Annotated in this window: 47 protein-coding genes and 1 tRNA gene (1 of these 48 only partly in view); 22 read left to right on the top strand and 26 right to left on the bottom strand. The window is 63.6% G+C overall.

Translation table 11 applies throughout. From position 1 onward, the window contains the following. The first annotated feature begins 304 nt into the window (after window positions 1–304). The 7 genes from ABGM93_RS13950 (at window position 305) to ABGM93_RS13920 (ending at window position 10601) form a co-directional block, all read left to right on the top strand. A complete protein-coding gene (locus ABGM93_RS13950) occupies window positions 305–1513 on the top strand; it encodes a penicillin-binding protein activator (protein ID WP_319774784.1) in 1209 nt (402 codons plus the stop codon). Window positions 1514–1598: 85 nt separating this feature from the next. Next, window positions 1599–2870, top strand: a complete 1272-nt coding sequence (gene coaBC, locus ABGM93_RS13945) for a bifunctional phosphopantothenoylcysteine decarboxylase/phosphopantothenate--cysteine ligase CoaBC (protein WP_321500391.1) — start codon at window positions 1599–1601, stop codon at window positions 2868–2870. Beyond that, window positions 2867–3322 carry a dUTP diphosphatase gene (gene dut / locus ABGM93_RS13940; protein WP_319774786.1) on the top strand — a complete coding sequence of 152 codons (456 nt, stop codon included), beginning with the start codon at window positions 2867–2869 and terminating at the stop codon, window positions 3320–3322. The genes coaBC and dut overlap by 4 nt, the downstream gene beginning before the upstream one ends. A gap of 167 nt (window positions 3323–3489) precedes the next feature. Further along, a complete protein-coding gene (gene gshB / locus ABGM93_RS13935; RefSeq protein ID WP_319774787.1) occupies window positions 3490–4434 on the top strand; it encodes a glutathione synthase in 945 nt (314 codons plus the stop codon). Window positions 4435–5063: 629 nt separating this feature from the next. Beyond that, entirely contained in the window at window positions 5064–6593 is a 1530-nt protein-coding gene (locus tag ABGM93_RS13930) for a YifB family Mg chelatase-like AAA ATPase (protein ID WP_321500387.1), read from the top strand. Window positions 6594–6848: 255 nt separating this feature from the next. Further along, window positions 6849–9221: a response regulator gene (locus ABGM93_RS13925; RefSeq protein ID WP_321500383.1), complete on the top strand. Its 2373-nt coding sequence runs from the start codon at window positions 6849–6851 to the stop codon at window positions 9219–9221. Between the two features lie 447 nt (window positions 9222–9668). After that, window positions 9669–10601, top strand: coding sequence for a GNAT family N-acetyltransferase (locus ABGM93_RS13920; RefSeq protein WP_319774790.1), 933 nt, complete (start codon window positions 9669–9671; stop codon window positions 10599–10601). A 58-nt stretch (window positions 10602–10659) separates the two neighbouring features. On the opposite strand, the gene ABGM93_RS13915 is transcribed toward ABGM93_RS13920, so the two are convergent. Next, window positions 10660–10953: a DUF1330 domain-containing protein gene (locus ABGM93_RS13915; protein ID WP_319774791.1), complete on the bottom strand. Its 294-nt coding sequence runs from the start codon at window positions 10951–10953 to the stop codon at window positions 10660–10662. Window positions 10954–11205: 252 nt separating this feature from the next. On the opposite strand from ABGM93_RS13915, the gene ABGM93_RS13910 reads away from it, so the two are divergent. Continuing rightward, complete coding sequence (locus tag ABGM93_RS13910; protein WP_321500377.1) at window positions 11206–13605, top strand: PBP1A family penicillin-binding protein; 2400 nt, start codon at window positions 11206–11208, stop codon at window positions 13603–13605. 340 nt (window positions 13606–13945) lie between these two features. On the opposite strand, the gene ABGM93_RS13905 is transcribed toward ABGM93_RS13910, so the two are convergent. Next, window positions 13946–15631: a cache domain-containing protein gene (locus ABGM93_RS13905; protein ID WP_321500373.1), complete on the bottom strand. Its 1686-nt coding sequence runs from the start codon at window positions 15629–15631 to the stop codon at window positions 13946–13948. A 1052-nt stretch (window positions 15632–16683) separates the two neighbouring features. On the opposite strand from ABGM93_RS13905, the gene ABGM93_RS13900 reads away from it, so the two are divergent. From ABGM93_RS13900 to ABGM93_RS13890, 3 genes are all read left to right on the top strand, one after another. Further along, entirely contained in the window at window positions 16684–18243 is a 1560-nt protein-coding gene (locus ABGM93_RS13900; protein ID WP_321500370.1) for a cache domain-containing protein, read from the top strand. 537 nt (window positions 18244–18780) lie between these two features. Next, window positions 18781–20469, top strand: coding sequence for a cache domain-containing protein (locus ABGM93_RS13895; RefSeq protein ID WP_321500367.1), 1689 nt, complete (start codon window positions 18781–18783; stop codon window positions 20467–20469). Between the two features lie 287 nt (window positions 20470–20756). Further along, window positions 20757–22313 carry a methyl-accepting chemotaxis protein gene (locus tag ABGM93_RS13890; RefSeq protein WP_321500363.1) on the top strand — a complete coding sequence of 519 codons (1557 nt, stop codon included), beginning with the start codon at window positions 20757–20759 and terminating at the stop codon, window positions 22311–22313. Window positions 22314–22445: 132 nt separating this feature from the next. Here ABGM93_RS13890 and coaA read toward each other — a convergent pair whose 3' ends face one another. From coaA to hisB, 7 genes are all read right to left on the bottom strand, one after another. Continuing rightward, window positions 22446–23399, bottom strand: coding sequence for a type I pantothenate kinase (gene coaA, locus ABGM93_RS13885; protein ID WP_319774796.1), 954 nt, complete (start codon window positions 23397–23399; stop codon window positions 22446–22448). A 164-nt stretch (window positions 23400–23563) separates the two neighbouring features. Continuing rightward, window positions 23564–23887: a phosphoribosyl-ATP diphosphatase gene (locus ABGM93_RS13880; RefSeq protein ID WP_319774797.1), complete on the bottom strand. Its 324-nt coding sequence runs from the start codon at window positions 23885–23887 to the stop codon at window positions 23564–23566. A 92-nt stretch (window positions 23888–23979) separates the two neighbouring features. Further along, a complete protein-coding gene (hisF, locus tag ABGM93_RS13875) occupies window positions 23980–24774 on the bottom strand; it encodes an imidazole glycerol phosphate synthase subunit HisF (RefSeq protein ID WP_321500361.1) in 795 nt (264 codons plus the stop codon). A 2-nt stretch (window positions 24775–24776) separates the two neighbouring features. Beyond that, window positions 24777–25514: a 1-(5-phosphoribosyl)-5-[(5-phosphoribosylamino)methylideneamino]imidazole-4-carboxamide isomerase gene (gene hisA, locus ABGM93_RS13870; RefSeq protein WP_321500359.1), complete on the bottom strand. Its 738-nt coding sequence runs from the start codon at window positions 25512–25514 to the stop codon at window positions 24777–24779. A 43-nt stretch (window positions 25515–25557) separates the two neighbouring features. Next, the gene (gene hisH, locus ABGM93_RS13865; RefSeq protein ID WP_321500357.1) at window positions 25558–26217 is read right to left on the bottom strand and encodes an imidazole glycerol phosphate synthase subunit HisH; all 660 of its coding nucleotides are present in this window, start codon (window positions 26215–26217) and stop codon (window positions 25558–25560) included. After that, window positions 26214–26753 (bottom strand): DUF2628 domain-containing protein, encoded by a 540-nt coding sequence (locus ABGM93_RS13860; RefSeq protein ID WP_321500355.1) that lies wholly within the window; start codon window positions 26751–26753, stop codon window positions 26214–26216. Before ABGM93_RS13860 ends, hisH begins: the two co-directional genes overlap by 4 nt. Window positions 26754–26757: 4 nt before the next feature. Continuing rightward, on the bottom strand, window positions 26758–27351 hold the full coding sequence (gene hisB, locus ABGM93_RS13855) for an imidazoleglycerol-phosphate dehydratase HisB (protein WP_319774801.1): 594 nt from the start codon (window positions 27349–27351) through the stop codon (window positions 26758–26760). A gap of 227 nt (window positions 27352–27578) precedes the next feature. Between hisB and pyrF the strand changes: the two genes are divergently transcribed. Beyond that, on the top strand, window positions 27579–28286 hold the full coding sequence (pyrF, locus tag ABGM93_RS13850; RefSeq protein WP_321500352.1) for an orotidine-5'-phosphate decarboxylase: 708 nt from the start codon (window positions 27579–27581) through the stop codon (window positions 28284–28286). Between the two features lie 46 nt (window positions 28287–28332). Here the strand turns inward: pyrF and ABGM93_RS13845 are convergent, their stop codons facing one another. Genes ABGM93_RS13845 through ABGM93_RS13830 form a run of 4 tightly spaced genes read right to left on the bottom strand, consistent with a single transcriptional unit; the run spans window position 28333 to window position 31343 of the window. Then, on the bottom strand, window positions 28333–28704 hold the full coding sequence (locus ABGM93_RS13845; RefSeq protein ID WP_319774803.1) for a helix-turn-helix domain-containing protein: 372 nt from the start codon (window positions 28702–28704) through the stop codon (window positions 28333–28335). Continuing rightward, entirely contained in the window at window positions 28701–29270 is a 570-nt protein-coding gene (locus ABGM93_RS13840) for a Smr/MutS family protein (protein ID WP_321500350.1), read from the bottom strand. Before ABGM93_RS13840 ends, ABGM93_RS13845 begins: the two co-directional genes overlap by 4 nt. Further along, window positions 29267–30613 (bottom strand): MltA domain-containing protein, encoded by a 1347-nt coding sequence (locus ABGM93_RS13835; RefSeq protein WP_321500348.1) that lies wholly within the window; start codon window positions 30611–30613, stop codon window positions 29267–29269. Before ABGM93_RS13835 ends, ABGM93_RS13840 begins: the two co-directional genes overlap by 4 nt. 1 nt (window position 30614) lies before the next feature. Then, entirely contained in the window at window positions 30615–31343 is a 729-nt protein-coding gene (locus ABGM93_RS13830) for a Tim44/TimA family putative adaptor protein (protein WP_321500346.1), read from the bottom strand. Window positions 31344–31660: 317 nt separating this feature from the next. Between ABGM93_RS13830 and ABGM93_RS13825 the strand changes: the two genes are divergently transcribed. From ABGM93_RS13825 to polA, 3 genes are all read left to right on the top strand, one after another. Then, window positions 31661–32161 (top strand): FxsA family protein, encoded by a 501-nt coding sequence (locus ABGM93_RS13825; RefSeq protein ID WP_321500344.1) that lies wholly within the window; start codon window positions 31661–31663, stop codon window positions 32159–32161. Window positions 32162–32331: 170 nt separating this feature from the next. Further along, entirely contained in the window at window positions 32332–33384 is a 1053-nt protein-coding gene (locus ABGM93_RS13820; protein WP_321500342.1) for an acyltransferase family protein, read from the top strand. A gap of 86 nt (window positions 33385–33470) precedes the next feature. Continuing rightward, complete coding sequence (gene polA, locus ABGM93_RS13815) at window positions 33471–36413, top strand: DNA polymerase I (protein WP_321500340.1); 2943 nt, start codon at window positions 33471–33473, stop codon at window positions 36411–36413. A 104-nt stretch (window positions 36414–36517) separates the two neighbouring features. Here the strand turns inward: polA and ABGM93_RS13810 are convergent, their stop codons facing one another. From ABGM93_RS13810 to ABGM93_RS13785, 6 genes are all read right to left on the bottom strand, one after another. Further along, a complete protein-coding gene (locus ABGM93_RS13810; protein WP_321500337.1) occupies window positions 36518–37945 on the bottom strand; it encodes a hypothetical protein in 1428 nt (475 codons plus the stop codon). Window positions 37946–37952: 7 nt separating this feature from the next. Further along, window positions 37953–38921 (bottom strand): DUF6384 family protein, encoded by a 969-nt coding sequence (locus ABGM93_RS13805; RefSeq protein ID WP_321500335.1) that lies wholly within the window; start codon window positions 38919–38921, stop codon window positions 37953–37955. 12 nt (window positions 38922–38933) lie between these two features. Continuing rightward, on the bottom strand, window positions 38934–40124 hold the full coding sequence (locus tag ABGM93_RS13800) for a cell surface protein (protein WP_321500333.1): 1191 nt from the start codon (window positions 40122–40124) through the stop codon (window positions 38934–38936). 374 nt (window positions 40125–40498) lie between these two features. Further along, the gene (locus ABGM93_RS13795) at window positions 40499–41251 is read right to left on the bottom strand and encodes a SprT family zinc-dependent metalloprotease (protein WP_321500331.1); all 753 of its coding nucleotides are present in this window, start codon (window positions 41249–41251) and stop codon (window positions 40499–40501) included. Between the two features lie 635 nt (window positions 41252–41886). After that, window positions 41887–43455, bottom strand: a complete 1569-nt coding sequence (gene phaZ, locus ABGM93_RS13790) for a polyhydroxyalkanoate depolymerase (protein WP_321500329.1) — start codon at window positions 43453–43455, stop codon at window positions 41887–41889. 208 nt (window positions 43456–43663) lie between these two features. Beyond that, window positions 43664–44227 carry a flavodoxin domain-containing protein gene (locus tag ABGM93_RS13785; protein WP_321500326.1) on the bottom strand — a complete coding sequence of 188 codons (564 nt, stop codon included), beginning with the start codon at window positions 44225–44227 and terminating at the stop codon, window positions 43664–43666. A 425-nt stretch (window positions 44228–44652) separates the two neighbouring features. Here ABGM93_RS13785 and ABGM93_RS13780 point away from each other — a divergent pair, with 425 nt between their 5' ends. The 3 genes from ABGM93_RS13780 (at window position 44653) to ABGM93_RS13770 (ending at window position 47015) form a co-directional block, all read left to right on the top strand. Beyond that, window positions 44653–45114, top strand: coding sequence for a host attachment protein (locus tag ABGM93_RS13780; RefSeq protein ID WP_321500324.1), 462 nt, complete (start codon window positions 44653–44655; stop codon window positions 45112–45114). 176 nt (window positions 45115–45290) lie between these two features. After that, window positions 45291–46289, top strand: a complete 999-nt coding sequence (locus ABGM93_RS13775) for a GGDEF domain-containing protein (RefSeq protein ID WP_321500323.1) — start codon at window positions 45291–45293, stop codon at window positions 46287–46289. 201 nt (window positions 46290–46490) lie between these two features. Next, window positions 46491–47015 (top strand): hypothetical protein, encoded by a 525-nt coding sequence (locus ABGM93_RS13770; protein ID WP_321500321.1) that lies wholly within the window; start codon window positions 46491–46493, stop codon window positions 47013–47015. A 425-nt stretch (window positions 47016–47440) separates the two neighbouring features. Here the strand turns inward: ABGM93_RS13770 and ABGM93_RS13765 are convergent. Together ABGM93_RS13765 and ABGM93_RS13760 are read right to left on the bottom strand one after the other, a co-directional pair. Beyond that, a tRNA-Arg gene (locus ABGM93_RS13765) sits at window positions 47441–47517 on the bottom strand. Window positions 47518–47768: 251 nt separating this feature from the next. After that, window positions 47769–49028, bottom strand: coding sequence for a PAS domain-containing protein (locus ABGM93_RS13760; protein ID WP_321500318.1), 1260 nt, complete (start codon window positions 49026–49028; stop codon window positions 47769–47771). Between the two features lie 351 nt (window positions 49029–49379). On the opposite strand from ABGM93_RS13760, the gene ABGM93_RS13755 reads away from it, so the two are divergent. Further along, complete coding sequence (locus tag ABGM93_RS13755) at window positions 49380–49883, top strand: MmcB family DNA repair protein (protein WP_321500315.1); 504 nt, start codon at window positions 49380–49382, stop codon at window positions 49881–49883. A 130-nt stretch (window positions 49884–50013) separates the two neighbouring features. On the opposite strand, the gene ABGM93_RS13750 is transcribed toward ABGM93_RS13755, so the two are convergent. After that, window positions 50014–50580 carry an ActR/PrrA/RegA family redox response regulator transcription factor gene (locus ABGM93_RS13750; protein ID WP_321500311.1) on the bottom strand — a complete coding sequence of 189 codons (567 nt, stop codon included), beginning with the start codon at window positions 50578–50580 and terminating at the stop codon, window positions 50014–50016. 138 nt (window positions 50581–50718) lie between these two features. Continuing rightward, window positions 50719–52068: an ActS/PrrB/RegB family redox-sensitive histidine kinase gene (locus tag ABGM93_RS13745; RefSeq protein ID WP_321500308.1), complete on the bottom strand. Its 1350-nt coding sequence runs from the start codon at window positions 52066–52068 to the stop codon at window positions 50719–50721. Window positions 52069–52333: 265 nt separating this feature from the next. On the opposite strand from ABGM93_RS13745, the gene secB reads away from it, so the two are divergent. Then, a complete protein-coding gene (gene secB / locus ABGM93_RS13740; RefSeq protein ID WP_321500304.1) occupies window positions 52334–52813 on the top strand; it encodes a protein-export chaperone SecB in 480 nt (159 codons plus the stop codon). 113 nt (window positions 52814–52926) lie between these two features. On the opposite strand, the gene ABGM93_RS13735 is transcribed toward secB, so the two are convergent. After that, complete coding sequence (locus ABGM93_RS13735; protein WP_321500301.1) at window positions 52927–54492, bottom strand: alkaline phosphatase D family protein; 1566 nt, start codon at window positions 54490–54492, stop codon at window positions 52927–52929. A gap of 260 nt (window positions 54493–54752) precedes the next feature. Here ABGM93_RS13735 and folP point away from each other — a divergent pair, with 260 nt between their 5' ends. Both folP and folK read left to right on the top strand, forming a co-directional pair. Beyond that, complete coding sequence (folP, locus tag ABGM93_RS13730) at window positions 54753–55616, top strand: dihydropteroate synthase (RefSeq protein WP_321500296.1); 864 nt, start codon at window positions 54753–54755, stop codon at window positions 55614–55616. An 11-nt stretch (window positions 55617–55627) separates the two neighbouring features. Continuing rightward, the gene (gene folK, locus ABGM93_RS13725) at window positions 55628–56134 is read left to right on the top strand and encodes a 2-amino-4-hydroxy-6-hydroxymethyldihydropteridine diphosphokinase (protein ID WP_321500295.1); all 507 of its coding nucleotides are present in this window, start codon (window positions 55628–55630) and stop codon (window positions 56132–56134) included. 8 nt (window positions 56135–56142) lie between these two features. Here the strand turns inward: folK and ABGM93_RS13720 are convergent, their stop codons facing one another. Next, window positions 56143–56649, bottom strand: coding sequence for a TspO/MBR family protein (locus ABGM93_RS13720; RefSeq protein WP_321500294.1), 507 nt, complete (start codon window positions 56647–56649; stop codon window positions 56143–56145). A 104-nt stretch (window positions 56650–56753) separates the two neighbouring features. Next, window positions 56754–57036, bottom strand: the end of a protein-coding gene (locus ABGM93_RS13715; protein ID WP_321500292.1) for a hypothetical protein. It continues 464 nt past the right edge of the window; the window shows 283 of its 747 coding nt (coding positions 465–747); its start codon lies off the right edge, out of view; the stop codon is at window positions 56754–56756.

Raw genomic sequence — 57036 nt, 5'->3', positions numbered from 1 at the left:
TCACGGCGGGTTTTGCGAGTTTGCGGCGATTCACGGCCTTGCCTGTTGCGAACAAATGCGCCATGACCCGCCCGTGAGGCATGTGCACCGGTTGCGGTGCTGCAATCCTTTTAGCGGGGCAATGGTCAGGCCTGCAAATGGCAACGCATGTAATGATGCGGGCAGCGGGCGACCGGTACATTCGAGGATCGATCTCCCGCGCCGATGAGACGATTTACGCGAACCTTTTGACAGGCTTTCGCCAAATCGCCAGAATTCGGCATTCTTTCGTAAAGACTTGGGACGTTCGGGGAAGGATAAGAACGTGCGCAGCGTATTCGGGCAGATCAGAAGGCCCAGGTTCTTTGTGGCGGCGGCAATGGCGATGGCGCTATCCGCCTGCACGGGCTCGACCCCCGGTTTCTACCCCCAGTCCGGACCGGGCATGAACAATGGCGTGCCGACCGGCGAGGTCGTGGGCACCGGCGCGGTGCGCGTGGCGCTGCTGCTGCCGCGCTCCGCAGGCTCCAATGCCGGCCAGATTGCAACCGTCTTCCGCAATGCGTCGGAACTCGCGCTGAAGGATTTCCCCGGCGCTGACGTTCAGGTGCTGGTCAAGGATACCGGAGGTACTTCCGAAGGCGCGCGCGCCGCGGCCCAGGCCGCCATTTCCGAAGGGGCCGAACTGATCCTCGGTCCCGTCTTCGCGCCCGCCGTCTCGGGTGCGAGTGCCGCGGCACGGACCGCGGGTGTGCCAATCATCGCCTTCTCGTCCGACGCCTCCACCGCGTCGCCGGGCGTTTACCTGCTCTCCTTCCTGCCGCGCGAAGACGTGACCCGCATCATCTCCTATGCAAGCTCCAAGGGCCGGTCCTCCTATGCGGCCCTCATTCCCGACAACAGCTACGGCGCGGTAGCCGAAGCCGCCTTCCGTCAGGCCGTCGGCCGCACGGGCGGGCGCATTGTCGGCATCGAGCGCTACAAGGTGGATCCCGCGCGCGGCGTCGACACGGCGGACCTGAAGGCCCGCGCCACGGCGCTGGCGGCCTCCGCCAGCCGGGCCGATGCCATCTTCATTCCCGATGGCGGCGGTGTTCCCGCCTATGCCATCGGTGTTCTGACGGCGCAGGGTATCAGCCCAAAACGGGTCAAGTTCCTCGGCTCCGGCCAGTGGGACGATCCCAAGGTCCTGTCGGACAACATGCTGGCGGGAGGCTGGTATCCTGCCCCCGACAAGAAGGGCTTCGAGGCTTTCGCGCCGCGCTATGCCGCTGCCTTTGGCTCCCAGCCGCCGCGCAACGCCACGCTCGCCTATGACGCGACGGTGCTGGCCGCCGGTCTGGTGCGCAGCGCCGGGCAGCGCCGCTTCTCCACCGGCGTCCTGACCAACCGCGACGGCTTCCTCGGCATTGACGGCGTCTTCCGCTTCAACCGCAATGGCACCAACGAGCGCGGGCTCACCGTCTATGAGGCGACCGGGTCCGGCTCGCGGGTTCTGTCACCCGCCCCCAAGACCTTTCAGGCCATCAACTGATTTGGGCAACTGATTGAGGCGCCCCTCCCGCCAGCGCGGCGGGAGGGGCCTTTCCCGGCGCTGGCTGCGCCGCAAGGGCTGACCCATGTTGCAAGACAAGCAGATCCTTCTGATCGTTTCCGGCGGCATCGCCGCCTACAAGTCGCTCGATCTTGTGCGCCGTCTGCGCGAGCGCGGCGCGAAGGTGCGCGCGGTGATGACGCCCGCCGCGCAGAAATTCGTCACCCCGCTGACCTTTGGCGCGATCACCGGCGAGCAGGTTTTCACCGAGCTTTTCGACCGCGAGGCCGAGCATGATATCGGCCATATCCGCCTGTCGCGGAATGCCGATCTCGTTGTCGTGGCCCCCGCCACCGCCGATCTGATGGCGAAGATGGCGCATGGGCTCGCCGACGATCTGGCCTCTGCGACGCTGTTGGCCTGTACCGGCCCGATCCTCCTCGCCCCGGCGATGAACCCGGCCATGTGGTCCAACCCGGCAACCCGGCGCAACGTCGCCCAGCTGGCGCGGGACGGGATTTCCTTCATTGGCCCCGAGGTGGGGGAGATGGCGGAAAGCGGCGAGGCCGGACGGGGCCGCATGTCGGAGCCGCTGGATATTGTCGCCGCCATCGAGGCGCATTTCTCCAAGGCGCATCTGCCCGCGAAAATGCTCGCCATCGCCGAGAAGGGGCCGCTCTCGGGCCGCCGGGTGGTCATCACATCCGGCCCGACCCACGAGCCCATCGATCCCGTGCGCTATATCGCCAATCGCTCGTCCGGCAAGCAGGGCCACGCCATTGCGGCAGCTGCGGCGGCTGCGGGCGCGGAGGTGGTGCTGGTCTCTGGGCCTGTCACCCAGGCAGATCCCGCCGGGGTCAGGGTTGTCCGGGTGGAGACAGCGCGCGAAATGCAGGCCGCGGTCGAAGACGCGCTCCCCGCCGATATCGCCATTCTGGCCGCCGCCGTTGCCGACTGGCGCGTCGAGGGGGCGTCGGACCAGAAGATCAAGAAGGACGGCTCCGGCCGCCCGCCCGCGCTGCAATTTGCCGAAAACCCGGACATTCTCGCCGGGATCGGAAACCGCAAGGAAGGCCGCCCGGCTCTGGTCATCGGCTTTGCGGCGGAAACGGCGGACCTGATTGCCAATGCCAGCGCCAAGCTGGCCCGCAAGGGCGCCGACTGGATCATCGCCAACGATGTCAGCGTACCGGAAAGCGGCGAAGGCATCATGGGTGGCGATGCGAACGAGATCCGAATACTGACGCGCGAGGGTGTCGAGCCCTGGCCGCGTCTCGACAAGCAACAGGTGGCCGAACGGCTGGTGGCGCGCATCGCCGCCCACTTCCGTGGCACGGCCAAGACGGAGGATGAATGAGCGTTCCGGTGAAGATGCGTCTTCTGGCGCATGGTGTCGGCCTGCCCCTGCCCGCCTATCAGAGCGACGAGGCCGCCGGTGTGGATCTGATGGCCGCGGTGGAAGAGCTTGAGCCGATGCGGCTTGAGCCGGGCGCGCGCGCCCTTGTTCCCACCGGCATCGCCATCGCGCTTCCGCCGGGCTTCGAGGCGCAGATCCGGCCCCGCTCCGGCCTCGCGGCCAAGAACGGGGTCACGGTTCTCAACACCCCCGGCACGATCGACGCGGACTATCGGGGCGAGATCAAGGTCATCCTGATCAACCTGGGGGCCGAGCCCTTTGAGATCAGCCGCGGCGCGCGCATCGCGCAGATGGTCGTGGCGCCGGTCGCCCGCGCCGAAATCATCCCCGTCGACGATCTTGGTGAAACCGTGCGCGGGGGCCGTGGTTTCGGCTCCACCGGCACGCATTGAAGTCGCGAAAGTTCGGCGGGCGTGGACAAATGGCCTCGCCCGCCTCATATGTCTGCCAACACCCGCCCGTTCGGCCCCGTTGGCCGTCCCGTTTCTGTATCCCTGTTTGAGCCGCCCGCAAGCGTCACCGCATCCGGGCGACCCGAGATTTCATCGGAGCCTAGCTCATGTCGCTTCGCGTCGCCGTCCAGATGGACCACATTGCCTCGATCAACATTGCAGGCGACAGCGCCTTTGCCCTGATGCTGGAGGCGCAGAAGCGTGGCCACCAGCTCTATCACTACACCCCCGATCGCCTCGCCATGACGGGCAACACCGTCACCGCCCGGCTGGAGCCGGTGGAGGTGCGTGACGAGGCCGGTAATCATTTCACGCTCGGTGAAGGTGTGCGCACCGACATGAGCGAAATGGACGTCATCCTGATGCGTCAGGACCCGCCCTTCGATCTCGCCTATATCGCGGCCACCCACATGCTGGACAAGATCCACCCCAAGACGCTGGTGGTGAACGATCCGACCCATGTGCGCAATGCGCCGGAAAAGCTCTTCGTCACCGAATTCACCGATCTCATGCCGCCCACGCTGATCACCCGCGATCGCGCCGAGATCGACGCCTTCCGCGCCGAGCATGGCGAGATCGTCATGAAGCCGCTTTTCGGCCATGGCGGGGCGGCGGTCTTCCGCATCACGGCGGATGATCTCAATTACGGCTCGCTCTACGACTTCTTCGCCGTCACCTTCCGCGAGCCCTGGGTGATCCAGAAGTTCCTGCCCAACATCAAGCATGGCGACAAGCGCATCCTGCTGGTGGATGGCGAGTTCGCGGGCGCGGTCAATCGTGTGCCGGCGGAGGGCGATCTGCGCTCCAACATGGTGCGCGGCGGTGCGCCGAAGGAATCCGATCTGACGGATCGCGAGCGCGAGATCTGCGCCCGCCTCGGGCCTGCCCTGCGCGAACGCGGCCTGCTTCTGGTGGGCATCGACGTGATTGACGGCTGGCTGACGGAGATCAACGTCACCGCGCCCACCGGCATCCGCGCCGTCGCCCGCCTTGGCGGACCCGATATCGCCGCCCGCGTCTGGGACGTGATCGAGGCCCGTCGCAAGGCCTGATCAGGCGCAAATGGCAGCCCATTCAAAACCTCTTTTCGCGTGAAGCGGCTGTTCCGGTTCCCGCGCGACCACGCACATGGTCACATTTGCGTGGAAAGCGCATTTTCGGCGGGAAATCGCCGCGTGTGCAGCCTATATGTGCCCCCCCTGAACCCGGCGATGAAAAGGAAAAAAACATGTTTCGCCTGACGTTCCCCTTTCTGCTCGTTCCCCTGATCACCGGTGGAACCGCAACCGCAATCGTGATTGCGTGCGTATAAGGGTGGTTTGCAAGGGATTGGCCTGAGCTTGAAGGCCCGCCCATACAACGGTTGTAAAAACAACACCGTTCTCCGTGAAGAAGGTCGGCCTCCGCCGGCCTTCTTTGCTTTCAGCCTCCGCATGCGGCAAGGCGCGCGGGGCGTTTCGATTTGTTCCCATTCCGTTCTTGATATGACTGTCAAAATGACGTAGGGTCACCTCTGTTTCAGTCGATCGGATTTCATCTGCCAGGCGCTCATGTCCGTCGTGTGCTCATGTCAGGGGCGCAATGTGGGGGCGTATTTAAGGGCCGCGCATTTCGGGCCGCGCGTTGAAGGGGCGGGCGGCCCGCATTTCGCGATAAGGGCACACGTCTTGGGGGGCAAGCCATGGTCAGCCGCGTCACAACCGTGGCCTTTCAGGGCATTGAGGCGGTTGCCGTCGATGTGCAGGTTCAGGTCGGGCCGGGCTCGGTGGTCTTCAACATTGTCGGTCTTGCCGACAAGGCGGTTGCGGAAAGCCGGGAACGGGTCCGCAGCGCCCTGATCGCCTCCGGCATGTCGCTGCCGGCGAAACGCATCACCGTCAATCTCGCCCCCGCCGATCTGCCCAAGGAAGGCTCCCACTATGATCTGCCCATCGCGCTTGGTTTGATGGCGGCGATGGGGGCCGTTCCGGCGGACAGGCTTGCCGAGTATGTCGTCTTGGGCGAGTTGGCGCTGGATGGCACGATTGCGCCGGTCGCGGGGGTCTTGCCCGCCGCCATGGGGGCCAATGGCATGGGGCGCGGCCTGATCTGCCCGGCCGCATGCGGGCCGGAGGCCGCCTGGGCGAGTTCCGATATGGACATTCTGGCCCCGCAAAGCCTCATTCAGCTCGCAAATCACTTCAAGGGCACGCAAGTGCTTTCCCGCCCGCGCGCCGGTCTCAAGCCGCCCGCCGACGACCTTCCCGACATGGCGGAGGTGCGCGGCCAGGAAAGCGCACGCCGGGCGCTCGAAGTCGCGGCGGCCGGGGGGCACAATCTGCTGATGGTCGGGCCGCCGGGTGCGGGCAAGTCGATGCTTGCCGCGCGCCTGCCCTCCATCCTTCCACCGCTGACGCCGAAAGAGCTGCTGGAAGTGTCGATGATCGCCTCGCTGGCGGGCGAACTGGCCGAAGGGCGCCTGTCGGACAGGCGCCCTTTCCGGGCCCCCCATCACTCCGCATCGATGGCAGCATTGGTGGGCGGCGGCGCCAAGGCCCGCCCCGGCGAGGTGTCGCTTGCCCATAACGGGGTTCTGTTTCTGGACGAATTGCCGGAATTCAACCCGCAGGTGCTCGACAGCTTGCGCCAGCCGCTTGAAAACGGGGAGACGGTGATCGCGCGCGCCAATCACCGGGTCACCTATCCTTCCCGCATCCAGCTTGTCGCCGCCATGAACCCGTGTCGCTGCGGCCATGCGAGGGAGCCCGGCCACACATGCGCGCGCGGCCAGCGTTGCGCCGCCGACTATCAGGCGCGCATCTCCGGCCCCTTTCTCGACCGCGTGGATCTCTCCATCGAGGTGCCCGCCGTCACCGCCCGCGATCTGATCCGCCCCGGAAACGGGGAGCCCTCCTCTGCCATCGCCGAACGGGTCGCCGCCGCGCGCAGGCGGCAGGAGCAGCGCTATGCCGCCCTCAATGTCAGCGCCAGATGCAACGCGCAGGCGGGCGCGCGCCTCATCGAGACCGTGGCGCAGCCAGACGAGGCCGGCCTCGCCTTGCTGGGCGAGGCGGCCGATGCGCTGAACCTGTCGGCGCGCGGTTATCACCGTGTCCTGAAGCTGGCACGCACGCTTGCCGATCTCGGCGGGCATGAAAATGTCGGGCGCATCCATATTGCCGAGGCGCTCGCCTATCGCCAATTGGGCCAAAAACGCGCAAGCGCCGCCTGAAGGCCCGCCCTCCAAGCCGTCATCCTCACCAGTCCGCGCTGACCTTGCCCGGCCCCATCCCGTGCGTCCCGTTTTCCCATTGCCGGGAATGGCAAGGGTTTCGCAACGCCTTTACGGCAGACTGCGGATGCGTGTGCCCGGTTTGCGGAGCGCGCGCAGGGGCGCCCTTGTGGCGACCCGACCGGTCTGACGCGCGATGGCGCGCGCGAAAAGGGGGCCAGCGAGGCCATGCGGCAAGGGGCGGACAATCGGCGTATGACGCCGGAGAGCGGAGACGGCGGCGCGCCGGACCGCTCCTCCGTGTCTGCGACCGGCCCCGATGAATTGCCCGTTGCGCTGAGCGAACCCGATGGGCCGGATCAGACAGCCGCATGGGAAGACGACTGGAATGCGGAGAGCTTCGAGGAGCCTGAAAGCCGCGTCCGGCCCTGGCTTCTGGGGGCAGCCTCCGCGCTCGTTCTGGCGGCCATCGCCGTCGGGATCTTCCTCATCGACAAGTCGGGCCCGGCCCCGCTTGCCGCGCTTGCGCTGGTTTTTCTGGCGGGCGCAGGCGCCGTCGCGATTATCCGCGGTGCCGATATCGGCGGCTATCACGCAGCCGATGTGGCCGCCCAGCAGGACCAGATCGAGACCTTGCGTCGGCAGCTGGAGCAGATGGACGATCTCGTCTGGGAACTGCGTGAATCCGACGATCGCCACCGCTCCGTCATCAATGCGCTTGGCGATGTGATTTTCCGGCGCGACGGCGAAGGCCGGATCATTTACGCCAATGACGCCTTCACCCGCAGTTTCGGGGCACAGGCCGCCTCGGCCGCGGGGAGACCCTTCCGGTTGCCGCGGGCGCAGGCCGCAATGATGGCCGATGAAACCCTCTCCGGCTCTGGCGATCTGGCGCTTGAGACGCCCGCCGGACCACGGTGGTTCGCACGTCTCGATGTGCCGGTGCGCGGCGAAGGCGGGACGCCGGTGGTCCAGACGATCCTGCGCGACATCACCGATCGACATCTCGCGGAAGAGGCGCTTGTCGTCGCCCGCGATCAGGCGCAGACCGCCAATCAGGCGAAATCCCGCTTTCTGGCAACCGTCAGCCATGAAATTCGTACGCCCCTCAACGGCATTCTGGGCATGGGAACGCTTTTGCGCGAAACGAGCCTGACGGCTGAACAGGCAAGCTATGTGGAGGCCATCGCCACATCCGGCGACGCGCTGCTGTCACTGATCGACGAAGTGCTCGATTTTTCGCGCATCGAGGCGGGCAGGCTCGAACTTCAGCCCACGCCCACCCGTCTGGAGCTGCTTGCCGAGCGCGTGGTGGAGCTTCTCGCGCCGCGCGCGCAGGCCAAGGGGCTCGATATCGCCTGTTATGTTGCTCCGGATGTGCCGGAAGAGGTCCTGCTCGATGCCGCCCGCCTGCGCCAGGTGCTCATCAATCTGGCCGGAAACGGCATCAAGTTCACCGAACGCGGCGGCGTTCTGATCGAGATCCTGAAATCTGCCGCCGCAGGCGGAGCGGCCAATGGCCCGCTTCGCCTGACCGCCCGCGTCCACGACACCGGCATCGGCCTGACGAGCGAGGAGGCCGCGCGGCTTTTCAAGGAATTCGAGCAGGCCGACCCCGGTCCGGCCCGCCGCTATGGCGGCACCGGTCTCGGCCTCGCCATCTCGCAGCGCATTGTCGGCGCCATGAATGGCCGCATCTTCATCGAGAGCGAGCCGGGTCGCGGGGCAACCTTCTCCTTCGATTTCGATGCCGCCTCGGCGGGCGACCGCCAAGTCTCCCCCTCGCTGGCCCCCTTTGCCGGGCGGCGCGTGGGGCTTCTTTATGCCGATGGCATGGCCGCAACCCTGATGCAGCGCCGCCTGCGCGATCTCGGGTTTGCCGTGAGCATGCTGGATGAACGCGCGCTGGAGGCCGCGGCGCTGGAATCCTGCGAATTGCTGCTGGCCGACAATGCCTCCTTGTCGGCAGCCCCTGCCTGGCTGTCGGCCTTGCGAAGCCAGGGGCGCCTGGCCCCGGCGGTTGTGCTGGTCACGCCGTCGGAGCGCAATCAGCTGCCCGAGCTGAGGCGCGCCGGCTTCGATGCCTATCTGGTCAAACCGGTGCGCAGCGTCTCGCTCGTCAAGGTGACAGAGGCGCTTCTGGCGGGTGAACCGGTCGGCCAGGGCGACGAGAGCTGGCAAGCCGCGGCCGCCCCTGAAGCCGACGGACAGGAGCACAAGGCCCGGCGCGCGGGAAAGCTGCGGGTTCTGGTCGCAGAGGACAATGACATCAATCTCATGCTGACCCGCGCCCTCTTGAAAAAGCAGGGTGCGGAGGTGATCGTCGCCAAGGATGGCAGGACGGCGCTCGATCTTGTGAAGCGCAGCCGCAATGGCGAGGACCCGGCCTTGTCCGCCATCTTCATGGATTTGCACATGCCGGGCATAGACGGGGTGGAGGCAATCCGGCGCATCCGCGAATCAGAACGCGCGCACGGCCTGGAAACCGTGCCGATCTTTGCGCTCACAGCGGATATCACGCCTGAATCGCGCGCCAGGGCGGAGATCGCCGGGGCGGATGATTTCCTGACAAAGCCGCTCGATCCCGATGCGCTTTCCGGCCTGTTGTCACGCGCAGGACTTCGCTGACGCCGCCAGATCCGGCAGCCCGTCGACGCGGCCGCGCGGATGCCAAAAGTCCCTGAAATCGATGGATCTTCAAAGTTGTGGCGCGTGACTTCACGCGTGATACGTGGTGCTTGCGGGTGAACGCATGCGTGACGAAGCGGTCCGCTCGGTCTATATTGCCGGCTAATCAACAAGGATGGCAGTGGTTATATCGCAGGCTCTCTCCTGCGCGGGCCTGATCTTTCCATGTCATAGAATTGTTGGAAACCTGTGGTTTATGACCGTTCAGGCAAGGCCGGTGCCCGCAAGGGCGAACACTCCGGCTTCGGCGCGACGGGAAAATGAGCCGACCAGAAGGTCGGCCCTGATTGGGAGAAACGCCGAGCCGTTTGCGGGCCAGCCGCAGGCAAGGTGGGCAGAGGCCAGGAATCCATGAGACAGCAAGGCAAGTTATCGCCCACGCGACTGGTGCGTAAATTCATCCCGCTCCACCGTGACACATCCCGTTTTGCGAACTGGAAGCCCGGCCAGGGGAGTGCATCGGATCTGCAGGATGCCGAGACGCGTCACGCGCCCGGTGTACCGATCACGCTGGGCCGCATCGGATCGCTGGAAGTCCGCCTTGCCCGCAAGGCCTCCGAGATCCGCAAGGCGCAGGAACTGCGCTACCAGGTCTTTTACGAGGAGATGTCGGCGATTGCCGATGGCCAGACGCTGGCCTCGGGCCGTGACGCCGATGCCTTCGACGATATCTGCGATCACCTGCTGGTGCTTGATCACGACGTGCCCGCCCGCACCAAGCCCTTCGGTCGGCGCAAGCCGAGCATCGTGGCGACCTACCGTCTGCTGCGCCAGGGCGTGGCGGAACGCGCGGGCGGCTTCTACACCGCTGGTGAATATGACATCCAGTCTCTTCTGGATGCCAAGCCCGACCTGAATTTCCTGGAGCTTGGCCGCTCCTGTGTGCTCAAGCCCTACCGCAACAAGCGCACGGTGGAGCTCTTGTGGCACGGCATCTGGGCCTATGTGCTGATGCACGGCATCGATGCGATGATCGGCTGCGCATCTTTCGAGGGCACGGATCCGAACCGTCTGGCTCTGCCGCTGTCCTATCTGCACCATTTCGCCCGGACGCCGGATGAATGGCGGGTGCGTGCGCTCGATGAGCGGTTCGTCGACATGAACCGCATGCCGGCCGAGGCGATCGACCTGCGCGCGGCGCTGCGCGAAATGCCGCCGCTCATCAAGGGCTATCTGCGGCTGGGGGCCCAGATCGGCGACGGCGCGGTGGTTGATCACCAGTTCGGCACGACCGACGTGCTGATCGTCGCGCCCGTCGCATCTCTCAATGCGCGTTACGTGAATTATTACGGCAGCGGCGCGGAGCGCTTCGCAGCCTGATTTCGCCGCCAGGGCGGATGAACGGGCGGCCTCAGCCGCCCGCGTCCCTCAGGCTTCTTCAGCCGTCATAGCCTTCGATGATCAGCAGTTCGCCGGTGGAGAATTTCTGCCGAATGGCCTTGGCCGCCTGGTATTCCGGCGAGTTGTAACAGGCCATGGCTTCGTCATAGCTGGAAAACTCGATCACCACATTGCGCCCGCGCGCGGTGCCTTCGAGCGCGTTGTAGGTGCCGCCGCGAACCAGAAAGCGCGCGCCGTGGCGTTCAAAGGCCGGCTTCGCCGTCGCCACATAGTCCTTGTAGGCTTCCGGATCGTCCACATCGACCCGCGCAATCCAGTATCCCTTCGCCATCAATCGGTCTCCATTGTGCTCAAAAAACGAGCCCGCAGTCTTGGCCAGTCGGGTGCGCGGTTCAAGGCTGAAATCCAATCTGCGCAGTCCATTTTTTCATCGTCAGAAATGACCTGGCGGCCACACCGTAAGAGGCCGTCAATCTTAACTGGCCCTTAAAACGCGCTGTCCTAGGCTGATGCCACCTGTGCGACACGCGTTTCACGCCGTCGCCATCATCAGTTCTTCATCGACAGGAGGCCGGGGCGGTCGATGGCCACCAGGCGCGGCAAAGGCGGCGATCGGATCGAACCGACCATGGGCGGGGGACTTGAAACGCCCGACCTGTGGCTCGATCCGCGTGACCGACCGGCAGGCCCTGCTCGTCCCAAACGGCCAAAGGCCAAGGCCCCTGGCCAAAAGCCCGTTCAGCGCGCCAACCACAAACTGGCGGGGACGGGAAGCAAGACGTCCGGAAAATCGAGTGCCAGTTCAGGTTCAGGCTCAGGCTCAGGCTCGCGGGCTGGTTCTGGATCGGCCGCGCGGACAACGTCGTCGGGAAAGCGCAAGGCTCCCACCCACGCCGATGCCGCCCTGGTGCAGGACCTCGGTTTCGAGCTTCGGCCCCGCCCCAAGGCGCGCAAACGCCCCGCCAAGGGGGCAGCCGCTCCCGCACGGAAGGGGCGCGCGAAGAAATCGGCAAAGGCGCGCGGCCGGAACCGGGCGCGCAAGGGATGGATCCTGCGGCTCGTCAAGCGCCTGTTCTACTGGGGAATGGTCGCGGGCATCTGGGGGACGGTGACGGTTGTCGCCATCCTTGCCTATTTCGCCGCCCAGCTGCCGCAAAGCTATGACTGGACCGTGCCTGCGCGTCCGCCCAACGTGAAGATCGTCTCCGCCGAAGGCCAGCTTCTCGCCAATCGCGGGGAAAGCGGCGGGGAAGCGGTGCGGTTGGAACAGCTGCCGAAATATCTGCCGCAAGCGGTCATCGCCATCGAGGATCGGCGGTTTCGCAGTCATTTCGGGATCGATGTCATCGGCCTCTCGCGCGCATTGGTCACCAACGTGTTGCGCGGTGGTGTCGTCCAGGGCGGCTCCACGCTGACCCAGCAGCTCGCCAAGAACCTGTTTCTCACGCATGAGCGCACCATCAACCGCAAGATGCAGGAAGTTGTGCTCGCGCTCTGGCTTGAGGCGCGTCACTCCAAGGACGAGATCCTCGAAATGTATCTCAACCGCGTCTATTTCGGCGCGGGCGCCTATGGGGTGGACGGCGCGGCGCGGCGCTATTTCGGCAAGTCGGCCCGGCAGGTGACCTTGGCGGAGGCCGCCACGCTGGCCGCCCTTTTGAAGGCGCCGAGCCGCTATGCGCCCAATCGCAACCCCGATCTCGCCGAACAGCGGGCCCAGCTTGTCCTCGAAGCCATGGCCAATTCCGGTTTCATTTCCGAGCGCGACGCCAAGAACGCGATCGCCAACCCGGCTCTTGCGGTTGCGGGCAATCGGGCTTCCGGCACGAATTACGTCGCCGACTGGGTCATGGAACTGTTGCCGGGCTATATCGGGCGGATCGACAAGGATGTCATCGTCGCCACCACAATCGACAGCCGCCTGCAGCGCGAGGGCGAAAAGATCCTGTCAAAGGCCCTGAACGAGCAGGGCAAGAAGCTCGGCGTTTCCCAGGGCGCGCTGGTCTCGCTGGACACGTCCGGCGCCGTGAAGGCTCTGGTAGGCGGTCGCAACTACCGCAAGAGCCAGTTCAACCGTGCTGTTTCCGCCATGCGCCAGCCCGGGTCCGCCTTCAAGCCCTTCATCTATCTGGCCGCGCTGGAAATGGGGCTGACACCGGACACCGTGCGGGTGGACGAGCCGATATCCATCAAGGGCTGGAGCCCGAAAAACTACACCAAGAAATACCATGGCCCGGTGACGCTGCGCCGCGCGCTGGCCTCCTCGATCAACACCGTCGCCGCCAGGCTCGGCCAGGAGGTCACCCCCAAGAGGGTCGCCGCCACCGCGCGCCGGCTCGGCATCTCCTCACCCCTGAAGGTCAATCCCTCCATTACGCTTGGGACATCCGAGGTGACGCCGCTTGAGATCACGGCCGCCTATGTCCCCTTCTCCAATGGCGGATGGGGGGTTGTGCCTCATGTCATCCGTGAGGTGAGGACAGAGGACGGCAAGGTGCTCTTCCATCGCAGGATCGATGGCCCGGGGCAGGTGATCGCCCCCGACAAGCTGCGCCAGATGGATTCCATGATGGCCGAGACCCTGTATAGCGGCACAGGCAGGCGCGCCCGCTTGGGCGATCGCCCCGCTGGCGGCAAGACCGGCACCAGCCAGGAAATGCGGGACGCCTGGTTCATTGGCTTCACCGCCAATTACACAACCACCGTGTGGCTTGGAAACGACGACGGCTCGCCCACGCGCTCGGTCACGGGTGGCGCCCTGCCGGCCGAGATCTGGCACGACTATATGGAAGTCGCGCACGAGCATATGCCGATGGTGGAACTGCCCGGCATTCCCGTCGGCGGTCCTGTGACCGCTCCGGAGCCGCCGCGACCGGCCCCGCCGCACCCTGTCGAAGGCGGGCGAAGGATCGAAAACGGCAACCGGATCTTGCCCCCGCCGGGCGGTGGCGGGTTCCTGCGCAGGCTCTTCGGCGGGGATTGAAACCACCCGCCCCCATCTGTGCCCGATCGTAAGCCTGTGCCCGATCCTGACCCCATGCCAGAACCTGTTCCAGAGCCCGATCATGAGCCTGTCCGTTCTTCCTGCGCAGGGCTGTTGCCCCCCGCTGTGCGCAGGTGCGTGTGGAGAGCTTCTCCGATGACCGCTTCGCGCCGCCACAAACGCGAAGAGCCGCCGTTTCCGGGCAAGGAAACGGCGGCTCTTTGGTTCTCATGTCCCGTTCCGGGGGTTTCAAGTCCGGTTCTGGCAACGGTCCGTTGGTCGGAGCGTTGGTGTCTGCCCCCGGGGCGATGATCGGTGCCCCGGGGAACAGGGAGGATAGTCAGGCAACGTTGGTCTTGATACCCGACAGGAAGCTGGAGACCCGCTCGCGCAGGACGCGGGCTTCGTTTTCCAGCGCCTGGGAGGCGTCATAGACCGTGGAAGCAGCTTCATTGGTGACCTCGGCGGCGCTGGAAACGCCTTCGATATTCACCGAAACCTCACGGGTGCCGTTGGAGGCCTCCTGCACGTTGCGGGCGATCTCGGTCGTTGCCGCACCCTGCTGCTCGACGGCGGCGGCGATGCCGGAGGTGATCTCGTTGATCCGGTTCACGGTCTGGGTGATCTCGCTGATCGCTCCAACCGCCTGCTGGGTTTCGTTCTGGATGGAGGAAATCTGGGAGGAGATTTCCTCTGTTGCCTTGGACGTCTGATTGGCGAGTTCCTTGACCTCCGCGGCAACCACCGCAAAGCCGCGCCCAGCCTCACCGGCACGTGCCGCCTCGATGGTGGCGTTGAGGGCGAGCAGGTTGGTCTGTTCCGCGATCGCCTGGATGAGGCCGATGACCTCGCCGATGCGGCTCGCGGCATCCGACAGGCCGACGATGCGTTCGTTCGTGGCATTGGCCTGCGACGAGGCCTGGGTCGCGATTTCGTTGGAAGAGGCGACCTGCCGGCTGATTTCGGCAACGGAGGTGGCGAGTTCTTCTGCGGCCGAGGCCACGGTTTCCACGTTCGAGGAGGCTTCTGCCGCCGCGCCGGCAACCGCCCGGCTCTGGCTCGTGGTCTGCTCGGCCCCCGCGTTCAGGTTCGCCGAAGCACTCTGCAGGTTGGATACGGAAGACGCGATGGTCTCAAGCAGGGAGCCCATCTGCCCTTCGAATTCCTGGGACAGCGCCTGGATCTCGATGGCCCGCTTCTTTTCCTCTTCGTTGTGTTTTTGCTGCGTTGCCTCAAGTTCACGCCGCTTTTGCTCGTTTCCAACGAAGATGGACATGGCGCCCGCCATTGCGCCGATCTCGTCGCCGCGTCCGGCTCCCTCGACTTCGATCTCGATATTGCCTTGCGCGAGCTCAAGCATGTCGCCGGTGAGGGCCTTGAGCGGCCTGGTGACGTTGCGGATCACGAGCACCGCGGCAATGCCGGCAAGGCCGCCGCCGATCAGGGCGAGCGTCAGGAGTTTTATCGCCTGCGAGATGAAGGCGTCCTGAACATCGTCCACATAGGCGCCTGCGCCAAGGACCCAGCCCCAGGGCTGGAAATAGGCTGTCCACGCGACCTTCTCCAAGGGCTCGGTTCCGCCGACGCGGGTCCAGTAGTAGCTGGTCTTGCCACCACCCTCTTTCGCGCGGGCGATAAGGTCGGGAATGTAGAAGGTGCCCTTCTTGTCCTGAGCATCCAGAGCGGCAACGCCTTCGCGGGTGGGGTCGGGCGAAATGAGGCGAACGCCCTCTTCACTGTAAGCAAAGGCGTAATTGTTCTGATCGAAGCGGATGGCGCGAATGGTGTCGCGCGCCTGCTTTGTGGCCTCTTCATGGGTGAGGACGCCAGAATCTTCCAAGTCCTTGTAGTGTTTCGCGATCGTAGTTGAGGCTTCCACGATATTGCGCATCTTTGCAATCCGCTCTTTCATCAGCACGGATTGCATTTCGTAAAGGCTGTAGATCGCGATGATGATCGCAAGGACCGCGACGGTGATAATCGGGATCCAGATCTTCAAGCCGATATTCAACTTGCTCAGATTCATGACATTTTGCCCTTAGAGGGATTGCGATTGGCAATTCCTGATGTATAGAAATTAATCCACTGTAAAAATTATACTAAACATCAAAACTATCTGGGGGGAACGCAAGGAATCCCGGCCCCGCTTGCGACGATCTGGCGCGACGACTTGGATGTCGCCGAGAGCCAAGTACTCATGGTGGAATTGATGGCCGTTCCACTCGGTAACCGGGCATTATCCCTCAGGCATGCCACAGGCATCTTGCTTTGCGCCCTGGCGCGACGAGGGCATCCACGCGCCCCTGAGCGCTCCAGAGCGCCCGGTTTGCGCCCGGCAACCGGTAATTTTCGCAATCCGCTCAGCAAACAGAAAGCAGTACCGCAAGGCCGGAAGGGGCCCGCATTGTGGTCGGTGAGATGGGAGATCGGGCAAGGAACCGGCTGACCCAGAGGCGTGTTCCGCTCCGTCTTTTTGTGCCTTGGGAGCACCAGAAAGTCCGGTCAAATTATTTTTTAAAATATTTTTTTGATGTCGAAGGTGGCGTTTGGCGACCATGAACGCCCACTCCGTCTGAGATACCCCAACGGCATAGGGATGTATTCCAATTCATGAATCCGAGGTGAGGGAGACCTTGTCACTTATGTATACAAGAAATCGACATAAGAATAAGTACTTAGTCATCATTGGCCGTTAGGGGCTGCTGTCTGCTATTTCTGTCTATAGATTTAAATATACGATTAATGCGGAAGGAATTATATTTAACACGCAGGTATAAATATAACTTGTCCGCAATAATCTGGACAGCGAATACACCAATCTATTTGAAGATAATATCTTTGTCTGAAGTAGCTGGCATGTATAAAGGTGTATTATACACTTTACATCCTGTTAATAGCCCATGGTGAGGATGGTCGATATTTACACTCGGCATGCAGGCAACGACCATGATCCTCAATAAACTCAAGATCGGCGTTAAGGTTTGGCTTCCAGTTCTTATGCTCACGGTGCTATGCGTCGGTCTGTCATCCGTTTTCTTGTACACACTCGACGGGTCGCTTTACGAAGAGCGCCGGAACATGACGAAGGTCGTGGTCCATACGGCTGAATCGATCGTTCAGGGCTACTATGAAAAGGAACAGTCCGGGGAGCTGACCCACGAGGAGGCCACCCAGGCTGCGCTTGAAGCTCTCAACATGCTCCGTTTCGACGGAAACAATTACGTTTTCGGTTTCACGGCCGAGGGGCGTTACATTCTGCTGCCGCTGAAGCCGGAGGAAGTGGGCAAGGTCGTCATTGACCGGCAGGACAAGCTCGGCAACTACTATATTCGTGACATCATCAATGCCGCGAAGGCCGGAGGTGGCCCGGCCACCTATTACTGGAACCGGCCCGGTGCCACCGTGACCTCCCCCAAGACCTCATGGAGCGAAGTTTTCGAGCCCTGGGGATGGGTGTTGGGCACCGGTGTCTTCGTCGATGACATCAGCGCCACATTCTGGAACAACGCTTTCCTTGTCATCGGCGTCGGGCTGGTCGGTGGTCTCTTCGCCTATTCGGTTGCTTTCGCTGCAATCCGCAACGTGACCGTTCCGATTGCGCAGATGACCGGTCACATGCAGAGCCTGGCCGAGGGCAACACCGAGATGCAGATCGAAGGTGACGACCGATCTGACGAAATCGGCGCGATGGCGAAGACTATGAAGGTCTTCGTGGACACCGAGCGCAAGCGTCGCACGCTTGAACGGGAACAGGCCGAACGCTTCGAGGAGGATCGCAAGCGCGCGCAGGAAATCCAGACAATCTCGCGCCACTTCGAAGGCCAGATGGGAAGTCTGATGGAAACCGTGGGTCAGTCGGTTGCCAACCTGCAGAATGCGTCCTCGAACCTCAAGGCGGGCGCCGAGCAGACGACCTGCCAGAGCATGGCTGTGTCGGGCGCCGCTGCCGAAGCCTCCGCCAATGTGGAGACGGTGGCCTCGGCGGCCGAGGAGCTGGCCGCATCGGTTGCCGAAATCAGCCGTCAGGTCTCTTCCTCCAGCGAAATCGCGTCCCAGGCCGCCGATCAGGCAGACAGCACGAATGTGCGCATCAAGGGTCTGTCCGATGCCGCAACCCGCATTGGCGAGGTGGTCAGCCTCATTCAGGCGATTGCCGAGCAGACCAACCTGCTCGCCCTCAACGCCACCATCGAGGCGGCGCGCGCGGGCGAAGCCGGCAAGGGCTTTGCGGTCGTGGCCGCGGAAGTGAAGGAGCTGGCCAACCAGACCTCCAAGGCGACCGAGGAAATCTCCTCCCAGATTTCCTCCATCCAGGGCGAAACGCAGCAGGCTGTGACGGCGATTGTGGAGATCACCGAAACGGTGAACCGGATCAACGACATCACGTCCGGGATCGCGGCTGCCGTCGAACAGCAGGGGGCGGCCACGACCGAGATCGCCCGCAACGTTCAGGAAGCCTCGCGCGGCACGCAGGACGTCTCGGAGAACATCGTGGGCGTGTCGAGCGCGGCCCAGATCACCGACGACGCGGCCTCCGTGGTTGCGGAGGCTTCGGCGGGTCTGGAACGCGAGGCCAACCTCGTGCGTGAAGAGGTGGGCGTGTTCCTCAAAACCATCAACAGGTCCGACGCCGCCTAAGGGGTGCACGTGCGTTGGGGCGAAGAACCCGCCGGAGCAATCCGGCGGGTTTTTTGTTGAGCCGAACCACGGCCGAGAGGCGCGTGATTGTGACCCTCTCGCCGGAGGGCTTCGGTCCTGAGTCTTGCCACGGAGCCCCGCAAGGCCTGTTCCCCGGCGTGGGGTCCATAAATCAGGCGGGATTGGCTGCAAAGCGCGGAAGAAATGCAAGCCCCAACCGACAGGGGCGGCATGTCTTTCGCGGACCCTTTCGGCCTCTTTCCCATTGATCTGGTCACGAAGACCGGGGGCCTGCGCCAAGTTCGGTCTTTATGACCTGACTGTGCGTTTAGAACGTATCCAGTCCCGAAAGAACCGCAACGGCAGAAGAGCTTGAAAGTCAGTAGATGTTTTATAAAGACAGGATATTTAAGTAATAATAGTATTCAGCTGACGCAGCGTAAATATGTATGGAAAGTTGGTTCCGATTTTTCACGCATATTTAACTCGGAAGGTTTCTGATTCATTCAGGTTCTTCTATCAAGCAGGCAAACCAGAATGTCCCTGAATAAATTCGGTATCGGCATCAAGATCTGGGTTCCGGTGGTCACACTTGCTGCGCTCATCGTCGTCCTCGCAACCTTCTCTCTTTCTTCGCTGAACAGTGCTCTTTACGGAGAGCGTGTCGACAAGACGCGCACCGCCGTGAATATGGCGATCTCGCTTGCTGCCCACTTCAACAAACTGGAAGAGGCGGGAGAACTCACCCGGGAGCAGGCCCAGGCGGCGGCGCACGATGCCATCCGCGACATGCGATACGACGGGGACAACTACGTCTTTGTCTATGGGACAGACGGCGTCCGCATCGTCTCCTCTAAGGCGTCTCTGGAAGGCAAGGACGCGAGCAACACGCAGGATGCCAAGGGCAAGTATCAGGTCCGCGAGATGCTGGCAGCCGCCCGCGCCGGCGGCGGGACCGTCCCCTATTACGTCACGCGCAAGGGCGGAGATGTGCCGCTGCCGAAGCTGAGCTGGGCACAGTCCTTTAAGCCCTGGGGCTGGGTGTTCGGCACGGGCGTTTACATCGATGATATCGCAGCGACGTTCTGGTCCAACGCCCTCCAGATCATTGCCATCTGTGCCGTCGGCGGGCTCCTGGCCTTCGGCATCGCCTTCGCGGCGATCCGCAACCTGTCCAGACCGATCAAGAGCCTGACCGAGCGCATGCTGGAACTCGCCGACGGCAATACCGAGATCGAGGTCGAGGGAGCCGGTCGCGGCGACGAAATCGGGGCCATGGCCGGCGCGATGAACGTCTTCCTGGACAATGAGCGCAAGCGCCGCGAGCTTGAACAGGAACACGCCACGCGCTTTGAGCAGGATCGCAAGCGCGCGCAGGAAATCCAGACCGTCTCGCAGACCTTTGAGGGTCAGATGGGCGCGCTGCTTGAGACCATCGCGTCTTCCGTCTCCAACCTGCAGAACGCCTCGACGAACCTGAATGCGGGTGCCGAGCAGACCACCAGCCAGAGCAAGGCCGTATCGGGCGCCGCTGCCGAAGCCTCCGCCAATGTGGAGACGGTGGCCTCGGCAGCCGAGGAACTGGCCGCATCGGTTGCCGAAATCAGCCGTCAGGTGTCCTCCTCCAGCGAAATCGCGTCCCAGGCCGCCGATCAGGCAGACAGCACGAATGTGCGGATCAAGGGTCTGTCCGATGCCGCAACACGTATTGGCGAGGTGGTCAGCCTCATTCAGGCGATTGCGGAGCAGACCAACCTTCTTGCCCTCAACGCCACCATCGAGGCGGCGCGCGCGGGCGAAGCCGGCAAGGGCTTTGCGGTCGTGGCCGCGGAAGTGAAGGAGCTGGCCAACCAGACCTCCAAGGCGACCGAGGAAATCTCCTCCCAGATTTCCTCCATCCAGGGCGAAACGCAGCAGGCTGTGACGGCGATTGTGGAGATCACCGAAACGGTGAACCGGATCAACGACATCACATCCGGGATCGCGGCTGCCGTCGAACAGCAGGGTGCGGCCACGACCGAGATCGCCCGCAACGTTCAGGAAGCCTCGCGCGGAACGCAGGACGTCTCGGAGAACATCGTGGGCGTGTCGAGCGCGGCCCAGATCACCAACGAGGCGGCAACCATGGTTGCGCAGGCTTCGATGGATCTGGAACGCGAAGCAAACGTCTTGCGTGAAGAGGTGGGCGTGTTCCTCAAAACCATCAACAGGTCCGATGCTGCCTGAGGCACGCGCAAGTGTTGAAGAGAACCACCCGCCGGAGCGATCCGGCGGGTTTTTTCTTGGGCGAAAGCAAGGCGGTAAAGCGCTTTAGATTGCCAAAAATACAGAGAAAGGAACAGAATTTACTATTTCTAATTTTTCAAAGCGGCAATATTTATGACGTCGCGGAACAGTAAGAGAAACGTATATTTACAAAATTTACTTCTATTCGATTGGGACGTTAACAGCTTGTTAATTGCGAGGGAGGAGGTTCCGGGCTTAACTTCCCCCTAACTTGAGTCCTCCCCAAAATGTCTCTCGATAAGTTTGCTATCGGCAAGAAGGTCTGGTTTCCAGTCCTGACGCTTGCCATTATTGGCTGTTTCTTGTCAGCCATGTCCCTTGGCGCACTGCACGACGAGTTGGTGCAGGAGCGTTCTACGCGCGCGGAAAACGCGCTGAACGTGTCCAGCACCGTTGCGCGGTTCTTCCAAGGGCGTGTCCAGGCCGGAGCCATGAGCAAATCCGACGCGTCGGCATATGCGCGCGCGTTGCTGGATGAAATTGGCGACGGTGCGGGGGCCAGTGTCCGGCTTTTCGAAGGGGCGGCCGCGCATGCCACCGCGCAGGATGACACCCATCTGAGCCGGAGCTTCAAGCCTTGGGACTGGGCCTTCTCGGCCGCAGTTCCCCTCGCCGACATATCGGCGAAGTTCTGGGAAAGCGCACGCCTGTTGATTGTTCTGGGTCTGATCGCTGCCGCCATCGCTTTCGCCATGGCCTTTGCGGTCATGCGGTCGGTCACAAGGCCGCTTCACTCGCTGACCGTCGCGATGGGCGAGCTGGCGGGCGGCAATACCGAGCTCGACATCCGCTCGTTGCAGGGGCTCGATCCTGCGCGCGGCGATGAAATTGGCGCGATGAGCAAGGCCTTGGCCGTCCTTGCGCGAAACGAACGCCAGCGCCATGCCGCGGAAGAGGCGCGCCTTCAAGACCTGGAACGCGAAACCCAGCGCGGCCATGAGTTCGAAGCGGCTGCGCAGACCTTCCAGGACCAGATGGCCGCGCTCCTGAAAACCATCGCCACCTCGGTGGATAGCCTTCAGAGCGCCTCCACGAGCCTCAACGCCGGGGCGGAACAGACCACGACGCAGAGCTGTGCGGTCGCAAGCGCGGCGGTGGAAGCCTCCACCAACGTGGAAACCGTGGCTTCGGCAGCGGAAGAACTCGCCGCCTCGGTGTCGGAAATCTCCCGTCAGGTCGCAAATTCCAGTGAAATCGCTGCAAAGGCGGCCGATCAGGCGGACAGCACCAACGTTCGCATCAAGGGCCTTTCGGAAGCGGCCACGCGCATCGGCGAAGTGGTCAGTCTCATCCGGGCCATTGCGGAACAGACCAACCTTCTGGCGTTGAACGCGACGATCGAGGCCGCGCGCGCGGGTGAGGCGGGCCGTGGGTTCGCGGTCGTGGCCGAAGAGGTGAAGGAACTCGCCACCCAGACATCCAACGCGACGGAGGATATCGCGGCACAGATCGCCTCCATTCAGGGCGAGACCGAGCAGGCCGTTTCCGCCATCGCAACCATCACTGGCACCGTGAACCAGATCAACGACATCACTTCCGGGATTGCCGCGGCGGTGGAAGAACAGGGGGCCGCCACCTCTGAAATCGCGCGCAACATCCAGGAAGCCGCCTCCGGCACACAGGCCGTTTCGGCCAATATCGAGGGGGTTTCCTCCGTGGCCCAGATCACCAACGAGGCGGTTACAATGGTTGGCAAGGCGGCTGGCGAGCTGAAGCGCGAGGCCGACGTCCTGAACAAGAACGTGTCGACATTCCTGGGCAAGGTCTCCCGCAAAGCGGGTTGAACGGCCCCACAGCTGTCCCTGAAATCGCGAAAGACCCGCCGGAACGAAACCGGCGGGTCTTTTTTATCTTTGCGCTGCCCGCTGCCCGCTGCCCGCTGGCGCGCGCCCTGCGCTTGCCCGCCGCGCGGCGTCTCAGATCTTGCGCAGCGCCACCCGCTCGATGGTGTGATTGGCTGCCTTGGTCAACACCAGGTCGGCGCGCGGACGGGTGGGCAGGATGTTCTCGACCAGGTTTTCCAGGTTGATATTGGTCCAAAGATCGTGCGCGATCTCCAGGGCGTCCCTGTCGCTGATCTTGGAATATTTGTGGAAGTAGGAGCCTTCGTCGCGGAAAGCGGTTTCGCGCAGCCGCATGAACCGTTCCACGTACCAGTTGTGCAGAACCGGGATATCCGCGTCGATATAGACGGAGAAGTCGAAGAAGTCGGACACGTAAGGCACGGCCTTGCCGTCGCGCGGCAGCTTTGATGTCTGCAGCACGTTCAACCCTTCCACGATCAGGATGTCCGGCCGGTCGATATAGACCGACTGGCCCGGCATCACATCGTAATAGAAATGGGAATAGACGGGGGCGCGCACATTGCGGCGTCCGGCCTTGATCTCGGACAGGAACCGCAGCAGCTCCGGCAGGTCGTAGCTTTCCGGAAAGCCCTTGCGGCGCATCAGGCCGTCGCGCTCAAGGGTGGCGTTGGGATAGAGAAAGCCATCCGTGGTGATCAGATCCACCTTGGGGCTGGCCGGCCAGCGCGCCAGAAGCGCCTGCAACAGGCGCGCGGTGGTGGATTTGCCGACCGCAACGGAGCCCGCCACACCGATGAGATAGGGCACCATCGTGTCGCGGCTGCCGAGAAAGCGGTTGGAGGCCAGATGCACATGTTGCATCGCCTCCACGTAAAAGGAGAGCAGGCGCGACAGCGGCAGGTAGATGCTCTCCACCTGCGCCAGCGACACCGGGTCGTTGAGGCTCTGTAGACGAACCACCTCCTCCTCGCTCAGCGTCATGGGCGTATCGGCGCGAAGGCCCGCCCACTCGGCTTCGGAAAAGGTCCTGTAAGGCGAAAGCTCCGCCGGAAAAATCTCGTCCATACAATCACCGCGCCAATCCGGCGCGCTCCAACCCGATCCTGCAGTTCAGGCCCAACCGCAGCGCATGCGCTGTCCTTCCGGAAGAACCGTGAGATCGGCCAGAGGGTCGATCCGCGGCCGGCGACAAGATGCCGGCAATCCTCGTCGCGTCATGCAAGTCCCGTTTACTCGGCCTTGCGCGACGCCTTCTCCTCCAGACCCGTCTGTCCCGTACGTCCTGCGAGTTTCTCCATGACCTCGTCAAGAGGCACGTTGCTCGCTTCCAGAAGGACGCAAAGGTGATACAGCAGGTCAGCCGCCTCGCTGGCGACCCCGTCCCTGTCGCCTTCAACCGCCGCGATCGCCGTTTCCACGGCTTCCTCGCCCAGCTTCTGGGCGCATTTCGAAACGCCCTTTGCCATCAGCTTGGCGGTGTAGGAGCCCGGATCCCCCGAATGCGCGCGCGTCGCCACGATGCGGGCGAGATCGTTCAGCGTAAAAGTCGACATGGCTGGCCCTGGTCAATTCGCCGTCATGCGTTGCGGGCCGGGTGCCTGACCCATGGTCATAAACCCCTACCCGAGCGCTTGCGAGGCGTCCTTTAGGATAATTCTCTGTCGGCGTCGAGGCGCATCGGAATTCCCGCGTCCGCCATGTAGCGTTTTGCTTCGCCGATCGTATAGGTCCCGAAGTGGAAGATCGAGGCCGCCAGCACCGCCGTGGCGTGTCCGTCGCGGATGCCTTCCACCATGTGATCGAGCGTGCCGACGCCGCCGGACGCGATCACCGGCACGGGAACGGAATCCGCGATGGTGCGGGTCAGCTCTATGTCGAAGCCGATCTTGGTACCGTCGCGATCCATGGAGGTGAGCAGCAGCTCGCCTGCGCCCAGCTCCACCACTTCCTGGGCATATTCCACCGCATCGATGCCCGTGGGCTTGCGTCCGCCATGGGTGAAGATCTCCCAGCGCGGGGCTTCTGCCCCCGGCTCGGTGACCCGCTTGGCGTCGATGGCCACGACAATGCACTGGTTGCCGAATTTCTCCGCCGCCCGGCGCACGAATTGCCGGTCATTGACCGCGGCCGTCATGATGGAGGCCTTGTCCGCGCCTGCCTTCAGGAGCGCGCGGATATCTTCCACCGTGCGCACGCCGCCGCCCACCGTCACCGGCATGAAGCACTGTTCGGCGGTGCGCTGCACCACGTCGAGAAGAATGCCCCGGTCCTCGTGGCTGGCGGTGATGTCGAGGAAGCACAGCTCATCGGCACCGGCGGCATCATAGGCCTTTGCAGCCTCCACCGGATCGCCGGCATCGATCAGATCGACGAAGTTGACGCCCTTGACGACACGTCCGTCCTTCACGTCGAGACACGGGATAACGCGGGCTTTGAGCATGGTCAGTTTCCTCGCGCGGCCTTGATCAGCGCCTGGGCTTCCGCCGGATCGAGGCGGCCGTCATAAAGCGCCCGGCCGGAAATCGCCCCTTCAAGGCGGGCGCAGTCGGGATCCAGAAGCCGCTTCACATCCTCGATGGAGGCGAGACCGCCCGAGGCGATGACGGGAATGGAAACGGCTTCGGCCAGTTCCAGCGTGGAGGGGATGTTGAGCCCCTTCAAGACGCCGTCACGGTCGATATCGGTGTAGATGATGGCGGAAACGCCCGCATCCTCGAACTGTTTCGCCAGATCGACGGCGGTAAGCTCCGACGTTTCCGCCCAGCCTTCCACCGCCACCTTGCCGCCCTTGGCGTCGATGCCCACCGCAATGCGGCCCGGATGGGCCTTGCAGGCCGCCTTGACGAGGTCCGGATCCCGCACGGCCACCGTGCCAAGGATCACCCGGCGGATGCCTTTTGCCAGCCAGGCGTCGATCTGCTCCATGGTGCGGATGCCGCCGCCAAGCTGCACGGGATTGGTGGTGGAGGCGAGAATGGAATCCACCGCCTCACCATTGCGGCTTTCACCGGCAAAGGCGCCGTCAAGATCGACCACATGCAGCCACTCGAAGCCCTGGTCCTGAAAGGCGCGGGCCTGTGCACCGGGGTCGTCGTTGAAGACGGTGGCCTGCGCCATGTCGCCAAGCTTCAGGCGCACGCACTGGCCGCCCTTGAGGTCGATCGCGGGAAAGAGGATCATGAACGGGTCCGCATTGTGCGGGAAACCGGGGGCATCTCGCCCCTCACGGCTTCCATTTCAGGAAATTGGCGATCAGGGCGAGGCCCAGATGCTGGCTCTTTTCGGGATGGAACTGGGTGCCCACCATGTTGTCGCGCCCGACCATTGCGGTGAACGTCCCGCCATAATCGAACGTTGCCACCACCTCCTCCGGGCGCGTCGCGGCCAGATGGTAGGAATGGACAAAATAGGCGTGCCGCCCGTCAGAACCCGTCGCGATGCCGTCGAGCAGCGGGTGAACCGCACCCGAGGCCGGAACATTGATCGTGTTCCAGCCCATATGCGGGATCTTGAGCGCGGGATCGGCAAGCTTCATCTGCACGACGTCGCCCGCAATCCAGCCAAGCCCCTGGCTTGTCTCATATTCCAGCCCGCGCTCCGCCATCAGCTGCATGCCGACGCAGATGCCGAGAAAGGGGCGGCCCTTGGCGATGACGGCGTCCGCCAGCGCCTCGTCCATGCCGGAAACAGCCGCCAGCCCGCGGCGGCAATCGGCGAAGGCGCCGACGCCGGGAAGCACCACGCGGTCGGCCTTCGCCACCACATCCGGATCGTCGGTCAGGAGGATCTCGGTGTCGAGCCCGTTGTCGCGCGCGGCGCGCTCAAAGGCCTTGGTCGCGGAATGCAGGTTGCCGGACCCGTAATCGATAATGGCGACACTCATCGTGTGGCCTCCGGAAAGAGCCCGATCACCGCGTCTGACGGGGTGGACGGGCGAAGGGTTGTTGCGCCGGTCTGCGCAACGCCGGCGCGCGCGCCGTGCGCGTCGGGCGTGGCGGCAGCCGCCGGGGCCGCGCCTGGCTTGGGTCGCGCCGCGTGATCCACATGCGGCGCCCACTTGGCGAAAAAGCGCGCTTCGCAGGTGTCGCGGTTTTCGCCTGCGACGAGGCCGACGAAATCCCAGCCGCGCCGCTCAAGCGTCCAGCGGCGCAGGGAATTGGCTTCCAGCGCGAACAGGATTGCAAAGGCAATGCCGACGGCCGTCGGCGCATAGCCGCCGATCACGTTGGCGACGCCCGCCACGACGATGGCCGCGATCAGATAGCCGAACAGCACCAGCCACAGCCCGCGGAACACCAGCCAGGGTGCGGAGAAGAAGAAAGCAGGCCAGCAGAAGCCTTCCTTGATGAAGACCATGTCTTCCGCATCGCTGGCGAGATCGCGTGACGGCGGCGGCGCCATCACCATGTAAACGGTCATCGCGTCAGTCTCCCAGACGGCCCTTGGTCGACGGCACGCGCGCACCCTGGCGCGGATCGTGCGCAATGGCGACCCGCAACGCGCGCGCCACCGCCTTGAAGCAGGTTTCCGCGATGTGATGGCAGTTGGTGCCATAGAGATTGGCGACATGCAGGGTGATCCCGGCATTCATCGCGAAGGCGCGGAAGAACTCCTCGAAAAGCTCGGTGTCGAATTCGCCGATCTTGTCGCGGGAGAAGTCCACCTGCCACACCAGGAAGGGGCGGCCGGAGACATCGATGGCGCAGCGCGTCATCGCTTCGTCCATCGGCAGGTGCACGTCGGCATAGCGCGTCACGCCCGCCATGTCGCCCAGCGCCTGGCGCAGCGCCTGGCCGAGCGCGATCCCGACGTCCTCGGTCGTGTGGTGGAAATCGATATGCGTGTCGCCCGCCGCCCGCACGGTGATGTCGATCAGCGAATGCCGGGCGAGTTGCTCCAGCATGTGATCGAAGAAACCGATGCCGGTCTCCACATCGTAGGACCCGGTTCCGTCGAGAGCGACGGAGACCTGAATGTCGGTTTCCTTGGTGGTGCGCGTGATCGAGGCGGAGCGCATGCGATTTCCATCCTTCAGAATGCGAGGAACGGGGCTTCTTAGCAGCCGAGCGAGCCAGAGAAAATAGCCATTGCCGTTTCGTGAGCGCGGCTTTTGCCAAGTCGGCAGCGAGGACGCAGGATTTCGTCCCTCTTCAGGCCGCGCTTTCTATAATCTGTCGCAACGATTCCCTCATCCGCTCAGATGGACTAACCATGGGCGCGAACACCGATTCGAGGAGCCTGCCGATGTCTTTCAAACCCCGGAATGCGACCGACCGGCTGATCCTTCCGCTCGACGTGCCCACGGTCGCGGAGGCCCGCGCCATCGTCGAGGAGACGAAGGGGGTCGTCGGCGTCTACAAGGTCGGCATGCAGCTCCAGTTCGCTGGCGGCCTCGACTTCGCGCAGGAGCTGGCGCGCGAAGGCCACAAGGTCTTTCTCGACGTGAAGCTGCTCGACATCGACAACACCGTCACGCAAGCGGTACGCAACATCGTGAAGATGGGCATGACCTTCGTCACGATCCACGCCTATCCGCGCACCATGCGCGCAGCCGTCGCCGGTCTTGAGGGTGCGGATCTGTGCCTGTTGGGGGTCACGGTTCTCACCTCCATGGACGACGAGGACGTGAAGGCGGCCGGCTATGCAGGCGCTGCGGCGGAACTGGTGAAGTCGCGCGCCATTGCCGCGCGCGCGGCGGGCATGGGCGGCCTTGTCTGCTCCGCCCACGAGGCGAGCGCCTTGCGCGAACTGGCCGGTCCCGACATGGTGCTGGTCACACCGGGGGTGCGGCCCGCGGGCTCTTCCGCCGATGACCAGAAGCGCATCAAGACGCCGGGCGACGCGATCCGCGCGGGCGCGGACTTTATCGTCTGCGGTCGTCCGATCACCGGGGCCACGGATCGTCGTGCGGCGGCGGAAGCGGTGGTTGCGGAAATCGAAGCGGCGCTCTAGGCGCCCCGCCTCCCGACGCCAGAGGCCGTTCGCGGGCTCTTTCCCGTCACACCCCGTCCTTTGAGGCGACCACGCGAAGCTGGTGGATGAGGTGGTTCAGGCTTTCCTTTGAAAGCCCGCCCACCTTGGCCGCCAGTAGGTTGGCAAGCTCGGTTGCTTCCGGCTCAAGGCCCGCCGTGTCCACCGTGATGCGCGGATCGGAGACCTCGGCAAGGCGCTGCAATTCCTCCGCCTCGTCCCAGATCACGTTGAAGAACGTGATGATCCGCTGGACCATGAACCATGTCGGGCGGCCGCGCTTTCCGTGTTCCAGTGCGGAAAGATAGGCGCTGGAGACCTGAAGGGTCGCCGCCATTTCCTTCAGCGTGATGCCGCGTTTGCGGCGCATGTCGCGCAGCTTCGCGCCGAACGGGGTCATCGCCTGCCTCCGCGATCCGCCCGCCGGATGCGGACATAGAGCGCGCCTGCGCCCCCATGGCCCACATGGGCCTGTTCGAAACCGATCACCATGGTGCGGAATTCCGGGCGTTCCAGCCAAAGCGGAACCATACGCCTGAGCACGCCTTCGCCCTTGCCCTGCCCGCCGCCCTTGCCGGTGATCACCAGCACAAGCCGCATCCGGTGGAGCTGGGCGTTGGCGAGGAACATGCGCAGCTGGCCGAAGGCGCGATCCTGTGTCATGCCGTGAAGGTCGATGCGCGCATCGATATCCGTCTTGCCGCGCGCCACCTTCTGGCGCATGCGGCGATCGAGCGGCGCAAGCGCGGGAACGCTGGGCGGCGGCCTGAGGGCTGCGGCGGAGACTTGCGTGCGCTTGATGGCGGATTTTTCTTCCGGTTCCGGCGCAGCCGGTGCCTTGGGCGCCTCCGCATCGTCCCGGGGCAGGCTGCGTCCGGGCAGCGGCGTCAGCGTGCGGGTCACCTGCTGCCACAGGTGCTTTTCCTCCGGAGAGAGCGGACGTCCGCGTTTCCCGCCCTTGCTCACTGTGCGATCTCCCCACGCGCAGTGCGCGCAAGCCGCGAGCCGCGCGGCGCCAGCACCGTGAACCGCGCCGCATGGCGGATTTCACCGGCAATCTGCCCGGCCTCCTCGCCGGTTCCGAAAAAGATGTCGCCGCGCGCAGGCCCCACGATGGCCGATCCGGTGTCCTGCGCGATCATCAGACGGGAAAAGGCACCGCCCGCGCGCTCAGGCAGATCGGCCTCCACGAAGATCGGCGTACCGAAGGCATGGAGTTTCCTGTCGACGGCCAGCGAGCGACCCGGTGAAAGCGAAACCCCCGCCGCCCCTACCGGCCCCTGGCCTTCGCTTGCCGTGATCTCGCGAAAGAAGATGAAGGAGCGGTTCTGCGCCATCAGCGCTTTTGCCTCCTCCGGGTGCGCTTCCAGCCATGCGCGCAGGGTCTCCATGCTCATGGCCTCGCGCGAAATCTCGCCCCGCGCGATGAGAATGCCGCCAATGGCCGTATAGGGCTGGCCGTTCTTGGCCGCATAGGCGAGCCGCATGAGGCTGCCATCGGGCAGACGGAGGCGGGCGGAGCCCTGAATATGGATGAAGAAGGCGTCGAGCGGGCTTTCCACGAAGGCGATTTCAAGACCGCGACCGGCAAGCGCGCCCGCCTCGATGTCGGCGCGCGCGGGATAGGCGACAAGGGCGCCGTCGCCGGTCAGGCGGGCAAAGGCGGTGTCGCGGGAAAGCCCGGCCTTGCGCGCGGCGGCGCGCCGGTTCGCGTCAACGGCGACCAGATCGTCAGGCCTTGCGTAGAGGGGAACCGAGAACCGTGCGCTGCGCACCCGGCTTCCTGCCACCGCAGGCTCGAAATAGCCGGTCACGAAGCCCGGCTCTCCCAGCCGCACGGGCACGAAATTCTCCTCAAAGAAGGCCCTGGCCGCTGGCTTTGTGGGCGCAACGGCGCGCGCCGTCTTGCACAGGGCCGCGAGATCGGCCCCTGAAACGCCCAGCTTCCCGGTCCATGCGGCCATGCGCTCAAGCCCGGTGTCGCAGTCCTCGACGAACACCTTCAGCGCCGCGAGATGGTCGTCGCTCGCCCACCCGGACAGGCATTCGAACGCGATCGTCCTGGAAGAACAGGTGCCGCCGGAAACAGGTTTCGACCTTGGCGTCGCCTTTGAAGGAACGCCGTCAGCCTGCCCGTTTCTGTCGTTGAACCCGCTCACCTGTGCCGCCCTGCCGTCCTTGGTCATGTGCGCGCCCGCCGGCTGGCTCCCGGCCACCGGGAGGCTGCCCGCAAGAAGCGCCATGAAAACGAAAAGGCCCGCAGGCCGCGCATGGTCGCGCCTCGCCTGCGGGCCCTGAATCTGAGGCATGTCAGTCTGCCGTTTCGGTCGCCACCAGCTTCCAGTTCGGGTCGCGCTGGGTCACGTCGCGCGAGAAGGTCCAGATGTCGGTCACATCCACCACCTGGTTCGGATCGCCCTCGATGATCGCGCCATCCTCGTTGCGGGTGGCGGAAATCAGCTTGGAGCGGAAGCGCACCGTCACCTGGGCGATGTTGTCCTTGAGGGAGGCCTCGACGATCTCCGCCTTGTCGATGCCGACAAAGGTGGAGGACACCGTTTCCTTGCGCGTTTCGCGGTCGGTGATCGCGGCGACAAAGCCGTCATAGACTTCGCGCGAGAGCAGAGCCTTCAGGCTCTTGCGGTCGCCTTCCGCAAAAGCCGTGACAATCATCTCGTAGGCGGCCTTGGCGCCGTTGACGAAATTGCGCGGCTCGAAGGAACGGTCGGAGGAGATGATTGCGCGCAACGCCTCGTTCAGGGCGGAACCTGCGGGCGCGACCTTTTCCAGGCGGCGATCTTCGGCTTCGCGGCGGTGCTCGTCATCCTCCTCGCCGCGCGAGGGCAGCGAGACCACGTTGTCGTTCATGTCCGCCGCGTCGTCCTCTTTGCCGGGGGCTTCGCTGCGACGCTCGGAATAGGGATCGGAGGGCCGACGTTCGTTGCCTGTACGCTGGCCGAGGACGCTACGTAGCTTCAACAGGACGACGACGGCCAGAACGAGGAAGATAATGCTGTAGACGTCGAAAAAATCACCCATATCCCGCTACCGGCTCTGCTGTCTCTGATAAACGGCGGGAAGTCTGTCGCCCGGGCCCGTTTTCGAGCCGATGAGCTTTCGCTCAAATCTTGCCACAGGTTCCGTCGCCGGACTTGTCCCACAATGTAGGTTCCCTTGAACCAGCATCCAACGTCTAGCACAAGCCCCCTGTGCAGTTTGGCAAAAAAAGCGGTCCAATCCGGGCTGAAATCCTGAAAAGACAGGCTTGCAACGTTTCGGCGCAGGCGTTTTGCCACCTTTGGCTGGCATCGGGCTTGCGGCCAACCTATCTATCGAGGGAACACTTGCGAGGCACGATGAGACCAGGACTGCTGATACCTCTCGCCCTTCTGGGCATTCCGATCCTCGAAATCGCCGTCTTCATTCAGGTCGGCGACCTGATCGGCGTTTTCCCGACGCTGGCGATGATCTTTGTCACCGCCGTCATCGGCACCGCCTTGCTGCGCCACCAGGGCTTTTCCCTGCTCGCCCGCATCCGCAGCGAGACCGAAGCCGGACGCATCCCGGGCGCGGAACTGGGCCATGGCGCGATGATCCTCGTCGCCGGTGTGCTGCTGCTGACGCCGGGCTTCGTGACCGATGCCATCGGCTTCCTGCTGTTCGTCCCCGCCTTTCGCTCCGCCATCTGGCGCGGGGTCGCCAGACACGTTGTCGTGATGGAGATGGGATCCGCAGGCCGCCATCCGGGTCATCGTCCCGGCCATCCGCAGGATCCGGTGGTGGACCTCGACGAAGAGGAATGGAGCAGAAAACCGGGCAATCCGGACACGCCGTGGAACGGAAAGCACCTGAACTGAGGCATGTCGGCTGCTTGCCGGTGAAGGGCGCGCGTTAATCATTCTTTAAAGAATCGCCGCCCGAAGACCTTACGTCAGGCGACTTTAATTAAAATCTGCAGTATCTTGCCGCCTTGGTCGCAGGTGACGTCTTTCCGATGTCCCTGCGCACGAGAGGGAGAGGCAGGACCATGGCAAGCGGACGCATCGACTGGGTCGACTACGCGAAGGGCTTCTGCATTATCGCGGTGGTGATGATGCATTCCACGCTTGGTGTGGAACGGGCCGCGGGCGCCACCGGCTGGATGACCTATGTGGTGGAATTCTGCCGCCCATTCCGCATGCCGGATTTCTTTCTGATCTCCGGTCTCTTCCTTGCCAATGTGATCGACCGTGACTGGCGGACCTATCTCGACCGCAAGGTCGTCCATTTCGCTTACTTTTACGTCCTGTGGTGCGCCATCCAGTTCATCCTCAAATCGCCGGTCTATGTCGGCGAGATGGGTGTTCAGGGCACGATCATGGCCTATCTGGAAACCTTCTGGCAGCCTTTCGGCACCTTGTGGTTCATCTACATGCTGCCGATCTTCTTCGTTGTTGCGAAGGCCGCGCGGGCCGCGAAAATCCCCTGGCAGGTGGTGATGGGGCTCGGCGTGGTTCTGGAAGTCGTTCACGCGGCCGGGGCCTCGTCAGCCGCCTCGCCCTTCCCCACCGGTTCGGTGCTGATCGATGAATTCGCAGGCCGGTTCGTCTACTTCTATGTCGGCTACATCGCCGCGCCCCACGTCTTCGCTCTGGCGGCCTGGGCCATGTCAAATGTGCGCCTGGCGCTTTCCGGCCTCCTGATCTGGGGCCTGATGAACGGCATCGTCGTCTTTGCAGGATATTCGCAGCTGCCCTTCGTCTCGCTGGCGCTGGGGGCTGCGGGGGCCTGCGCGGTGATCCTCGTCTCCGCCCTGCTGTCGCGGTTGAATTATGCGGATTTCCTGCGCTTTTGCGGCCAGAATTCCATCGTGATCTACCTCGCCTTCTTCTTCCCGATGGGCGTGTCGCGGGCGGTGCTTCTGAAATTCGCGCCGTTCCTCGATCTGGGCACGGTCGCGGTGCTGGTGACGGCTGCCGGCGTGGTCGGCCCGATCATCGCTTTCCTGATCGTGCGCGGCACCCGGCTCGATTTTCTCTTCAAGCGCCCGCATTGGGCCTGTCTGAGCGAGCCGAAACACGTGCTTCAGCCCGCGGAATAGGCTGAGGGGCGCTCTTTGCCGGGCAAAATCGACGCCTTGCCGGTTTCGCCCTTCCCATGAAAGCCCGGCATGGGCATGATCCGCCCATGTCGAGCGAATCCACCACCCCCCTCAAGGCTGGCGACCATGTTTTCCTGGTCGACGGCTCGTCCTATATCTTCCGCGCCTATCACGCGCTGCCCCCGCTGACGCGCAAGTCCGACGGGTTGCCTGTCGGTGCGGTTGCGGGCTTCTGCAACATGTTGTGGAAGCTCCTGCAGGAGGCGGACGAAACGGCTGCAGGCGTCACGCCCAGCCACATCGTGGTGGTCTTCGATCACTCGTCGAAAACCTTCCGAAACGAGATCTACGACCAGTACAAGGCCCAGCGGCCCGAGCCGCCGGAAGATCTGCGTCCCCAGTTCAGCATCATCCGCGATGCGGTGCGCGCCTTCAATGTCGCCTGCATCGAGCAGGAAGGCTATGAGGCCGACGACATCATCGCCACCTATGCCCACCAGGCGGTGGATGCGGGCGCCGATGTCACGATCATTTCCTCCGACAAGGACTTGATGCAGCTTGTCGGGCCAAGGGTGACGATGCTCGACACCATGAAGAACAAGAGCATCGCCGAGCCCGAGGTTTTCGAGAAATTCGGCGTCACGCCCGACAAGGTCGTGGATGTGCAGGCGCTCGCCGGCGACAGCGTGGACAATGTCCCCGGCGTTCCGGGCATCGGGGTCAAGACCGCGGCGCAGCTCATCAATGAATTCGGCGATCTGGAAAGCCTGCTGGCCGGTGCCGACGGCATCAAGCAGAAGAAGCGGCGCGAGAACCTGATCGAATTTGCCGAACAGGCCCGCATTTCCCGCCGTCTCGTCGAACTCGACACCAAGACGCCCGTGGCGATGCCGCTGTCGGACGGCAAGGTGCGCAAGCTCGACGGCGAAAAAGCCCTGGCCTTCCTGAAGGCCATGGAATTCACCACACTGACCCGTCGCGTGGCGGAGGTCGCGGGTGTGGAGGCAGCCGATATCTCCCCCGCCGAGCTTGCCATCAAGGGCTGGGAAGCTCCGGCCGCCGCGCATGAAGAGGTGGGCGGTGACGGTTCTTCGGGCGCGTCCGCCTCGTCCCGTGCCAGCGGCGCACCGGGCGCGCTGGCCGATGCGCGCGCCGCCGAAATCCGGAAAATCCCGCTCGACACCTCCAGATATGAACTGGTGCGCGATGCGGAGCGGCTGAAGGCCTGGATCGCCGATGCCTTCGAGACGGGCCATGTCGCGGTGGACACCGAAACCACCTCGCTCGATCCCATGCAGGCGGAGCTTTGCGGCGTCTCGCTTGCAACCGCTCCCGGCAAGGCCTGCTACATCCCCCTGGGCCACCGCGATGGCGAGGGCGATCTTCTGGGCGGTGGCGGGCTCGTCGAGGGCCAGATTCCGATGAAGGAGGCGATCGACCTTCTGAAGCCGCTTCTGGAAGCGCCGAGCGTTTTGAAGATCGCGCAGAACCTGAAATATGACTGGGTGATCCTGAAGCGGTCGGGCATCGCGGTTGCGCCCTTCGACGACACCATGCTGCTCTCCTACACGCTCGATGCGGGCCTTGTGGGCGGCAACGGCATGGATGCGTTGTCGGAGCGCTGGCTTGGCCACACGCCGATCAAGTTCGAGGAGGTCTGCGGCAAGGGCAAGTCGATGATCACCTTCGACATGGTGGCGCTGGACAAGGCGCTCGCCTATGCGGCGGAGGACGCCGACGTCACGCTGCGGCTCTGGATGGTCCTGAAATCCCGGCTTCCGGCCGAAGGCATGACCACCGTCTACGAGACGCTGGAGCGTCCGCTGGTGCCGGTGCTGGCGCGCATGGAAATGCGCGGCGTCAGCATCGACCGGCAGATGTTGTCGCGCCTGTCCGGCGAGCTGGCGCAAGGAGCGGCTGCGCTTGAGGCGGAAATCCACGAACTGGCGGGCGAGAATTTCAATGTCGGCTCGCCCAAGCAGCTTGGCGACATTCTCTTCGGCAAGATGGGACTTCCCGGCGGCAAGAAGACCAAGACCGGCGCCTGGTCCACCTCCGTCTCGGTGCTGGAGGATCTGGCCGCCGAAGGCCATGAGCTGCCCACCAAGATCGTGGAATGGCGTCAGCTCTCCAAGCTGAAATCGACCTATACCGATACGCTTCCCAAACGCATCAACGCCGAGACGGGGCGCGTCCACACCTCCTATTCGCTGGCCTCCACCACCACGGGGCGGCTGTCCTCGTCCGAGCCGAACCTTCAGAACATCCCCGTGCGCACCGAGGCGGGCCGCAAGATCCGCAAGGCTTTCATCGCACCCGAAGGGATGAAGCTCCTTTCCGCCGACTACAGCCAGATCGAACTGCGCGTGCTTGCCCACATGGCGGAAATCCCGCAGCTCGTGAAGGCCTTTGCCGACGGGCTCGACATTCACGCCATGACGGCCTCGGAAATCTTCAACGTGCCGGTCAAGGACATGGATCCGATGGTGCGCCGTCGCGCCAAGGCCATCAATTTCGGCATCATCTACGGGATTTCCGCCTTCGGTCTGGCCAACCAGCTCGGCATCTCGCGCGGCGAGGCGGGCGACTATATCAAGACCTATTTCGAGCGCTTCCCCGGCATCCGCGACTACATGGAAGAGACCAAGCGCAAGGTCCATGCGGATGGCTATGTGACGACCATCTTCGGGCGCAAGGCGCATTATCCCGAGGTCAACACGAAGAACCCGAACATGCGGTCCTTCTACGAGCGCGCGGCGATCAACGCGCCCATTCAGGGCTCCGCCGCCGATATCATCCGCCGCGCCATGGTGCGCATGGAAGATGCGCTCTCCTCATCGAAGCTCAGCGCCAGGATGCTGCTGCAGGTGCATGACGAACTGATCTTCGAGGTGCCGGATGAGGAGGTCGATCCGACCATCGCTCTCGTCTCGCGCATCATGGAAGACGCCCCGGCTCCGGCGCTCTCCTTGCGTGTGCCGCTTCAGGTCGATGCCCGCGCGGCGGCGAACTGGGACGAGGCGCACTGACAAGGCCGATGCCGAGCCTTGCCTGGCCCGGCATTGTGTCGCCCTGTTGGCAGTCGAGCCCGTGTCTGTCGGTCGGATCGGGGCAATCCGGCCGGAACAAGGCGCTAGAAGCCGCCGCCTGTTCGGAAGCCACCACCGCCGAACCCGCCGCCGCCGCTGAAGCCGCCGCCACCAAAACCACCGCCGCCGCCAAAACCGCCGCCACCGAACCCGCCGCCGCTGGAGCGCGATTTGCGCCGCTTGCGTTTGGGTTCCGGCCGGTAACCGCTGCGCAGCGCATCGGCCAGATCGCGTGACGACAGCGCGCCCGCCAGAATGCCGCCGAGAATGTTGCCGATCAGCTCCTCATTGCTGAAGCCGCCACCCTGCCGCTCATAGTCCTGACGGCGGATCTCGTCGCGGGAGCGATCAAGCTCCGCGCGCCTTCGGGCGATTTCGAGCGCGGTCTGCCGCGTCTGCTCGATCTCGCGCGCCTTGTCCGCCATCTCGATCTCAAGGTCCTGAAGGCGGCGCACGATCTGGTCGTCGTCCTCGTGCGGGGTCTCAAGCGCATCGCGCAGGAGATCCTGAAGGTCCTGACGCTTCAGCGATGCGGCAAGCTCATCGAGCGCATCCGACAGGGCCGAACCGGGCACGACGCCGCTGAGTTCGGCGCGGTCCGCCTCCAGCGCCCGGTCTTGCGCCTCAAGCTCCGCGATGCGTGCGTCGCAGGCGCGCAGATCGGCCTCGGCCGCCTCCTGCACATGCTCCTTCTCGACAATCCCGTCCTCTTCAAGTGCCGCGCGCTCAATCGCAAACAGCTTTGCCTCTTCCTCCTCAAGGGCTGCCGCCAGCCTGTCGGCATGTTCGCGCAAGCGCTTGGGAATTTCGGTGAGCGCAAAGTAGTTCTGCCGCGCGGGCTCGTAGCGCACCACGCGGGCGACATAGGCGTCGCCCATGCGCGTGATCGATCCGGCCCTGTAGCGCGGGGTGCCGTAGCCGCGCTCCCAGAGATAGACAAAGAGCGGATCGTCCAGATAGGGCTTCGATTTCTCGTCCCGGTCGGCCTCCGCCTGATCCGCCTTTTGCGAAGCGGCGCTGGTGCGGGCCTCAGCGCCCGCAACGCGGGCCGATTGCTCCTGCCATGCCAGATTGCCGGAAATCCGGTCCTCGGTAGCGTCCGTCAGCTCCTGGATGGCGTTGGCCGCCGCTTCCACGCGGGCCTCGCTTTCGGCGCGCGCAGCGCGCGCCTGGGTGAGATCGCGCGCCAGGCGGTCGCGGTGGCCTGCAATCTCGTCGAGTTTTGCCTGCCGCTCCTCCAGGGCCGCCAGCGCCCGGCGTTCCACCGCATCCAGCCGTCCCGACAGCTGATCCTGCTGGATGGCGTCGAGCCGGAGCGCCGCGAGCCCCTTGAAGAGCGTCGACTGCTCGGTGCGCAGCTGCGCCAGCTCGCCCGTGGCCGCCTCGATGATCCGGGTGAGATTGTCTTCGTCGCTGCGAAGTTCGTCACCGGCCCGGTCAATGGAGTTCATTGTCTCGAAAACGCTGATCATCTCGGGCCTACCACTTCGTTATCGCGCCGTCGGAAACGGGCATCTCATAGACAGGCTTCAGCGCACCGCGCGGCTTGGTCGCCAGAATGTTGTTTTGCAGGATGCCGTCATCCATCTTGTCGTCACGCACTGCCTCGTAGGTCGCCTGCGGCACCCGCACACCCCAGCGCGAAACCACCGTCGTCTCGTTGGTTTCCTCGTTGCGGATGGGGAAGGAGAGAAGCTCTCCGTCCGGCGTGACCGCCTCCACGATCAGGTAATAGTTGCGGGCGCTCGTATTGGCGTCGGGAATGCGGAAAACGCCGCTTCGCTCGCCCTGACGCGTGACGATGCGAAGCTGGTAGGTCTGGACAAGGCTCTGGCGCAGCGTCTCCAGGGAGGCGACGGCAACGCGGGCGGCAGGCGCATCGGCGCGGGCGAGCGCCAATGTGGCGTCCCTGTAAAGCTGCTGGACGCGATCCTGCGCGGCTTTGGTTCGCGCCTCCGCCATGGCGGCCTCTTCGGCCTTTTTGGCGTTCGCGGGCAGGGTCTCGGTCAATTCGATCCGGGCGGCTTCCGCCGCCTGTTCGCGCGAGTGCGTGGTCCAGCTCGAATAGGCGGACCAGATGCCGAAGAGCACGATCAGCGTCGCGATCCCCGCCATCACGCGCCCGCGCCGCACCCAGAGCCCGGCCAGTGTGCGCGAAAGGCCCGCAGGCGTGCGCTCATAGGTGAAGCGGCTTTCCTTCAGCGCCGCGATGCCCTCGTCGAGGATGCGGTCGGAAACCTCCAGCCCCTGGCTCTCGTAAAGGCGTCTGAGCCGTTCCTTGAGCCCTTCGTCGCGGCCGTCCTGCGCGATCTCGCGTTCCGCGACGGCCTCCTGGTGTCGCAATGTGTCGACGACATCCATGGCGAGCATGAGTTCGTCGAGCGACTGTCCGTTCCCGCCGGAGGATACCGACGGGACGGACAGAGACCCTGAAGTGGCTGATGTCATGATGGGGTCCGCCTAGAAGATCTCGCCGTCCAGAGGCAGCGCCTCGCCTTCGCTGGCAAGGCGGGCAAGCCGCTTCTTGCCGGCTTCCACCGCGTCGCGGATTTCGGCGCTGTTCTTCGTGGAAAGCTCGCGCATCTCCTTCACGATTTCCACCGAACGGACCTGGAAATTGACCACGCTGTCGACGAGCTTCTTCACCGCATCGGCGCGGATGGTCGGACCATAGCCTGCCTTGAGCGCCTCCTCCTGGACCTTGCCGCCGATCTCCGCCAGCACTTCCAGCGATTTGGAAACGCCTTCCTTCATCTCGTTCAACGTCTGGGTCGCCTCGTGCAGGCCGAAAAGGCCGGTGAAGGAGGCCTTCAGCGCGGTGAGAACGGATTCGTTGGTGGAGAAGAAGGAAACCGCCTGCTGATAGACGCGCTCCTTGGCGTTGGTCGTCTGCATCAGCCGCGCCATCACCACATCGGACGTGTTGTAGCTGATGGTCAGGTTGTCGGAGAGATCCTTGGCGATCTGGTAGCGGGCCTCCTCGTTCTGGACCCGGCGCAAATGCTCGTCGCGCACCAGTTCCAGTTTGGCGCGTTCCGCCATGGCTCCGTCTTCGGGAAAGGCGCTCACGGCGTCGGAGGCCTTGGCCAGTTCGCCCTTGGCCGCCTCCAGTTTGGCCGCAGCGCTCGCCAGGATTTCCAATGCGGCCACCTCGCCGTGTTTCAGCGCGCCGCGGAAGTCGCGATAGGCTTCCAGAATGGTCTGTTCGCGCTCGATATTGGCCTTGGTGTCGCGCGAGACCTCCAGATAGGTGTCCTTGATCTTGTCGAAGCGCGAGGCGATGTCGCCGCGCGAAATCTTCATCCAGGTGTTCGTGGCGCGCTCGAAGAGGTCGATCTTGCCGTCTTCCAGCTGATCCACCATGCCCTTGGCATCATCGCGAATGGAATCGAAGGCCTTGGAGATTTCCTCGTAACGCTGGCCGATGGACATCTCCGCCACCTGCTCGCGCACCACCTCGTTGAAGATGCTCATCTGTTGCAGCGTGCGGGTGATGATGGCGATCTTCTCCGGCTCGATGTCGGAGATCTTCTCCAAAAGCCCGACAATCGGTGCGTCTTCCGACTTGCCCTCCACGAGACCGAGGTCCCGCAGGCTTGTCATTGCCTTTTCGAGATATTGAAGAGCGGAACTTACAACGACTTCAGCCATGACCTGTCCCCCATGCGCGTTCTGGTCAACGTCTATGCAACGGTTTTGATGTGCGGATCTAACGGGAAAATCTGGACCGCCAATGTGGCGGTGAAAGCGGGTGCTCCGGGTTGCGCGGCCTGGATAGGCGCGGATTTGCGAAGGCGGCGCATGCGAACGAAACGCGGGCGCGGCGTGAGGTGGTGGTCGGCATCCCCCGGATCGGAACCCGAAATTCCGAGGCCCTTGCTGGCTCCAAGCGGATTTGGCCTGCCTCGCCATATCCTGCAGTAACTTGCGCCGAAATCGTGGCCGGGTCGAGTCCGTTCGGGCATGCCGCGCCCGCGTCGCGGGCAAATCGCCGCAAAAGGCGCAGGCTCTGAGCGTCGAAAGACCTAGCCGTAACTGTGAAGCATACTGCCGTGTTCGCGCAGCCAGGCGCGCGCGCGGTCCGTTTCGGGAAAGAGTTCCCGCGTCACCGCCCAGAACCGGGCGGAATGGTTCATCTCCACAAGATGCGCGACCTCATGGGCGGCCACGTAATCGAGGATGAAGGGCGGCGCGAGAACCAGGCGCCAGGAAAAGGAAAGCCGCCCCTGCGCCGTGCACGAGCCCCAGCGCGAGCGGGTGTCGCGAATGGTCAGGCCGGAAGGCGGACGGGCGCGCGGACAGGTGAGCGCGAGCGCGCCGGCATGACGTTCCACGGCCGCGCTCAGATCCGCGCGCGCTTCCCTCTTCAGATAGTCGGTGAGCCTGCGCGCCAGATGCGGGGCGTCCCCGGCCACCAGCAGCACCGGCCCGTCGGGGTGGTCCCGCCGTTTCACCGTTCCGCGCTGGGTCGGCACATGTTCGATGCGGTGAGAAAGGCCGCGAAGCGGCACCTCGCCGCCGGCTACGAAGGGCTGTGCGGGCGGCGCCTTGCGCAAACGCTCGGCAAGCCAGCCCCGCTGGTCCTCGGCAAACTTGTGTGCCGTGCGGAAGTTGCCGCGCGGCGGGATGGTGAGAACGGGATCGCCGCCCGCTGTCGGAAGACGCAGCGAATAGCGGTTGGCGCGCGCGTTGCGGCGCACCGCCACGCGAACCGGTCGTCCGTCGATTTCGAGCATCACGTGATCCGGCTCCGGCGCGCCGGTGGAGAAAAACCGCATCGAGGGGTCCGCGTCAGGCTTTGCAGGATCAGAGCATTGCAGAAAACATCGAAAAAACCAGCGCGGTTCCGCGCGATTCGAACCGTTCCAGTATAGCGCCCATGCACAAGATGCGTGACCGGGATCGCACGATGCGGTCCGCAAAAGAAAAGCGAGAGCGGCCGCGACAGGCCACTCTCGCTTGAAAGGCCGGTCATCTCCGGCCCGTCAGTCGGGAGCCAATGCGTATGCGCGCGCGCATCGGCAGCATCCGACCGTATTGGGGCCCCTTGGGGGAAGGGGCTGGAGCGCCGACCCGTTCGAGCCGACCCTCTGGAGGCGATCCGCATATTGGCTGAATAGCGAACCGCTCTTCCTGAAAAAGATATTTAACAGAACTGCGAATTAAATCCAGATGGCCCTAGCAACACTTTGTTACAAAAGAAGTATATGTGTCTTGTCCGACGATTTAATCTTTGGAGCGCAGCGTTGTGTTGGCTTTCGCAAGTGCCTGTTATTCAAGGATGAACCGCGAGCCGGCTGCGTGTGCATCGCTGAATTGGCCAAAGAAAAGCCGCGACACTTTGTGTCGCGGCTTTACAAAAAATATTTTCATTGCGGCAAGCTCTCCCGTGGAGGGCTTGTGGAAAACATGCTCACACGAGCCGACTCGCCTGTGCGATCCAGTCGTCCCGCGTTGCGCGCCCGCGCAGGGCGAGCCTTTCATCGAGTTCGGCAAGCTGTGCCGCGCTCAGGGCCGCGATCTGGCGGAAATGAAAGATCCCGGCGCCGTTGAGCGCATCGGAAAGTTTCGGCCCGACCCCCGAGATCCGCGTGAGATCGTCCGCGCTGCCTTCGGGCGCGGCAAGGGCGATGGCGGCCAGCCCGGCCTCTGCCTTGGAGGCGGGGGCAGGCCTTGCCACCGCCTTCGATGGGGCCGGTGTCGCCACCTTTGGCTTGGCGAGCTCCAACGGCCTGCGGTTCGAGCGGATGAAATCGGAGATGCGCGGCGCGATTTCGGCGCGGAAGCGCGAGCCATTGAAGACGCCGTAGTGGCCCGCCCCCATCTGCATGTAATGGACGCGCTTCTCGTCGGGAATGTTCGTACACAGCTTGTGCGCGGCCTTTGTCTGGCCGATCCCGGAAATGTCGTCCTTTTCGCCCTCCACCGTCATCAGCGCCGTGTTGCGGATCGCCGAGGGCTCCACCAGGCGGTCGCGATGCATCATTTCGCCCTTGGGCAGCGCCTGGCGGATGAAGACCGTGTCGACCGTCTGCAGATAGAATTCCGCCGTCAGGTCCATGACGGCCAGATATTCGTCATAGAACTCACGATGCTTTTCCGCGCTGTCGCCGTCGCCGGAGACGAGGTGATTGAAGAACTCGTGATGCGCCATGATGTGGCGGTCGAGATTCATGCTCATGAAGCCGGAAAGCTGCAGAAAGCCGGGATAGACTTCGCGCATGAAGCCGGGATGCGGGAACGGGACCCGCATGATCACGTTCTTGGCGAACCAGTCGATGTTGTGGGAAAGCGCCATCTCGTTCACGGCGGTCGGGTTTTCGCGCGTGTCGATGGGCCCGCCCATCAGCGTCATCGAATTCGGCGCATAGGGATCGCCCGCCGCCTCCATGACCGCGACGGCCGCCAAAACCGGCACCGCCGGTTGGCACACGCCCATCACGTGGGTGTCGCCGCCAAGGCGATGCAGGATGGAGATGACGTAGTCGATATAGTCGTCGAGATCGAAACGGCCTTCCGACACCGGCACCTGGCGAGCGTCGATCCAGTCGGTGATATAGACGTCATGGGTGGGCAGGAAGGCTTCGACCGTCCCGCGCAGAAGCGTGGCGTAATGGCCCGACATCGGGGCCACGATCAGCAGCTTCGGGTCGTTGCGCGGCTTGGTGAGCGCGCGCTGGAAATGGATCAGCCGGCAAAAGGGACGTTGCCAGACAACCTCCTCATGCACCGACACCGGCATCCCGCTGATCGTCACCGTTTCGAAGCCGAAGGCGGGTTTGCCATAGCGTCGGGTGGCGCGCTCGAACAGCTCGCAGGCGGCAGCCATGCCGCGACCCACCGGCGTGTGCGTGGCCGGGTTCAGCGGGTTCTTGAAATAGAGCCGGGTCACATCAGCCACCGCTCGCATGGGGCTCAATGCGGCGTGGTTGAGTTCGTGAAGCTGGTAATATGGCACCTTGAACAACTCGTGAAACGACATCCAGACGCCTTTCCTGGCAATTTGCTGCAGTGCAACATTTTAGGTCCGAGGCAACGAATAAGCAACTGAAAGCTGGCGTTCGTGACGCAGATGCAAAATCAGACGGGGATGAAATCACCTTCGGGCACCAGAGGCGGACCCTGGGGGATGCCGCCAGGTCTTTCAAATGCACGGGTGTCGATTGGCAAGTCCTGTCTCCCCTTTCCCCTCATGCAGGCGCCGGGTCGCCCTGGGCAAGACTGGCGATCTCCCGCGACAGGGCTTCGACCTGCGCCCAGTCTGTGTACTCGATCTGCGTGGTCGGATCGGTCGGCCCACGGCTCATCCTCATGATGAGGCGGATCATGAACCGGTCAAACGGCCGGTAGCGGGGATAGTCCAGTTTTCCGGCAATGGAGGCGGCGAGTTTCGGCGTCAGGCCGTGGCGCGCCAGCCATTTGCGCAAGTAACCGTTGGTCGCAACCGATTGCCGGTTCGGTTTGCGTGCGGTGAGGCACACCAGAAGCATGGCGAGGCGTTCCGGCGCGATGCGGGCCTTGTTGGCGCGCAGAAAGGCCTCCGCCTCACGCAGCGGGTAGCCATAGCGGATCGGTGCGATGACGACGATGAAGCTGTCCTGCCCGATCCGCTCGGCAGGCAAGTCCGGGGACGTTGCGGCGTGAAGCGTCACCTCGCCTTCAAAAGCGCCCATCAGGATCTTTTCGATGAACCGGGCGATCTTGAGGGTGTGACCGTCGTGGCTGGCGTAAACGATGTCTATTCTTGTTGTCATTTTGCATTCTCGCCCAGCAGCGACATTCACATTGTCGCAATGAACAAGACTAGCGCCGCGGGCGAAGGCTTGTCGAGCCGGCATCGGGCGGGCGCGGGATATCCGTCGCGAAAGGTGTCACGATCCGGGAACCGCCAGGCGCGGGCGCAGCGGTGTCCGCGCCCCCTGCCCGCCACCCCCTGCCCGCTACCCCCTGCCAGCCACCCCCTGCCCGGCGCGCCGGGGCGCACAGTCCTGAAATCGCACTGGTGTGATCTTGTGATTTCCGCACATGCTGCCTGCGCGGGCAAGTGCGTCGGGGGCGGTGCGCCGGAAACCCTGGGGCAGGCAGGAAGCAACGGGCCTTTGCCAGTTTGACGGACATCAGTGCGCATGCGGCGAATTTGTTGCACTATTCCAGAACGTCAAAAGGGAGGACTTCTACCATGCGTAGACAAATGATCTGGGCGCTTGTGATGAACTCCGAGCACGCCCACATCCTTCGCGGTCTTGATCGTGCCGACACGGACGAGCCGATCGAGCTCACCAACCAGGCGAACGCCACCCGGCAGCGTGACGCGCAAAGCGAGGAGCGCGGCAGAAGCCACGCCAGCGATCACAGCGGCCGACGCTCGGCCATGGAGCCGGGCGCGGATACGGTCCTGCGCGACATGCAGGATTTTGCGCAGGAGGCATTCAGGCTGTTGGAGGAGCACCGCAGCGCCGGCGACTTCGATCGTCTCGCGATTTTCGCCTCCCCGAAAATGCTTGGTGTCCTGCGCAAGGCCCTGCCGCCCAGTCTCGGCGAAGCCGTCATGCAGGAAGAGGCCGCCAACCTCGTCGGGATGCCCGTTCATGACCTGCGCACCTTCATCCGCAACAAGCTTGAGAGCGGGGCCGTGCGATGAACGGCAATTGAGGCGCAACATGTGAGAAAGGCTTCCCGATCTCGGGGGAAGGTTCCCTGGCTCCAACAGCAACCGTTGTGGTTTCCACCGAATATTAGCGGAAAGACAATGGTGCTATAATGGATAGGTTTTTCTCATGTAGAGTTATCTCGATCGGTGAGGGCGGCGTCTGGGGAATGGATCCTATCGGAATTTTGCATTCGCAAGGCATATCATCCCATTTGCGGCCCAGCGATGAACTTGCTCTCAGCAACGTCGTTGCGATGATGCAGCACACGGCTGCGCTGATCGGTATCTATGACGAGAAAGAACGTCTGCGATTTACCAACGAAGCCTTTCGCAAGGCCTACTTCATAAGCCCTGGTGAGGACCTGTGCTGGCAACGGCTCATGAGGCGGAACTTTGCCGCCAAACGCGGCACGATCATTCGCTCCGATGACATCGATGGCTGGATTGCGTCGGTCAGGTCCCGACGTGGGAAAAACAAAGTCAGAACCTACGAAAGTGATCTGCACTGCGGCGCCTATATCTGGGTAACGGAAACGATGCTGCCCAATGGGTGGATCATTTACGTCGGGACGGATATCTCGGAATTGCGTCCGTCGGAACGCTGGCTTCGCCAGGCGCGCGATGAAGCCGTCCGCGCCTCCACCACGGATGAGCTGACGGGCGTTTCCAATCGAAGGCATATCATCGGCCAACTGGAAAAGATGCTGCTTTGCGCGGCGGATCGATCGCGCAATCTCAGCGACGTCGCTGTCGAGGCGGGCGGAACCGTGGGCTTGCTGGACATCGACTACTTCAAGAAGATCAACGACACCTATGGTCATCAGGTGGGCGACGAAGTTCTGGTGGCGTTTGCCAGGGTTGTTCGAGAGACGATCAAGTTGCGCGATGCCTTTGGGCGTTTTGGGGGAGAGGAATTCCTGCTCCTGTTTCCCGGGCAAAACCTGGAGGTTGCCATCGCAACACTCAGAAAGCTTTATGAAGTCGTCTCGGCGGTTCGCCCGGTCAGAAATGCGCCTGACCTGAAGCTCTCATTTAGCGTCGGCATGACGCGGATCTTGCCCGGCGACGACACATCCAGAATCTTTTCCAGATGCGATGCCGCCCTCTACGAAGCGAAGGAAAGCGGCCGCAATCAATTGAAGGTCTACGGGGTGTCCGGCGATTAGCAGGAAACTGCCCGCCAGCACCCGAGTTCGGATATCCGACGTACCCCGTCACGCTTGAAATCTTGGGTGAAATTGGCGTTTGCCCGTGAAGGCCTCCTTGCCTCAAATTTAGGGAAGAAGGCGTCGACAACCCCAGGGGCTATTCAACCTCGGCCTGGGCCAACGTTGACAGCGGAACGCGGAAAGGCTTCACATCGTCCCATGAGCGCGCCCTTACCCCGGCTGACGCAAATCTGGTGGACCGTCGTCGCGTTCGCTCCGCTGATCGTGTTCTCGCTCTCCGGCCGGCTCGGCGCCGACTTCCCCGACCGCTTCACACTCGGCGCGGCGGCGGTCGGGCCAAGCCTTGTCGCACTCGTCCTTTGCCGCCAACCGCTCAATCCGCTGCTCGTGGCGGCCGACCTCTGGCTCTGCGCTCTCGCTGTCATGATTGGCTCGGGCGATGAGCGTCTAATCCATTTTGCCGACTACTTGCGCGAGGCCTCCTTCTTCCTGGCGCTGCTTCTGATCGGGCTCGGGAAGCATCTCCTGACCCCTGGCGGCCTCTACATCACGGAAGACGACCCTGCTTCCGCCCGCCGCGCCTCGGCCCGGCTTCTGCTTCTGATCGCACTCGCGACCGCGTGGTCGGTTTTCTGGCGCGGCAATGAGGCTCTTGCGGCCAGCCTGCCCGCGCTCCTGCTCTTCCTCATCCAGCCACGTCTCGTCCCCGCCCCGGCCGGCTGACCGTGCAGCCATCCGCAGGCCGGAATGAACCGCACTTGCCTGGTGAGAGTGCTGCGGGCCGCCTAGAAACCGCAAATGCCTCGTCGAGGTCCAGAAAACCGAGATCTCTGCCCCCCGATATGTACTTCTCCGGTCGCACCCAGCACGAGCCGGAAGTGGTCACCCTTACGATCTCACGTGCCCCCGCCATGAGAAAGAACGCTGCCCATGAGGCGGCTTCCGTGTGGGGGAGCTCTGTCTGGCTGGCGGCGTGTTTCTCGGGGGCAGACGGACAGCTTTTCTGCACCCTATCGCTGCCTGTCCGCGGGGACGGCGCGACCGGGGGCAAACGCAGAACATCGAACGTTCTGCGGACATGCTGCGGACATGGGCTGGACCCGGCCAATGGTGGCAGACGCCAAATATCTGATTTTACGGGAGGAAAATGGTGCACCCGACAGGATTCGAACCTGTGACCTCTGCCTTCGGAGGGCAGCGCTCTATCCAGCTGAGCTACGGGTGCTTGCAGGGCCGCTTCGGGCGGCCAACGTTGCAACAGGCGTTGAATAGCTTATCGCGAAGCCACAGGCAACCGTGTAGGCATGCCATCCACGCCGCCGTGACACGGATGTCCCCCAAAGACCGTATCTGCCCGCAATCCGCGAAGGCCTCGGGGGCAGAAACCGCGTGTGGTTCGGTTGGCAGGAGGCCGCAACGGCCGCCGCAGGACGGACTGCAGGGCCAGGCGCGGGCTCGCCGCAGGGCTTGGCGGGATCAGAAGTCGAGATGATCCACGACGCGGCTGAGCAACCCCTTGCTCTTGCCCTTGTTGCGCGCCGGGGGCTTGGCCTTGCCATTGCCCGCCGCCTTGGCCGGGTGGAATTCCAGAACCAGAAACCCGCGCCCATCTTCGGCAAAGCGGGTGGCCTTGATCTGATAGTTGGCCGCGCCGCCTTGCAGGTTGCGCACCGGGCAGGTCAAGCCCTCTTCCCCGCCTTCGATGGTGATGTCGCTCTGGATCTGGTTCAGATCGTCCGACCGCATCAGGATCTGGGTAATCGTGTCGTTGCCCACATGTTCCCGGCGCAGGCCGAAGGTGCGCAACGCAGCCGCATTGGCCGCCACGATCAGGTTCTCCGGCGTGGAAATCGTCATGGCCGGCGTCGGCAGTTTGTCGAAGACCAACCCCATGTCGACCGCATCCGGGTCAGTCACCTCGCCCGCGAACAACAGGCCGTAGCCGGAATCGTCCACGCCAAAGCGCTGGCAGCGGAAATTCATGTCGATGAAGGTGTTGTTCGCCAGCTGGAAGCGTTGCTGCGCCTTCACCACGTCCTTGTTGTTGTCCAGAAGCGCCGAAATCGCGGAGACGAAGGCCTTGCCGAGAACATTGGAGGAGGCGCGAATATGGCGGGCCACCAGCATCCTCTCGTCGGAGATGCCGAATACGCGAAGAAATTCGGGGTTGGCGGAGCGAATCAGGCCAGTCCCGTCAAGCAGCATGATCGCCGAAGGCGATATGGAGGTCAGCCGTGTGAGCAGGGTCAACGCGTCCTGAAGGGCAACCTCACGACCGACATCGTCCTCGCAATTGCGGAAGACGCCCTGCACCATCGGCGAGCCGGACTTCGTTCCCGTGCGGATCGCGGCGCTTTCGATATGGGTGGCGATGCCCGCCCGGTTCATCACCGTGAAGCGGACCGGCCCGTGACTGCCGTCGCGCAACGCCGCCTCGTAATGGCGCAGGAGCGCAGCGCGGTCCTCTTCCTTGTAACGGGCGATGACATCCGCCAAACGCTCCGTCGTCTGCGGTCGGGTTTCCCCAACCGTCTCCGCGAAGATGCGCTGCCATGTGACCGTGTTGTTGACCGGGTCATAGGTCCAGGCCGCCACGCGCAATAGCGACAGCAGCGACTCCCTCTCCGCTTCCGGAATGGCAAGGCCTGCCTTGCCTGCGCTTGCCGAGACTGCACCGGACGGCTTGGCCGTCTCGGTCCGGGCAGGTTTGGCTTTGCGCTGAATTGCTTCAACCATATATTCCGGTCCGCGGCTTTCGAGTGTTGGTTTGATGGCGATTTCGCGACTATGTGGCATCTAGCGGATGCAGGCTTTAAAAATCCGTTTTCCCGTTTGCACCGAATTACCTTAAAGCGCGCCTGTTAAAGACCTAGCACCATGAAGTAGAATGTAAATTCGGAAACGAACGCATCCCTAAGGAGAAATGCGTGGGGATTGCGGTAGCGTTAATAAAGCATTGATCCTCCATTTAAACACATGTCAAAACCACTCTGGTTGCATGGTATTCGATTACACGCGAGTGCCCGTGTGCTTGGTGTGATTGCGATGCGCCAGGGCGGTGTTGGCGACCTGCGGAGACGATGAGCGATGAGGCCGTTCGACCAGGCCATAGAGGCCGGGCTGATCGATGGGAGGCAGTCGGAAGCTGCGTTGATGGTGCGTCGGGGTGTGGCGCGTCTGATGCGCCGCACGGGCGCGTCCTGTCTGTTTGAAGTCACCTTACCTTCGGGGCGTCGGGCGGATCTGATCGCGGTCGGTGCCAAGGGCGAGATCTGGATCGTGGAGGTGAAATCCTCGATTGCCGATTTTCGCGCCGACACCAAGTGGCCCGATTACCGCGAATGGTGCGACCGTTTCTTTTTCGCCACTCACCCGGATGTTCCGGAGGAGATCTTTCCGCAGGAAGCCGGACTGATGATGTCGGATGGCTTTGGCGCGGATATCTTGCGCTCCGCCCCCGCCCATCCGCTCGCCGCCGCCCGGCGCAAGGCCGTTACCCTGCGGCTCGCGCAATTTGCAGCCAACCGGCTGCACGACCTGATGGACCCCGCCTTGACCGCAGGCGAGGCAGGCAGCGGTTTCGACATCTGAGGTGTGTCCAGGCGCGCATCGCGCGCCTGTGCAGGGCACCAGGCCTTGTCCCTCCGCCCCTGTCTTCACACGGACGGCAAGGCCTCAGTACCCTGCCGACGGGTCGCAAGCCCTGCGAAGGCGATCAGGCTCAGCGCGGGGCGCGCTTGGCGAGAATGCGCTGCAAGGTGCGGCGATGCATGTTCAGCCGGCGTGCGGTTTCCGAGACGTTGCGATCACAAAGCTCGAAGACGCGCTGGATGTGTTCCCAGCGCACGCGGTCGGCCGACATCGGGTTTTCCGGCGGCGAGGCCATTTCGTCGAGCTTGCGGGTCAGGGCGGCGAAGATGTCGTCCGCATCCGCTGGCTTGGCGAGATAATCGATCGCACCGAGCTTCACCGCCGTCACCGCCGTGGCGATATTGCCGTAACCGGTGAGGATGATGGCGCGTGCGTCGGGCTTGTGCTCATGCAATGTCCCGATGACATCAAGGCCGTTTCCATCCTGGAGCCTCATGTCGACGACCGCGAAAGTGGGCGGTTCGGCCACGATCTTGGCGCGCGCTTCCTCGACGCTTTCGGCCATTTCGGTCACGAAACCGCGCTTTTCCATCGCGCGTGCCAGCCGTTGCAGAAACGGCTTGTCGTCATCGACAAGCAACAGGCGGGCGCCGGCGATATCTCCAACAATCGGCTCACTGTGCACGTCGTCTGTCATCTGAATTTCCCGCATTCTCAGGGAGGCCAAGGAGCGCCTCACAACTTCAGTTATATAGGAAAATCGAGTTGCAGCTGCAAATCGCATATTCCGTGTTTGTCCCCCTCCCGGGGGTGTGCCGCAAGAAGGGCGGCGTCTTTACTGCTGCGCGTGTTGCCCCTCGGTCGCGGCAGCGGAATCTTCGGCCTCTTCCAGCGATATGCGCGGCCACTGGATCTGCACGACGGCGCCGCCCTCCAGCCCGTTGCGCAGCGCCAGGCGCGCGCCGGTGCGCTCAAGCAGCGTCTTGGCGATGAAGAAGCCAAGTCCGAGCCCCCCGGCATTGGCCTGCTGCGCGGCGGGCTTTGGCAGCGCCCCGGAGCGTGCGCGGGTTGTGACATAGGGTTCGCCGAGACGGTCGATCACCTCGTCGGCAAAGCCCGGGCCGTCATCGGAAATGGTCACCGTTGCGGTGGTCTGGTTCCATGTGATCCGCACGCTGACGGCGCTTTCGGCGAAATCGACTGCGTTCTCCAGCAGGTTGCCGATGCCATAGAGGATGGACGCGTTGCGGCGCACCAGCGGCTCGCCCTGCTCGCCGTCCTTCATGATGGTGATGGTGACGCCCTGGTCGCGATGCGGCTCGGCCACTTCCTCGATGAGGTGGGATAGCCGGGCGGCAAAGAAGGACTGGTCGGAGGAAAGCGAGGTCAGTTTGCGCAGGATCTCGCGACAGCGATCCCCTTGCGAGCGGATGAGCTCCAGGTCCTCGCGTTGCGTGCTGCCCTTGGGGAATTCCGATTCCAGTTCCTTGGCGGTCAGAACGATGGTGGCGAGCGGGGTGCCGAGCTCATGGGCGGCGGCGGCGGCCAGGCCGTCCAGCGCGTGCAGGTGCTGTTCGCGCTCAAGGGTGAGTTCGGTGGCGGCCAGCGCCTGCGAGAGCTGACGCGTCTCCGCGGCAACGAGGAAGGTGTAGATGGCGATGAAGGTCAGCGTCGCCACCAGCGAGACCCAGATCCCGAACTGATAGATGCTGGGCAGCTCCAGATGCTGGCCCTCGAACCACGGCAGGGGAACCTGGTAGATCGCCAGCAGGATCGTGGCGAATATGGCGATGCCGCCGAGAATGACGGTTTCGCGCCCGGGAAGGGCGGCGGCGGAAACAGTGACTGGCACCACCAGCAGCATGGCGAAGGGATTGCCGAGGCCGCCCGTCAGGAACAGCAGGCCTGCAAGCTGCAGGATGTCATATCCCAGAAGAAACGTGGCCAGCCGCTGCGGCAGGCGCTGCACCTTGGAGCGTATGAACCTCAGGGCGAGGTTGAGCCATGCGGACAGCGCGATGAGAGCAAAGACCAGTCCGAGGTGGACTTTGAAGTCCAGGGCGTATTGAACGACAATCACCGCGGCCGTCTGGCCGGCGACCGCGAACCAACGCAGACGCACCAGTGTGTCGAGCTTGAGGAGTCTTTCGCCAAAGTCATTGCGCGAAGAGGCAGGGCTGAGCATTCAGGCTCCCATGCGGCGTTGCTTGGAAACGACCATACACCCCCTGATAGACTGCTTGGCGCTTTCCGCCAAGCCATTGTATCGGCCAATAGTCGACCGTAAGTGGTTTGACGTAACGGTATTTTTTCCAAGTGCAGCCGGTTTCGGCGGCCTTGTGGCACCTCTGCGCTTGTCTCCCCCATCCAGACCGTGGTAGCCAGCCACATCGAGGCCGGCCCGGAATGTGGCCCGCCACAAGGACCCGACACACGGACAACGACACTCGATGAGCGATACGAACGAGCCGAACGCCGGTGCGCAGCAGCCGCCGCAGCCCGCAATTAACATCCTGGTGCAGTACATCAAGGACCTCTCGTTCGAGAATCCGAACGCCCCGGCCGCACTGCGCCCAAGCCAGCAGCAACCGCAGCTGGACATCAACGTGAACGTCAACGCGACGAAGCACGAAGACAACCAGTTTGAGGTCACGCTCACGCTGGAAGCCAAGGCCGTTTCCGGCAGCACCGCCATGTTTGCGGTCGAGCTCGTCTATTGCGGCATCTTCCGCATTCAGGGCGTGCCCGAAGAGCACATGCACCCCTTCGTCCTGATCGAGTGCCCGCGCATGCTCTTCCCCTTCGCGCGTCAGATCCTGGCCGACTGCACCCGCAACGGCGGCTTCCCGCCGCTGATGATCGATCCGATCGACTTTGCCGCGCTCTATCGCCAGAACATGGCGCAGGGCAACACCCAGCCCCTGAACTGAGCCGGCCGGGAGCCTTCGCTCTCGCCCCCGTTCAAGGGACTGACAGACGAAAAAAGGGGCGCGCAGGTGATCTGCGCGCCCCTTTTGCTTTGCGTTCCGCCTTCAGGGCGGGGTCAGGCGAATTTCGGATCGAGCGTGACGGAATAGAGTTCCGTGTCGCCGCTATCCATCAGCCGGACCTTGAGCTGCTCGGTCGCGCCGTCGATTTCCACGAGGCCGAAGAACTGCAGACCCATGGAGGGCGGCAGGTTTCCGCCCTGCTCCTTCGTCGGGGCCTTCACGAACTTCACTTCCGGGCCGAAGGTGCCATCGAGATCGTTCGGGCCGAAGGTTCCGGCATGCAGCGGGCCGGAGACGAATTCCCAGAACGGATCGAAATCCTGGAAGGCCGCCTTGTCCGGGTTGTAATAATGGGCGGCGGTGTAGTGGACGTCGGCCGTCAGCCACACGGTGTTGTCGATGCCCGCGCTCTTGATGAAGCGCAGCAGGTCGGCGAATTCCAGCTCGCGGCCCTTCGGTGCACCATTGTCGCCATTGGCGACGGCTTCCACGCGCTTGACGTCCTTGTGTGTGTCCCACACGCACAGGCCGATGGGCATGTCGCAGGCGATGACCTTCCACGTCGCCTTGGAGTTCACCAGCTCGCGCTTCAGCCACGCGATCTGTTCGGCACCCAGCACCTGGGACTTTTCATCGACCGCATCCTGCATGCCGTCGCTGTTCGGGCCGCGATAGGACCGCAGGTCGAGGAAGAACACGTCCAGCATCGGGCCGTAGGGGATCTTGCGGTAGACGCGGCCGGGCTCGGCGGGCATGTAGGAGATCGGCGTCATCTCGTGGAAGGCGCGCGCGGCACGGGCGGACAGCAGCTGCACGTTCTTTTCGGTGTAGCGGGCGTCGTCGGTGAGGTCCTTGGAGGCCGACCAGTTGTTGACCACCTCATGGTCGTCCCACTGGAAGAAGGTCGGAACCTCGCGCGACATGGCGAGCACGTTCTCGTCCATCATGTTGTATTTCCACTGGCCGCGATACTCGTTCAGCGTCTCCGCGACCTTGGACTTTTCCGGCGTGACGATGTTCTTCCAGATCGTCCCGTCCTTCAGCTCCACCTCTTCCTTGAGCGGGCCGTCGGAATAGACGGTATCGCCGGAATGGATGAAGAAGTCCGGCTGGTGCTGGACCATGGTGGCGTAGATCTTCATGCCGCCGCGGGCTTTGTCGATGCCCCAGCCCTGGCCGACGGTGTCGCCCGACCACACGAATTTCACGTCGCGCTTCGAGGTCGGCGCGGTGCGGAAATGGCCGACCATCGGCTGCGAGGTGGCGTTGACGTCATTGAGGTCGGCAAGCGTGACCCGGTAGAAGATCTCCTGATCCGACGGCAGGTCCTCGACCATGCGCTTGACCGCGAGATCGGTGTCGGGAAGCGCATTGAGCGGCGCCAGGCGGCGGGCATTGGCGAAGTCCTCACGGGTGGCGATCTCGAACATCACCTTCGAAGGACGGTCGGCGCGGGTCCACACCATGCCGGAATTGGCGGTGACGTCGCCCGACTGGACGCCGTGGCTGATGACGGGACGGCTGGCGGCGCGGCTGAGCGCGGGCATGGCGAGACCGCCCGCGGCGACAAGGCCGGTGGCGGCGGTGGACTTCAGGAAGGAACGGCGCGAAAACGACATGTGAGGTCTCTCTCCTTGAGGCGCAAATGCTGCGGCGCCGCAAAGTGATGTCGGACCATGACACTACGTTATCGCTGATGTGACGGTTTTCATAAATTTCCATGACGCTGCGGGATTGGCTGCCGGCCCAGGCCGGGTTTGCGCTGGAAACGCGCGGGCCGGATCGCCTGCGACCTTGCATTTGCCGGGCGATCAGCGCATCACCCGTCCCGGATTTCCCGCCGCAGCGGCGAATGGCCCAATCGAACCCGCGGATAGTGATGACACCCCCTCTCAAGATCGGCCCGCTTGAACATGTGCCCGGCGCGCGAACGCTGCTCATGGGCATCCTGAACGTGACGCCGGACAGCTTTTCGGACGGTGGACGCCATGATGCGCCTGCGGCCGCGCTTGACCATGCCCGCACGCTGATGGCGCAAGGCGCCGATATCATCGATGTCGGCGGCGAAAGCACCCGGCCCGGTTCGCAACGCATTTCCGCGCAGGAAGAACTGGCGCGCATTCTCCCCGTTCTGACAGGCTTGCGCGGATTTGCCTGCGCCGTTTCCATCGACACGTTCAAGCCCGACGTGGCCGCCGCTGCAATTCGCGCAGGCGCCCACGCTATCAACGACATTCTCGGCCTTCAGGGCGATCCGGACATGGCGCGCGTGGCCGCGCGCACCGGCGCGCCCCTCATCGCCATGCACAATCGCGGTCTGGACCCGACCGCCGACGTGGACCCCGCCCGCGATATCGTGGCCGACATGATCGCCTTTTTCGCCCGCACGCTGGAAATCGCGGAACAGGCAGGCGTCGACAGGCACAGGATCATCCTCGATCCCGGTATCGGCTTCGGCAAGACACCGGAGCAGAACCTGATCGCACTCAACCGGCTGGGCGAGGTGAAGGCCCGTTTCGGTCTGCCGGTGCTGGTGGGGGCTTCGCGCAAACGCTTCATCGGAACACTGACGGGGCGTGAGGCGGCGGACCGCGACGCGGGCTCGCTGGGCGCGCATCTGGCGGCGGTGGCCCGCGGGGCCGACATCATTCGCGCCCATGATGTGCGGCTTCACGCGGACGCCTTGAAAGTGGCCGACGCCGTCCTGCATGAGCGCATGGGCTTTGGGGAGATGGAACCGTGACGGGAGATGTGATGCGGAAAACGCCCGTGCGCGCCGTTCTGGGCCTTGGCTCCAATATCGGCGACAAGCGCGGCTTTCTTGCCGCGGCGATCCGACAGATCGCGGAGAGCGAGGGGATCGTGCTCGTGGCGCGCTCCGCCGACTATCGCACCGCGCCCTGGGGGCTCACGGATCAGGACTGGTTCGTCAATGCCTGCGTGTTGGTGGAGACGACGCTGGACGCGTCCGACCTTCTGGCGCGGGCGCTGGAGATCGAACGCGCGCTCGGCCGGGTGCGCGATATTCGCTGGGGCCCGCGCAAGATCGATATCGACGTGCTTGTCTATGGCGGCGAGGAAATCGCGCGCGAGGGGTTGTGCGTGCCCCATCCGCGCATTGCCGAGCGGGCCTTCGTGCTGGTTCCGCTGGCCGAAATCTGGTCCGATGCGCCCATCGGCGGCGGGCTGACCGCCTCAACGGCGCTTGCCGGATGCCCCGATGCGGACACCATCGAGCGGCTGGACGAACATGCGTCGTGAAACCGGGATCAGCCGCCGAAGAGCGGAGGCTGATCGCCGAAGAGCGGCTTGGTTTCGGCGGCTCTGTTCATCAGCCAGACGGCGGCATTGAGCGCTGTGGCATAGAACAGCCAGAGCGTATAGGGCGTGAACAGGTAGGCGGCGATGCGATCGCGGGACCAGTTCTCGATCGTGTACCAGAGCACCAGCGCGGTCGTCAGGATGATCAGGATGAAGGCGCGATAGGGATCCTGAAAGCCGAAGAAAAAGACCGGCCAGGTCAGGTTCACCAGCATCTGGCCGACCCAGAGCTTCATCGACTTACCGAACTTGTTGCGCTCGAACGTGCGCCAGCCGGCGATCGCGATCAGCACATACATCACGCTCCAGACCGGCCCGAAGACCCAGTTCGGGGGCGCAAAGGCAGGTTTTGCGAGCGACTCGTACCACTCCGTGGGGCGGGCCAGAAAGCCCATCCCCATGCCTGCTCCGAGGACGCAGACGATAAAGAGGGCGAGAACGATCCATCGACGCATGGTCGAACCTTTCATGTTTAGGGTCGCGGCATGGCGGTTGGCCGGGTCCCCGGCCCGCTATCGCAACCTGCGCGCGCACTGATAGACAAACTGCACAGCATTTCTCAAGTCCCAACATGCCCGCCGGTAAAGGCGCGCATGTGAAACCGTGCCTGTTCGCGCCCCTGCCGATAGGCCGCGCCATGGGGACAGGCGATCCGCGCCAGACATCCCGACAGGCAGGCCGCGTCCGGATTTGCCTCCAGATAGGACAGGCACCGCGGCACGTCATAGCCCTGTGGCGTCAGCGCCTTTGCTGGACAGGCAGCCATGCAGGGCTTTTCGACGCATGCCGGACACGGGCCCGCCCTTTCACCTTCCAAGGTGGGGTCGGCCCTCTGCGCTGTT

The sequence above is a fragment of the Breoghania sp. genome (assembly GCF_963674635.1).
Classification (GTDB): Bacteria; Pseudomonadota; Alphaproteobacteria; order Rhizobiales; family Stappiaceae; genus Breoghania.
This window is presented reverse-complemented; position numbering and strand designations above follow the sequence as displayed.

Coding starts and splice junctions, on each gene's coding strand:
- coaBC (WP_321500391.1), top strand. CDS start 1,599: ATGTTGCAAGACAAGCAGATCCTTCTGATCGTTTCCGGCGGCATCGCC.
- dut (WP_319774786.1), top strand. CDS start 2,867: ATGAGCGTTCCGGTGAAGATGCGTCTTCTGGCGCATGGTGTCGGCCTG.
- gshB (WP_319774787.1), top strand. CDS start 3,490: ATGTCGCTTCGCGTCGCCGTCCAGATGGACCACATTGCCTCGATCAAC.
- ABGM93_RS13930 (WP_321500387.1), top strand. CDS start 5,064: ATGGTCAGCCGCGTCACAACCGTGGCCTTTCAGGGCATTGAGGCGGTT.
- ABGM93_RS13925 (WP_321500383.1), top strand. CDS start 6,849: ATGACGCCGGAGAGCGGAGACGGCGGCGCGCCGGACCGCTCCTCCGTG.
- ABGM93_RS13915 (WP_319774791.1), bottom strand. CDS start 10,953: ATGGCGAAGGGATACTGGATTGCGCGGGTCGATGTGGACGATCCGGAA.
- ABGM93_RS13910 (WP_321500377.1), top strand. CDS start 11,206: ATGGCCACCAGGCGCGGCAAAGGCGGCGATCGGATCGAACCGACCATG.
- ABGM93_RS13905 (WP_321500373.1), bottom strand. CDS start 15,631: ATGAATCTGAGCAAGTTGAATATCGGCTTGAAGATCTGGATCCCGATT.
- ABGM93_RS13900 (WP_321500370.1), top strand. CDS start 16,684: ATGACGAAGGTCGTGGTCCATACGGCTGAATCGATCGTTCAGGGCTAC.
- ABGM93_RS13895 (WP_321500367.1), top strand. CDS start 18,781: ATGTCCCTGAATAAATTCGGTATCGGCATCAAGATCTGGGTTCCGGTG.
- ABGM93_RS13890 (WP_321500363.1), top strand. CDS start 20,757: ATGTCTCTCGATAAGTTTGCTATCGGCAAGAAGGTCTGGTTTCCAGTC.
- coaA (WP_319774796.1), bottom strand. CDS start 23,399: ATGGACGAGATTTTTCCGGCGGAGCTTTCGCCTTACAGGACCTTTTCC.
- ABGM93_RS13880 (WP_319774797.1), bottom strand. CDS start 23,887: ATGTCGACTTTTACGCTGAACGATCTCGCCCGCATCGTGGCGACGCGC.
- hisF (WP_321500361.1), bottom strand. CDS start 24,774: ATGCTCAAAGCCCGCGTTATCCCGTGTCTCGACGTGAAGGACGGACGT.
- hisA (WP_321500359.1), bottom strand. CDS start 25,514: ATGATCCTCTTTCCCGCGATCGACCTCAAGGGCGGCCAGTGCGTGCGC.
- hisH (WP_321500357.1), bottom strand. CDS start 26,217: ATGAGTGTCGCCATTATCGATTACGGGTCCGGCAACCTGCATTCCGCG.
- ABGM93_RS13860 (WP_321500355.1), bottom strand. CDS start 26,753: ATGACCGTTTACATGGTGATGGCGCCGCCGCCGTCACGCGATCTCGCC.
- hisB (WP_319774801.1), bottom strand. CDS start 27,351: ATGCGCTCCGCCTCGATCACGCGCACCACCAAGGAAACCGACATTCAG.
- pyrF (WP_321500352.1), top strand. CDS start 27,579: ATGTCTTTCAAACCCCGGAATGCGACCGACCGGCTGATCCTTCCGCTC.
- ABGM93_RS13845 (WP_319774803.1), bottom strand. CDS start 28,704: ATGACCCCGTTCGGCGCGAAGCTGCGCGACATGCGCCGCAAACGCGGC.
- ABGM93_RS13835 (WP_321500348.1), bottom strand. CDS start 30,613: ATGCCTCAGATTCAGGGCCCGCAGGCGAGGCGCGACCATGCGCGGCCT.
- ABGM93_RS13830 (WP_321500346.1), bottom strand. CDS start 31,343: ATGGGTGATTTTTTCGACGTCTACAGCATTATCTTCCTCGTTCTGGCC.
- ABGM93_RS13825 (WP_321500344.1), top strand. CDS start 31,661: ATGAGACCAGGACTGCTGATACCTCTCGCCCTTCTGGGCATTCCGATC.
- ABGM93_RS13820 (WP_321500342.1), top strand. CDS start 32,332: ATGGCAAGCGGACGCATCGACTGGGTCGACTACGCGAAGGGCTTCTGC.
- polA (WP_321500340.1), top strand. CDS start 33,471: ATGTCGAGCGAATCCACCACCCCCCTCAAGGCTGGCGACCATGTTTTC.
- ABGM93_RS13810 (WP_321500337.1), bottom strand. CDS start 37,945: ATGATCAGCGTTTTCGAGACAATGAACTCCATTGACCGGGCCGGTGAC.
- ABGM93_RS13805 (WP_321500335.1), bottom strand. CDS start 38,921: ATGACATCAGCCACTTCAGGGTCTCTGTCCGTCCCGTCGGTATCCTCC.
- ABGM93_RS13800 (WP_321500333.1), bottom strand. CDS start 40,124: ATGGCTGAAGTCGTTGTAAGTTCCGCTCTTCAATATCTCGAAAAGGCA.
- ABGM93_RS13795 (WP_321500331.1), bottom strand. CDS start 41,251: ATGCGGTTTTTCTCCACCGGCGCGCCGGAGCCGGATCACGTGATGCTC.
- phaZ (WP_321500329.1), bottom strand. CDS start 43,455: ATGTCGTTTCACGAGTTGTTCAAGGTGCCATATTACCAGCTTCACGAA.
- ABGM93_RS13785 (WP_321500326.1), bottom strand. CDS start 44,227: ATGACAACAAGAATAGACATCGTTTACGCCAGCCACGACGGTCACACC.
- ABGM93_RS13780 (WP_321500324.1), top strand. CDS start 44,653: ATGCGTAGACAAATGATCTGGGCGCTTGTGATGAACTCCGAGCACGCC.
- ABGM93_RS13775 (WP_321500323.1), top strand. CDS start 45,291: ATGGATCCTATCGGAATTTTGCATTCGCAAGGCATATCATCCCATTTG.
- ABGM93_RS13770 (WP_321500321.1), top strand. CDS start 46,491: ATGAGCGCGCCCTTACCCCGGCTGACGCAAATCTGGTGGACCGTCGTC.
- ABGM93_RS13760 (WP_321500318.1), bottom strand. CDS start 49,028: ATGGTTGAAGCAATTCAGCGCAAAGCCAAACCTGCCCGGACCGAGACG.
- ABGM93_RS13755 (WP_321500315.1), top strand. CDS start 49,380: ATGAGGCCGTTCGACCAGGCCATAGAGGCCGGGCTGATCGATGGGAGG.
- ABGM93_RS13750 (WP_321500311.1), bottom strand. CDS start 50,580: ATGACAGACGACGTGCACAGTGAGCCGATTGTTGGAGATATCGCCGGC.
- ABGM93_RS13745 (WP_321500308.1), bottom strand. CDS start 52,068: ATGCTCAGCCCTGCCTCTTCGCGCAATGACTTTGGCGAAAGACTCCTC.
- secB (WP_321500304.1), top strand. CDS start 52,334: ATGAGCGATACGAACGAGCCGAACGCCGGTGCGCAGCAGCCGCCGCAG.
- ABGM93_RS13735 (WP_321500301.1), bottom strand. CDS start 54,492: ATGTCGTTTTCGCGCCGTTCCTTCCTGAAGTCCACCGCCGCCACCGGC.
- folP (WP_321500296.1), top strand. CDS start 54,753: ATGACACCCCCTCTCAAGATCGGCCCGCTTGAACATGTGCCCGGCGCG.
- folK (WP_321500295.1), top strand. CDS start 55,628: ATGCGGAAAACGCCCGTGCGCGCCGTTCTGGGCCTTGGCTCCAATATC.
- ABGM93_RS13720 (WP_321500294.1), bottom strand. CDS start 56,649: ATGCGTCGATGGATCGTTCTCGCCCTCTTTATCGTCTGCGTCCTCGGA.